Source organism: Corallococcus sp. AB030, assembly GCF_003668965.1.
Lineage (GTDB): Bacteria > Myxococcota > Myxococcia > Myxococcales > Myxococcaceae > Corallococcus > Corallococcus exiguus.
In genome coordinates this window covers 1-46,053 of the sequence record NZ_RAWQ01000058.1, presented here as the reverse complement: position 1 = coordinate 46,053, position 46,053 = coordinate 1, and the positions used below count along the sequence as shown (strand labels likewise).

At 69.9% G+C, this 46,053-nt stretch carries 40 protein-coding genes and 2 pseudogenes; 17 read left to right on the top strand and 25 right to left on the bottom strand.

The genetic code is table 11. The features are described from left to right. A pseudogene (locus D7Y15_RS16280) lies at positions 1–316 on the top strand (kelch-like protein); the annotation flags it as partial. Between the two features lie 46 nt (positions 317–362). On the opposite strand, the gene D7Y15_RS46580 reads toward D7Y15_RS16280, so the two are convergent. After that, entirely contained in the window at positions 363–1,268 is a 906-nt protein-coding gene (locus tag D7Y15_RS46580) for a helix-hairpin-helix domain-containing protein (protein ID WP_121753150.1), read from the bottom strand. A 141-nt stretch (positions 1,269–1,409) separates the two neighbouring features. Between D7Y15_RS46580 and D7Y15_RS16270 the strand changes: the two genes are divergently transcribed. Beyond that, positions 1,410–2,555: a hypothetical protein gene (locus D7Y15_RS16270; protein WP_148712782.1), complete on the top strand. Its 1,146-nt coding sequence runs from the start codon at positions 1,410–1,412 to the stop codon at positions 2,553–2,555. Positions 2,556–2,591: 36 nt separating this feature from the next. Here the strand turns inward: D7Y15_RS16270 and D7Y15_RS16265 are convergent, their stop codons facing one another. Both D7Y15_RS16265 and D7Y15_RS16260 read right to left on the bottom strand, forming a co-directional pair. Further along, positions 2,592–3,245 (bottom strand): glutathione S-transferase family protein, encoded by a 654-nt coding sequence (locus D7Y15_RS16265; protein WP_120577504.1) that lies wholly within the window; start codon positions 3,243–3,245, stop codon positions 2,592–2,594. Between the two features lie 25 nt (positions 3,246–3,270). Then, a complete protein-coding gene (locus tag D7Y15_RS16260; RefSeq protein WP_121753151.1) occupies positions 3,271–3,669 on the bottom strand; it encodes a RidA family protein in 399 nt (132 codons plus the stop codon). A 120-nt stretch (positions 3,670–3,789) separates the two neighbouring features. Here D7Y15_RS16260 and D7Y15_RS16255 point away from each other — a divergent pair, with 120 nt between their 5' ends. Then, positions 3,790–5,418 carry a peptide chain release factor 3 gene (locus tag D7Y15_RS16255; RefSeq protein ID WP_121753149.1) on the top strand — a complete coding sequence of 543 codons (1,629 nt, stop codon included), beginning with the start codon at positions 3,790–3,792 and terminating at the stop codon, positions 5,416–5,418. Between the two features lie 42 nt (positions 5,419–5,460). On the opposite strand, the gene D7Y15_RS16250 is transcribed toward D7Y15_RS16255, so the two are convergent. Further along, on the bottom strand, positions 5,461–6,003 hold the full coding sequence (locus D7Y15_RS16250) for a hypothetical protein (protein ID WP_120577487.1): 543 nt from the start codon (positions 6,001–6,003) through the stop codon (positions 5,461–5,463). Between the two features lie 44 nt (positions 6,004–6,047). Between D7Y15_RS16250 and D7Y15_RS16245 the strand changes: the two genes are divergently transcribed. Then, the gene (locus D7Y15_RS16245) at positions 6,048–7,553 is read left to right on the top strand and encodes a carboxypeptidase M32 (protein ID WP_121753148.1); all 1,506 of its coding nucleotides are present in this window, start codon (positions 6,048–6,050) and stop codon (positions 7,551–7,553) included. Between the two features lie 4 nt (positions 7,554–7,557). On the opposite strand, the gene D7Y15_RS16240 is transcribed toward D7Y15_RS16245, so the two are convergent. Then, positions 7,558–7,914 (bottom strand): hypothetical protein, encoded by a 357-nt coding sequence (locus D7Y15_RS16240; RefSeq protein ID WP_120577485.1) that lies wholly within the window; start codon positions 7,912–7,914, stop codon positions 7,558–7,560. A 191-nt stretch (positions 7,915–8,105) separates the two neighbouring features. Further along, positions 8,106–9,275: a ribonuclease D gene (locus D7Y15_RS16235; protein ID WP_121753147.1), complete on the bottom strand. Its 1,170-nt coding sequence runs from the start codon at positions 9,273–9,275 to the stop codon at positions 8,106–8,108. Between the two features lie 65 nt (positions 9,276–9,340). On the opposite strand from D7Y15_RS16235, the gene ttcA reads away from it, so the two are divergent. The 3 genes from ttcA to D7Y15_RS16220 are packed head-to-tail and all read left to right on the top strand — an operon-like array spanning position 9,341 to position 11,838. Further along, on the top strand, positions 9,341–10,198 hold the full coding sequence (ttcA, locus tag D7Y15_RS16230) for a tRNA 2-thiocytidine(32) synthetase TtcA (protein WP_120577483.1): 858 nt from the start codon (positions 9,341–9,343) through the stop codon (positions 10,196–10,198). Beyond that, on the top strand, positions 10,177–11,001 hold the full coding sequence (locus D7Y15_RS16225; RefSeq protein ID WP_120567382.1) for a tellurite resistance TerB family protein: 825 nt from the start codon (positions 10,177–10,179) through the stop codon (positions 10,999–11,001). Before ttcA ends, D7Y15_RS16225 begins: the two co-directional genes overlap by 22 nt. Positions 11,002–11,013: 12 nt before the next feature. Further along, positions 11,014–11,838 (top strand): phosphate/phosphite/phosphonate ABC transporter substrate-binding protein, encoded by an 825-nt coding sequence (locus tag D7Y15_RS16220; RefSeq protein ID WP_121753146.1) that lies wholly within the window; start codon positions 11,014–11,016, stop codon positions 11,836–11,838. 101 nt (positions 11,839–11,939) lie between these two features. Here the strand turns inward: D7Y15_RS16220 and D7Y15_RS46575 are convergent, their stop codons facing one another. The 9 genes from D7Y15_RS46575 to D7Y15_RS16175 form a co-directional block, all read right to left on the bottom strand. Then, complete coding sequence (locus D7Y15_RS46575) at positions 11,940–13,721, bottom strand: serine/threonine protein kinase (protein WP_304988681.1); 1,782 nt, start codon at positions 13,719–13,721, stop codon at positions 11,940–11,942. Positions 13,722–13,845: 124 nt separating this feature from the next. Next, on the bottom strand, positions 13,846–16,845 hold the full coding sequence (locus tag D7Y15_RS16210; protein ID WP_121753145.1) for a choice-of-anchor D domain-containing protein: 3,000 nt from the start codon (positions 16,843–16,845) through the stop codon (positions 13,846–13,848). Between the two features lie 237 nt (positions 16,846–17,082). After that, positions 17,083–17,982, bottom strand: a complete 900-nt coding sequence (locus D7Y15_RS16205) for an alpha/beta fold hydrolase (RefSeq protein WP_120579347.1) — start codon at positions 17,980–17,982, stop codon at positions 17,083–17,085. A 54-nt stretch (positions 17,983–18,036) separates the two neighbouring features. Then, positions 18,037–18,228 carry a hypothetical protein gene (locus D7Y15_RS16200; protein ID WP_120579346.1) on the bottom strand — a complete coding sequence of 64 codons (192 nt, stop codon included), beginning with the start codon at positions 18,226–18,228 and terminating at the stop codon, positions 18,037–18,039. Between the two features lie 201 nt (positions 18,229–18,429). Then, entirely contained in the window at positions 18,430–20,349 is a 1,920-nt protein-coding gene (locus tag D7Y15_RS16195; protein WP_121753144.1) for an AAA domain-containing protein, read from the bottom strand. Positions 20,350–20,409: 60 nt separating this feature from the next. Continuing rightward, positions 20,410–21,699, bottom strand: coding sequence for a chitosanase (locus tag D7Y15_RS16190; RefSeq protein ID WP_120579344.1), 1,290 nt, complete (start codon positions 21,697–21,699; stop codon positions 20,410–20,412). Positions 21,700–21,795: 96 nt separating this feature from the next. Continuing rightward, positions 21,796–22,668, bottom strand: a complete 873-nt coding sequence (locus tag D7Y15_RS16185) for a hypothetical protein (RefSeq protein ID WP_120579343.1) — start codon at positions 22,666–22,668, stop codon at positions 21,796–21,798. Positions 22,669–22,675: 7 nt separating this feature from the next. Continuing rightward, on the bottom strand, positions 22,676–23,266 hold the full coding sequence (locus D7Y15_RS16180; protein WP_233597272.1) for a DUF350 domain-containing protein: 591 nt from the start codon (positions 23,264–23,266) through the stop codon (positions 22,676–22,678). A 3-nt stretch (positions 23,267–23,269) separates the two neighbouring features. Beyond that, positions 23,270–25,795 carry an HYR domain-containing protein gene (locus D7Y15_RS16175; protein WP_121753143.1) on the bottom strand — a complete coding sequence of 842 codons (2,526 nt, stop codon included), beginning with the start codon at positions 25,793–25,795 and terminating at the stop codon, positions 23,270–23,272. 238 nt (positions 25,796–26,033) lie between these two features. On the opposite strand from D7Y15_RS16175, the gene D7Y15_RS16170 reads away from it, so the two are divergent. The 4 genes from D7Y15_RS16170 to D7Y15_RS16155 all read left to right on the top strand — a co-directional run bounded on the left by D7Y15_RS16170 (position 26,034) and on the right by D7Y15_RS16155 (position 29,043). Further along, the gene (locus D7Y15_RS16170) at positions 26,034–27,059 is read left to right on the top strand and encodes a transglutaminase family protein (RefSeq protein WP_233604975.1); all 1,026 of its coding nucleotides are present in this window, start codon (positions 26,034–26,036) and stop codon (positions 27,057–27,059) included. A gap of 112 nt (positions 27,060–27,171) precedes the next feature. Next, entirely contained in the window at positions 27,172–27,819 is a 648-nt protein-coding gene (locus D7Y15_RS16165; RefSeq protein WP_147452177.1) for a hypothetical protein, read from the top strand. 218 nt (positions 27,820–28,037) lie between these two features. After that, positions 28,038–28,547 carry a hypothetical protein gene (locus tag D7Y15_RS16160; protein WP_233597270.1) on the top strand — a complete coding sequence of 170 codons (510 nt, stop codon included), beginning with the start codon at positions 28,038–28,040 and terminating at the stop codon, positions 28,545–28,547. Positions 28,548–28,557: 10 nt separating this feature from the next. Further along, positions 28,558–29,043: an SMI1/KNR4 family protein gene (locus D7Y15_RS16155; protein WP_121753142.1), complete on the top strand. Its 486-nt coding sequence runs from the start codon at positions 28,558–28,560 to the stop codon at positions 29,041–29,043. Here D7Y15_RS16155 and D7Y15_RS16150 read toward each other — a convergent pair whose 3' ends face one another. Further along, positions 29,044–30,381 carry a glycosyltransferase family 39 protein gene (locus D7Y15_RS16150; protein WP_121753141.1) on the bottom strand — a complete coding sequence of 446 codons (1,338 nt, stop codon included), beginning with the start codon at positions 30,379–30,381 and terminating at the stop codon, positions 29,044–29,046. A gap of 161 nt (positions 30,382–30,542) precedes the next feature. On the opposite strand from D7Y15_RS16150, the gene D7Y15_RS16145 reads away from it, so the two are divergent. Then, the gene (locus D7Y15_RS16145; protein WP_121753140.1) at positions 30,543–32,633 is read left to right on the top strand and encodes a thioredoxin domain-containing protein; all 2,091 of its coding nucleotides are present in this window, start codon (positions 30,543–30,545) and stop codon (positions 32,631–32,633) included. A 26-nt stretch (positions 32,634–32,659) separates the two neighbouring features. Here the strand turns inward: D7Y15_RS16145 and D7Y15_RS16140 are convergent, their stop codons facing one another. From D7Y15_RS16140 to D7Y15_RS16130, 3 genes are read right to left on the bottom strand one after another with little or no spacing between them, the layout of a single operon-like run. After that, positions 32,660–34,189, bottom strand: a complete 1,530-nt coding sequence (locus tag D7Y15_RS16140) for a transglutaminase family protein (RefSeq protein WP_233604974.1) — start codon at positions 34,187–34,189, stop codon at positions 32,660–32,662. A 41-nt stretch (positions 34,190–34,230) separates the two neighbouring features. Beyond that, positions 34,231–34,659 carry a GNAT family N-acetyltransferase gene (locus D7Y15_RS16135; protein ID WP_233597048.1) on the bottom strand — a complete coding sequence of 143 codons (429 nt, stop codon included), beginning with the start codon at positions 34,657–34,659 and terminating at the stop codon, positions 34,231–34,233. Then, positions 34,598–35,698 carry an ATP-grasp domain-containing protein gene (locus D7Y15_RS16130; protein ID WP_120577251.1) on the bottom strand — a complete coding sequence of 367 codons (1,101 nt, stop codon included), beginning with the start codon at positions 35,696–35,698 and terminating at the stop codon, positions 34,598–34,600. Before D7Y15_RS16130 ends, D7Y15_RS16135 begins: the two co-directional genes overlap by 62 nt. Before the next feature lie 168 nt (positions 35,699–35,866). Between D7Y15_RS16130 and D7Y15_RS16125 the strand changes: the two genes are divergently transcribed. Both D7Y15_RS16125 and D7Y15_RS16120 read left to right on the top strand, forming a co-directional pair. Further along, positions 35,867–37,165, top strand: coding sequence for an HD domain-containing protein (locus tag D7Y15_RS16125; protein ID WP_120577252.1), 1,299 nt, complete (start codon positions 35,867–35,869; stop codon positions 37,163–37,165). A gap of 17 nt (positions 37,166–37,182) precedes the next feature. Next, positions 37,183–38,709 carry an MBL fold metallo-hydrolase gene (locus D7Y15_RS16120; protein WP_121753138.1) on the top strand — a complete coding sequence of 509 codons (1,527 nt, stop codon included), beginning with the start codon at positions 37,183–37,185 and terminating at the stop codon, positions 38,707–38,709. Here D7Y15_RS16120 and D7Y15_RS16115 read toward each other — a convergent pair whose 3' ends face one another. The 5 genes from D7Y15_RS16115 to D7Y15_RS16095 all read right to left on the bottom strand — a co-directional run bounded on the left by D7Y15_RS16115 (position 38,710) and on the right by D7Y15_RS16095 (position 43,043). Then, entirely contained in the window at positions 38,710–39,453 is a 744-nt protein-coding gene (locus D7Y15_RS16115) for a GlsB/YeaQ/YmgE family stress response membrane protein (protein ID WP_121753137.1), read from the bottom strand. A 12-nt stretch (positions 39,454–39,465) separates the two neighbouring features. Next, positions 39,466–41,346, bottom strand: coding sequence for an FTR1 family protein (locus D7Y15_RS16110; protein ID WP_120577255.1), 1,881 nt, complete (start codon positions 41,344–41,346; stop codon positions 39,466–39,468). Between the two features lie 129 nt (positions 41,347–41,475). Then, positions 41,476–41,703: a hypothetical protein gene (locus D7Y15_RS16105; protein WP_121753136.1), complete on the bottom strand. Its 228-nt coding sequence runs from the start codon at positions 41,701–41,703 to the stop codon at positions 41,476–41,478. Between the two features lie 63 nt (positions 41,704–41,766). Then, positions 41,767–42,252, bottom strand: coding sequence for a dihydrofolate reductase (locus D7Y15_RS16100; protein WP_121753135.1), 486 nt, complete (start codon positions 42,250–42,252; stop codon positions 41,767–41,769). After that, on the bottom strand, positions 42,249–43,043 hold the full coding sequence (locus tag D7Y15_RS16095; RefSeq protein ID WP_121753134.1) for a thymidylate synthase: 795 nt from the start codon (positions 43,041–43,043) through the stop codon (positions 42,249–42,251). The genes D7Y15_RS16100 and D7Y15_RS16095 overlap by 4 nt, the downstream gene beginning before the upstream one ends. A gap of 171 nt (positions 43,044–43,214) precedes the next feature. Between D7Y15_RS16095 and D7Y15_RS16090 the strand changes: the two genes are divergently transcribed. The 3 genes from D7Y15_RS16090 to D7Y15_RS16080 are packed head-to-tail and all read left to right on the top strand — an operon-like array spanning position 43,215 to position 45,727. Beyond that, the gene (locus D7Y15_RS16090; RefSeq protein ID WP_121753133.1) at positions 43,215–43,775 is read left to right on the top strand and encodes a cob(I)yrinic acid a,c-diamide adenosyltransferase; all 561 of its coding nucleotides are present in this window, start codon (positions 43,215–43,217) and stop codon (positions 43,773–43,775) included. Positions 43,776–43,778: 3 nt separating this feature from the next. Further along, positions 43,779–44,804: a tRNA epoxyqueuosine(34) reductase QueG gene (queG, locus tag D7Y15_RS16085; protein WP_121753132.1), complete on the top strand. Its 1,026-nt coding sequence runs from the start codon at positions 43,779–43,781 to the stop codon at positions 44,802–44,804. Beyond that, positions 44,777–45,727, top strand: a complete 951-nt coding sequence (locus D7Y15_RS16080) for a DMT family transporter (protein ID WP_121753131.1) — start codon at positions 44,777–44,779, stop codon at positions 45,725–45,727. The genes queG and D7Y15_RS16080 overlap by 28 nt, the downstream gene beginning before the upstream one ends. A gap of 70 nt (positions 45,728–45,797) precedes the next feature. Here D7Y15_RS16080 and D7Y15_RS44700 read toward each other — a convergent pair. Beyond that, a pseudogene (locus D7Y15_RS44700) lies at positions 45,798–46,053 on the bottom strand (hypothetical protein); the annotation flags it as partial.

Sequence of the window (46,053 nt, the reverse complement as noted above, 5' to 3'; positions counted from 1 at the left end):
GCTGTACGACGTCGCGCAAGGCACCTGGAAGACCGTGGCGTCCATGAACATGCCGCGCTACCTGCCGCACGCCACGGCGCTGGCCACGGGCCGAGTGCTGGTGGTGACAGGGGAGGGCGGCTCGGGGTTGGGCGTGCTCGACTCCTCGGAGGTGTATGACGTCGCGATGAACGCGTGGACGCCCGCGGGCATCCAGTCCACGCGCAACACGCACCACGGTCTGGCCCTGCTGCCCTCCGGGCGCGTGCTGGTCGCGGGCGGCAGTGGAAGCGGCGGCGCGCGCTCCGCTGTCGACGTGTACACACCGGCGCCTTGAGCCGAGGCACACGGGGCGGGCTCATGCGCTGCCGCCTGCCCCGTGTTCAGGCCCCCGCGTGCGGTGCTTCGTGCGCCGCGCCCCCGCGGGCGTAGTACGCGAGGCATTCGTCCTCGCGCCCGCGCACCACGCGTCTGCCATTGAGCGGGCCGGCGTGGGAGGTCACCACCGTGCACTGACCTTCCACGTCGCCCTGGTCGTAGTAGAGGACCACCCAGTCATCCGTGGCGTTCTGCTGGTGCGCCAGCGCGGTGTTGGAGAACAGCGCGCGGAAGTTCCAGTCGTCCACGTGCTCGCGCAGCACCGGCAGCCAGGCCTCGCCGGATGGATTGAAGCGCTTGGGCGCGATGCGACGCAGCTCCCCGTCCTCCGCTCTCCGCCGGTAGTCCGCGTCCACCCGCAGCAGCAGCGCCACGGTGGGCCGCGGCCCGTCCTCTCGCCCGTGCTCCCGTCCCCGCTCGCGCTCGCGCCGGTTGCGCCCCAGCCGCGCCGCCAGCACCTCGCGCACCTGCTCCGTGCGCCGGGGCCCGAATCCCTCCACCCGTTCCAGACGCCCGTCGTGCGCGGCCAGCTCCAGCGCCTCCAGCGTGGTGATGTCCAACGCTTCATGGATGCGCTTCGCCAGCTCCGGTCCGATGCCGGGCACGCTGGCGAGCAGGCCCTCGGGGGACGCTTCACCCTCCAGCCGATCGAGCAGCCCCACGTGCCCCGTGCGCACCAGCTCCGCGACCGTCGCCGCGATGCTCTTTCCCACGCCGGGCAACGCCCGCAGGCCCGCCTCTCCCTCCGCCGCCAGCACCTGCGCGACAGAGTCCGGCCAGTTCGCGATGGTCGCCGCCGCCTTGCGGTAGGCCCCTATCCGGAAGGGCATCGCGTCCTGCGTTTCCAGCAGGTCCGCCACCCGCTCCAGCGCGTCCGCGATGTCGATGTTGCTCTTCCATTCGACGCCCATGGTCCCTGAAAGGTAGGGGCTCCCCGGGAGGGCGGCCACCCCGTGAGCCGACACACGCGCACATGGCGGCCGCCCACAGGGAAAATTCCCCGCCCCGCAACCGCGCCGGGTCCACCGGGTTGGAAGGAACAGCAGGCAGTCATGCGAACCTATTCGACCTGGAGGATGACGATGCGCTGGAACAAGACGTTGGCGGTGGGTGCGGCACTGGTGCTTTCGACGGCGTGCGGCGGGGTGGATGATCAGGAGGCGGTGGCGTCCCTGCCGGACTTCGCGGGCACGTCGCTGGAGATCAACACGAGCGCGCTCGCGCAGGACGGCGCCGCGCTCGTGGCCCAGGACCTGATGCAGGTGGAGGCCTCGCTCGACGGGCAGGGCGCCGCGATGCTGGAGGGCGCCCGCCTGGAGGTGAAGGCGCTCAACGACACGCTCCGGCAGGTGCTGGTGCCCATCGCGGACCTGGCGAAGCAGTCCGCCAACGAGCAGCCCGGTGAGGTGCTGGTGTACGGCCCCACCGACCGCGCCAACGCCACCTTCACGCTCTCCATCCGCGAGGGCACGGGCGGGCGCTACCAGTGGAAGCTGGAGGCCCGTCCGCTGAACAGCAAGGACGACGTCGCCTACAAGCTCATCGCCGCGGGCGCGCTCAAGCGCAGTGGTGACGCGCACCGCGGCCGGGGCACGCTGGCCATCTCCCTGGACAACCTCAAGGCGGTGGCCCCGGCCTACGCGGGCCAGGGCAAGCTGATGATGTCGTTCGCCCACTTCGGCAAGGGCAGCAAGTCGCTGGCGTACCGGCTGGCCAGCTTCACCCCGAACCCCGCCACGCACGAGGCCGTCACCGGCGCCTTCGTGGGACACAAGATTGAAGCCACCGGCGTCACCCGCGTGCGCGTGCTCGGCCCGTACAACCTGCCCGGCACCGCGACCTCCGCGAAGGAGAAGGTGCTCTCCTCCGTGCGCCACATCCCCGGCTCCGGTGGCCGCGTGGACGTGCGCGCCTGGGGCGGCGACATCGCTGCGAACACCTACTACGTGGGCAGCGCCTGCTGGGACTCGCAGGAGAAGGAGGTCTACCGTGTCCTCCTGCAGTGCTCGGACTCGGGCAGCCCGGCGAACTGCACGGAGGTGGCCGGCAGCCGCGTGGGCAGCTTCCAGGCCTGCCCCGCGGTGGAGCTTCGCGGCGACGTGACGCCCCCGGAGGGCACCGGCGACGCCGTGACGCCCGAGCCCGGCAACCCCGGCGCGCCGGACGACGTGCCCACCGACGTCACCCCCGACTTCTGAGCCCAGGGCGGCCCGCTCGGCGAAACCAGGCGGCCGTCACCCGGTCGGAGTGGCGGCGTTGAACACCGCCAGTTGCGCGGCGAACGCGCGCTGGTAGGCCGGGCGCGCTTCGGCGCGGGCGATATAGGCGGCGAGGTTCGGATACGCGTCGACAATGCCCGACCCCTGCGCCCTGCGCAGGACCGTCACCATGAGGAGGTCGGCCGCGCTGAAGGCGCCGTCGAGCCAGTCGGCGGCGCCGAGGTGCGCGGAGAGGTCGTCCAACCGCTTCCGGATGAGGTCGTCCAGCGCGCGCAGGCGATGCTCGTACCAGGGCTGGTCTCGCTCGAGAATCATCACCAGGCTGCGGTCGAAGATGGGCGGCTCGACCGTGTTGAGCGACGCGAACATCCACCCGACTGCGCGAGCGCGGCCATTCGCATCTTCCGGCAGCAGGCCGGCATGGCGATCCGCGATGTGGAAGACAATCGCGCCGGACTCGAACAGGGCGAGCTCGCCCTCCTCGTAGGTTGGAATCTGACCGAACGGATGCAGCGCCTTGTGCGCGGGCTGCTTCATGGCCTCGAACGACAGCAGGCGGACGTCGTAGGGCTGGCCCACCTCTTCCAGCGCCCAGCGCACCCGCATGTCCCGAGCCAGTCCCCTGCCGCGATCCGGCGAGCGTTCAAAGGCCGTGATGGTGATGGTCATGTCCTGCTCCTGGAGGTCTGGGCCGTCAGGGTAGGGCGGATGCCACCACCGCGTCCGCTTCGATTTCCACCAGCATCCGCGGGTCGATGAGCGCCTTCACCTCCACCATGGAGGTGGCGGGGCGGATGGCCGCGAACACCTCGCCGTGGGCGCGGCCAATGTCCTCCCAGCGGGAGATGTCGGTGACGTACATGCGCGTGCGCACCACGTCCTCCACCCGGGCCCCCACCGCCTCCAGGGCGGCGCGGATGTTGGCGAGCGCCTGGGCCGCCTGCCGGTATGCGTCCCCTTCACCCACGAGCTGGCCGTCCGCGTCCGTGGCGGTGGTGCCGGAGACGGACACGAAGGGGCCCGTGCGCACCGCCCGCGAGTAGCCCACCCGGGGCTCCCAGGGGGTGCCGGTGGCATGGAGGATGCGCTGCATGGCGTGCTCCGATGTGGGCCTGAGGGAGGGCTGCCCCGGAGGGCCGGAGCCCGGCCGGACCTCCAGGCGCTGCTTGCACAGCTGCAAGGAACGACCGCCCGTGATAGTTGGCCTCGGATCATGGCCAATGAGCTCGAGAGGGAGGTCGCCCGGCGACGGACCTTCGCCATCATCTCCCACCCCGACGCGGGAAAGACAACCCTGACGGAGAAGCTGCTGCTGTACGGCGGCGCCATCCATCTGGCCGGCAGCGTGAAGGCCAAGAAGGCGCGGCGGCACGCGACCAGCGACTGGATGGAGCTGGAGAAGGAGCGCGGCATCTCCGTCACCTCGTCCGTGCTCCAGTTCAGCTACCGCGACCACGCGGTGAACCTGCTGGACACCCCGGGCCACCAGGACTTCTCCGAGGACACCTACCGCACGCTGTCCGCCGCCGACGCGGCGGTGATGCTCATCGACGCGGCGAAGGGCGTGGAGCCCCAGACGAAGAAGCTCTTCAAGGTGTGCCGCCTGCGCGGCATCCCCATCTTCACCTTCGTCAACAAGCTGGACCGCTACGGCCGCGAACCGCTGGAGCTGATGAACGAGCTGGAGCAGGTGCTCGGCATCCGCTCGTACCCCATGAACTGGCCCATTGGCATGGGGCCGGAGTTCCGGGGCGTCTACGACCGGCAGGCGCGCGTGGTGCACGTGTTCTCCACGGAGGGCTCGCACGGCGAGTCGGAAGTGGCGGAGCGCTCGGTGTCCATCGACTCGCCTGAAATCAAGACGGTGCTCACGGAGAACGAGCTGGCGAAGCTCCAGGAGGACATCGAGCTCCTGGACATCGGCGGGGACGAGTTCACGCGCGAGAAGTCGGACGTGGGGCAGCTGTCGCCCATGTTCTTCGGCAGCGCGATGACCAACTTCGGCGTGCGGCCCTTCCTGGACGCGTTCCTGGACCTGGCGCCCGCGCCCACGTCGCGCCCCACCACGCAGGGCCCGCGCGAGCCCACGAACCCGAAGTTCGCGGGCTTCGTCTTCAAGATTCAAGCGAACATGGACCCCGCGCACCGCGACCGCATCGCGTTCATGCGCGTGGTGTCCGGCCGCTACGTGAAGGGCATGAACGCCTTCCACTCGCGCCTGGGCAAGGAGGTGCGGCTCGCGAAGCCCAGCCAGTTCCTCGCCGCCGAGCGCACGTCCATTGAAGACGCGTGGCCGGGGGACGTCATCGGCCTGTTCGACCCGGGGCAGTACCGCATCGGTGACTCGCTGGCGGAGGGCGCGCAGGACGTGTTGTTCGAAGGCGTGCCGCGCTTCAGCCCGGAGTTCTTCGCGGTGGTGCGCTCCAAGGATCCGCTGCGCCGCAAGCAGATGGAGAAGGGCCTGGAGCAGCTGTCCGAAGAGGGCACGGTGCAGATCTTCCAGCAGCTGGCCATGGGCATGAAGGACCCCATCGTCGGCGTGGTGGGCGCGCTCCAGTTCGAAGTGCTCCAGTACCGCCTGGAACATGAATACGGCGCGAAGATCGCCCTGGACCGGCTGCCCTTCAGCCACGCCCGGTGGGTGGTGGGCCAGAACTTCGACCCGAAGTCGTTCGACTGGGAAGGCAACCGCCAGACGGTGCAGGACCGCGACGGGCTGCCCCTGGTGCTCTTCCGCGACGACTGGGCGCTCCAGCACGCCGAGGACAAGCACCCGGAGCTGAAGTTCGTCTCCGAGGCCCCGCTCCTGCGCCAGTCCGCGTCGTCCGCGACCGGCAGCTAGGTCGGCTCCAGGGCCGGGGACACCCCCCGGCCCGGCAGCGGCTTACTTGTGCGGCACCACCGTGCCGCCTCGGAAGGCGGAGTCGCGCAGCACCAGGCCCTCCTTGCAGAGGCGCGCGGCGCGGTTGCCCACGAAGAAGTCCTTCGGGTCACCCCGGCGGAAGGTCTTCTTCACGAACTCCTCCACCTCCATGTAGAGGCGGCGGAACTTGTCCGGGGCGGCGTCGCGGCGGCCCGTCTGGGACGTCACCTCCAGCTCCACCCACATCTTCCCGCTGAGCAGCTCGCCCTCTTCGTTGCGGCGCGAGCGCTCGATGAAGATGACGGGCGAGCGCACCTCGTCGATGCGCCAGAAGCCCTTGTCCGGGCCGCGCTTCACCTTGTCCACCATGGCGGGGCCAATCTCGCTGGCCACCAGGTAGAGGTCCTCCTCCGGCAGGCGCGAGATGTTGTCCGGGTTGGCCCGGAAGGGTACCCAGTCCGGCGGCACGCGCCGGGGGTAGACCTCCAGGACGTGTCGCTCCAGGTGACGGAAGAAGGCGACCTCGTCGTCGGGTGCCATGAAGAATTGGAGGATGTTGGCCATCGCGGGCGTCCTCATACCCTGGAAGCGCGCTAGAAACACAGGCCATGGACTCCTGGCTGCGCGCACGGATGCATGAGCTGAACGACCTGAACAGCGTCATCAACCTGGCTTCCTGGGACCGGGAAGTCTACCTGCCCTCCAAGGCGGCCACCGCCCGCGCCCAGCAGATGGCCACCGTCCAGGCCATCCACCACGAGCGGCTGGTGGATCCGCGCCTGGGAGAGGCCCTGGCCCGCGCCGGGGAAGGGGGCCAGGACTTCGAGGCCCTCACGCCCGACGAGCGCGCCATGGTGCGAGTCCTCACCCGGGAGCGCGACCGCGCGGTGCGCCTGCCCGCCCGGCTGGTGACCGCGCTGGCGGAGGCCCAGGGCGAGGGCCTCCAGGCCTGGCGCGAGGCGCGCACCACGAAGCGCTTCGAGCGTTTCCAGCCCGCGCTGGAGGCGCTGCTGGCCTTGCGCCGTGAGCAGGCGGACGCGCAGGGCCACGACGGAGAGCGCTACGACGCACTGCTGGAAGGCTTCGAGCCCGGCATGCGCGTGAAGCGACTGACGCCGGTGCTCACCGCGCTGCGTGAGGCGCTCATCCCCATGGTGGCCGCGCTCGGCGAGCAGAAGCGGGCCTTCCCCGCGTTCCTCTCCGGCCGCACCTACGACACCGGCCAGCAGTGGCAGTTCACGATGCGGCTGCTCAAGGCCGTGGGCTTCGACCTGGAGTCGGGCCGCCAGGACGTGAGCATCCACCCCTTCACCAACAGCGTGCACGCGCAGGACGTGCGCCTCACCACGCGCCTGGATCCGGTGTGGCCGCCGGCCGCCCTCTTCGGCACGCTCCACGAGGCGGGCCACGGCCTGTACGAGCAGGGCTTCTCCCCGGAGCACCACCGCACGCCGCTGGCGTCCGTGCCCTCCATGGGCCTGCACGAGTCCCAGTCCCGCCTGTGGGAGAACCTGGTGGGCCGCGGCCGCTCCTTCTGGGTGAGCCACTTCCCCGCGCTGAAGGAGTCCTTCCCGGAGGCGCTGGCGGACGTGGACCTGGACGGCTTCCACGCGGGCATCAACCACGTGGTGCCGTCGCTCATCCGCGTGGAGGCGGACGAGGTGACGTACAACCTGCACATCGCCCTGCGCTACGAGCTGGAGCTGGCGATGCTGCGCGACGAACTGCCCGTGTCGGAGCTGCCGTCCGCGTGGAACGAGCGCATGCGGCGCTACCTGGGGATGACTCCCCCGGACGACACGCAGGGCGTGCTCCAGGACATCCACTGGGCCTGGGGTGAGCTGGGCTACTTCCCCACGTACTCGCTGGGCAACCTGTACGCGGCCTCGCTGTACACCGCCGCGAACCGGGCGCTGCCGTCGCTGGAGGCGGACCTCGCGCGGGGCGACACGTCGTCACTGCTGGGGTGGCTGCGCACGAACCTGCACTCGCACGGCTTCCGGCTGCCCGCGGAGGAGCAGGTGCGAGCCATCACCGGCGAGGGGCTCACGGACCGGGACTTCCTCCAGTACCTGCGCGCGAAGTACGGCGCGCTGTACGGCATCAAGCTCTAGAGCCTCAGGCCGCGAACACCAGCGGGCGGCACGCGCGCGCCAGGTGCAGCGCGTCCCTCGCGAGCGCGTGCGCGTCCGGGTCCTGCGCCTCCAGCCACGCGGCGCGGGCCACCTGGCTGCCCAGTTCGAAGCACAGGCTGGCGGTGCGGCGCGACAGGCGGCTCTCCTTCTGGAGCGCGCGCACGTTGAGCTCGCACAGCTCCGCGCACTGGCGCAGCAGGCGCACCGCGTCGTCATCCGCCGCGACGCCCTGGGCCCTCAGACGTGCCATGCCCGCCTCGCAGGCCGTCTGGCACTTCAGGCTCGCGGCGATGCACCGGGAGACCTCGATCCGCGCCCCGCCTGTCCTGGCTCCCAACATGACCACGCCCTCCCTCTGTGCGGCGTCAAAGGTACGCACGGACGCCGTTCTCGCAACCAGCACCGGAGCCGCAGATGAGGCCTGAACACCTGCGTTCCGGGGTCATGGACAGCGAGCCGGCAAGGGATGCAGAAGCGCCGCGCACGATTCGGCCGAAGCGTACAGCAGTTGCCTCTTCGTCGTGGTGAACGTCAGCTGCCTGGCACCGGAAAGGGCTTGAGCAACGCGATCAGCTTGTCGCCATACAGCTTGATCCGTTTTTCCCCGAAGTACGGCAGCTGCGAGAGCTCCGCGACGTCCGCGGGAGGCTTCGACGCCAGCGCGTCCATGAGCGGATTGGTGAGCACCACGCTGGGCGTCACCTTGCGCGCCGTGGCCTGCTCGACACGGAACGCCTTGAGCGCGTCCTCGCGCTTGCGCCGGTGGGGGTCGCGCGGACCCTTGGGTTCCTTGTCCAGGTCCAGTTCGCCCCGGGAGGCCTTCTGCTGCTGGTCGCGGATGAGGGCGAGGATGTCGTCGCCGTGCGCGCGCACCACCGCGCCCCGCACGCCGGCCGCGCGCGCCAGGTCCTTGTGCGTGTCCGGCTGCTTCAGGGCCAGGTCGGTGATGGCCATGTTGGACAGCATGCGGCCCATGGGCACGTTGTCCTTCTCCGCCCACTCCAGCCGCAGCTTGTGCAGCTCCTGCGCGATGGCATGCGCGAGCGCGTACTGCGTCGTGCTCAGGCCGCTCTTGGACAGCTTGGGTTTGTACTCGGCGCCCGTCTCCGGCCGGGCCTCGGCCTCCGCGCACATGCGCTCGCAGTCCAGCAGCACCTCCTCCAGGATGTCCGCCTCACGGCACGCGTCGCGCACCTGGCGGCCCAGCTCACAGAGGTAGCGCACGTCGTTGGCGATGTAGTCGCGCATGCCCGGGGGCAGGGGACGCAGGGAGAAGTCGGACTGCTGGTGCTCCTTCGGCAGCTCGACGCCCAGCCGCTCGCGCGCCAGGTCCGCCAGGCCCACCTTGGGCCACCCCAGGAGCGTCACCGCGCGGTGCGTGTCGAAGAGGCCGCGCACGCGCACGCCTGCTTCCGCCAGGAACTGCAGGTCGCCCTGGGCGGCGTGGAAGTACTTGGTGCGCCTGGGGTCCTCCATCATGGGAGAGAGCAGGCGCGGATCCACGCCCGGCTGGAGCGTGTCGAAGAGGAAGATGTCCGTGTCGGTGCCCAGCTGGAGGAAGCACAGGCGGGCGCGGAAGGCGTGCATGGCGTCCGCCTCCAGGTCCACCGCCACTTCCGGCGCGGCCTCCAGCATTCGCGTGGCGGCTTCCTCGCCCGCGCGGTCCACCACATCCAAGGCACCCTGAGGGAAGGTCGGCATCGCGGGGAGCAGGCTAGCGGACCGGCCCGCCCCTTTGACGTGTTTTTTCCCGAACCGCCGCTAGGATGGCCCCGCCGATGAACGACGCCCAACGTCTTGAAAAGAGCCTGCTTGGCCACATGGGCCGGGCCATCGCGGACTTCCGCCTCATCGAGGCCGGGGACCGCATCATGGTGGGCGTGTCGGGAGGCAAGGACTCCTACACGATGCTCCACCTGCTGCGAGAGCTGCAGCGGCGAGCCCCCGTGAAGTTCGACTTGCTGGCAGTGAACCTGGACCAGGGCCACCCGGGCTTCCCCGGGCACATCCTGGAGGGTTACTTCCAGAAGGAGGGCTACGCCTACAAGATGCTGAAGGAGGACACCTACAGCATCGTCCTGGAGAAGACCCCTCCCGGGAAGACGCAGTGCTCGGTGTGCTCACGCCTGCGCCGGGGCATCCTCTACAACGCCGCCGTGCACCTGGGCTGCAACAAGATTGCCCTGGGCCACCACCGCGACGACCTCATCCACACGATGCTCCTGAACATGTTCTTCGCCGGGAGCCTCAAGGCGATGCCGCCGCTCTTGAAGAGCGACGACGGCCGCAACGTGGTCATCCGGCCGCTGTGCTACGCGCCGGAGAAGGAGATCATCCAGTTCGCGGAAGCGAAGCAGTTCCCCATCATCCCCTGTGACCTGTGCGGGTCGCAGGAGAACCTGCAGCGCAAGCGGATGCAGAAGCTGGTGGAGGACCTGGGCAAGGAGATCCCCAACGTCCGACAGAGCCTGCTCAACGCGATGTCGAACGTGCGGCCCACGCACCTCTTGGACAAGACGCTGAACCCGGACCCGCTGAACGCGACGGAAGACGGGCCCGCGGTCACCCCCCCCACCACCGACACGCAAGGGAGCGCCAGTCCATGGCTCGAGAGCAGGCAGTAAAGGCGCGCAAGGAGCGCAACGCGGCGCTGGTGGAAGCCATGTTGCTGGCCGCGATGGCGGACGGCAGCGTGTCCCAGCGCGAGATGCAGACGTTGCTGGCACGAGTGCTGGAGCGCCCGGAGTTCGAGGGCACGCAGTCCGGTGAACTGAACCTGCTGGTGGAGACCAGCGCCGTGCGGCTGGCGGAGGCGCGCAACCTGGAGGACGTCCTCTCCTCGCTGCGCCGGCGGCTGCCGGACCACAAGAACCGGATGCTGGCCTTCGGCCTGGCGGCGGCGGTGGCGCTGGCGGATCAGCGGGCCACCCGCTCGGAGCTGGGGCTGCTGAAGACGTTCCAGGCGGCGCTGGGCATCTCCGAGGACGAGGTCGCGCAGATCATCGACGTCATCGAACAGGGGGGCAGCCTGTCGGAGGCGCTGGGCGAGCCCCTGGAGCGGCTGTTCGCGGAGGTGATGGTCCTGGTGCTGGCGGCGGACGGCCAGCTGAAGGAGGCGGAGGCGCGCGCGATGGTGGAGAGCTTCGCGGCGGATCCGCTCTTCCAGAACGTGAGCCCGGAGCGGGCGCAGGGCTTCGTGAGCGAGTCCGTGGCGGCGCTGGCCACGGACGGGCTGCCGCAGCGGCTTCATGTCCTGGCGCACGGGCTGGCCACGCACTCCCAGCGGGTGAAGGCCTACCAGCTGGCCACGAAGATCGCCCATGCGTCCGGGCGGACGAGCACCGCGGAGCAGCGGATCCTGGATCTGCTCCAGGCAACGTTCGGTCTTGCGGACGATGAAGTGGCGCGGTTGGACCAGCAGGGGTAAGCAGGGAATTGTATGACCCCGCAAGTTCCCTCTGGTTCGCGCCACTCCTTCCGTTTCGGCCTGCCGCCGTCCTTGGGCAGCGAGACGGCGCGCGAGCGTGCGGAACGGCTCGCGTCGTTCCTGCAGCGCGCGTTGGGCAAGCTGGTGGAGGTGAACGTCGCCACCAGCTACGAGACGCTGGCCAAGGACCTCTTGTCCGGGCGAGCGGACGCGGCCTGGGCGCCGCCCTTCGTGTGCGCGCGCATGGAGGCCATGGGCGTGCGGGTGCTGACGCGCGGGGTGCGCCGGGGCATGTCCAGCTACCGCTCCGCGCTGGTGGGGCGGGCGGGCTCCGGGCTGACGCTGGAGAAGCTGAAGGGCGCCTCGGCGGCGTGGGTGGACCGCGATTCGGTGGCGGGCTACCTGCTGCCCAGCGCGTTCCTGAAGACGCAGGGGCTGGAGCCGTCGCGCGCGTTCGTGTCGCAGCAGTTCACGGGCTCGTACCAGGGCGCGCTGGAGGCGGTGCTGGAGGGCAGGGCGCAGGTGACGAGCGTCTTCTGTCCGCCGTCCTCCACGGGGCTCACGTTCACCACGGGCGTGGAGGACGTGCTGGGGCCGGGCATGGGCGCGAAGTTCGAGCTCCTGGCGTACACGGATGAAGCCCCCAACGACGGCGTGCCGGTGGCCATGGGGCTGCCCGCGCCGCTGGTGACCGCGCTGGAGACGGCGCTCCTGGGGTTGCAGTCCACGCCGGACGGGCAGGCGCTGCTGCGCGACATCTTCAACGCGGACCGCTTCGAAGTGGCGCCGCGCATGGGCTACCGCGCGCTGTACCGCGTGGCCCTGGCGAGCCTGTAGCCGAGCGCGGTTCCGGCGCCGCGAGGTCCGCGTCGCTCGCGGGACCCGTGGGCTCGCTTCGAGCGGAGCCCGAGGCAACCAGTCGCAGCGCTCCTTGGGTCCTACTTGTCGGAGTCGGGCCCGTTGCCGCGCACGGGGCGGCGGGCGGAGGACACGGAGCCTTCGGTGCGTCCTGTCTTCGAGGGCACCTTGGCTCCAACGGAGTCCTCCGACGCACGCACGGCCTTCGCGGCGGAGCGGCTCCCCGTCGCATCCCCGGAGGCCTTCACGGGCTTCGCCGCGGAACGGCTTCCCGTGGAACCCTCGGGCGTACGGGTCGGCTTCGAGCCATCCGCGCGCACGGCGCCGAACTGGGCGGTGGAGGACCGGCCGGTCTCCGCGCGCACGGCCTCGGGCTTCACGGTGGAGGCGCGAGCCGAGCCCGTGTCTTCACCACGCACGGCTTCGTGCTTCGCGGTGGAGGCGCGAGCCGGACCCGCGTCCTCGCGCACGGCTTCGTGCTTCGCGGTGGGGGCGCGAGCCGGACTCGCGTCCTCGCGCACGGCATCGAACTTACCGGTGGAGGCGCGAGCCTCGCCGCGCATGGCTTCGTGCTTCGCGGTGGGACGGCGCGCGTCCTCGTCATGCAGGGGCCGCGTGTCCGCGAGGCTCACGCCCGTGTTCTCCCGCGTCTTCACGGGCCGGGCCTCCGGGCGGCTCAGGCCGGAGTTCTCCTTCGTGCGCGACGTCCGCTCCGCGGTGGGCCCCACTCCGGAGTCCTCCGGGGACGCGGCGGCCTTCGTCGACGACTGGCTCACCGACGGCTCTGGCGCGCGCGGCGGCGTCTTCGCGGGGGCCTGCGCCTTGCCCGAGGACGACGTCGTCCCGGAGGCCGGTGGCTTCGCGGGCGCGGCACTGCCCGGCCGGGCCATCAGGCGCGGGTCGAAGTAGATCATCGTTGGCTCGGCCGCGAAGCGCTCCTCCTCCAGTTCGTCCGAGTACACGTCCCGCATGAACGCCGCCAGGTGCGCGCTGGTGCCGTGCAGCTTCTCCTGCTGGAGGAACTCCTCCAGCGCCAGCTGCAGCTCGCCCGCCGTGGTGAACCGGTCGTCGCGCTTGCGCGCCAACGCCTTGAAGACGATGGGGTCCAACGACTTCGGAATCCCAGGCACCGCTTCCGACGGCGGGACGATCTTGTGCCCCACGACGGCCTTGAGCGTGGCCATCTCCGTCTCGCGCTTGAACAGGCGGCCGCCGGTCAGCAGCTCGTAGAACACCGTCCCCAGGCCGAACACGTCCGAGCGCGCATCCAGTGGCTCACCCCGCGCCTGCTCCGGGGACATGTACGCGTGCTTGCCCTTGATGGTGCCCACCACCGTCTGCGACAGCTTGCCCTGCGCCTTCGCCACGCCGAAGTCGATGAGCTTCACGCCGCCGTTGAAGCCCACCAGCACGTTCTGCGGCGACACGTCCCGGTGGATGAGCGACAGCTTCCGGCCGGACGGGCTGCGCGCGTTGTGCGCGGCATCCAGGCCCGCCGCCGCCTCCGCGATGATCCGGCATCGCAGGCCCAGCGGAAACCCGCCCGGGTGCGCCGACGCGCGGGGCACCAGTGAGCCCAGCGGCTCGCCGTGCACGTACTCCATGGCGATGTAGTACTGCCCGTCCACGTCCCCCATCTCGTAGATCTGCGCGATGTTGGGGTGGTTGAGCAGCGCCGCGATGCGCGCCTCGTCCAGGAACATCTGGAGGAACTCGTCGTCCTCCGACAGGTGGGGCAACAGCCGCTTCACCACCAGCAGCTTCTGGAACCCTACGGGCCCCTTCTGCCGGGCCAGATAGACGGCCCCCATGCCGCCGGTGGCCAGCTTGCGCAGCAATTCATAGCGGCCGAACGTTTCCACTCCGGCCGTGACGATAGCCGCGTCAGCGCGGATCTCAAAAGCCCGGGCTTCCGCAAAAAAACGCGAACCGGGCCGGCCCCCCTGTGGGACCGGCCCGGCCGCGCTGCGTCACGAACCCGTCAACCTAGGGCGTGGCGGCGCAGATGCTGCGGTAGCGGATCTCCACGGACTGCCCCGGGGTGGGCACGGAGCCCGCCGCGAAGATGACCGCGTTGCGGACCGGGTCGTAGGTCCACTGATCCGCACCCAGCGTGCGGCCGTTCACGCGCACGCTCATCTCCGCGGTGCCATCCGGCGTCGCGGTGAGGTGGAAGTCCGCCTGCGGCTCACCGGCCTGCTGGATGATGGGGTCCAGGAACCCGCGGTAGTCGCCCTCGCAGATGGAGCCCACGGAGCCGCCCGTGCCCTGGGCCACCGCTGCGAAGCGGTCCGCGCTGGAGCCCGCGGTGGAGCAGGACGTCCCGTTGGGGACGAGCGCGTGCAGGTTGCTGCGCTGGGACATGCCCGTGCCCTTCAGCGTCTGGAGGAACTGGATGTAGCTGTCCGGTCCGAAGCCGGAGTGGTCGTCCTCGTCCGCCAGCACCACCACCGCCATGCGGGCGGCAGCGCGGGTGAAGCCCAGGTTGCCGTCGTTGGGCTGCGGGGTGCGGACGTCGTCGGCCTGCTCGGACAGCGGAGCGGACAGGCCCTGGCGCATCGTCTCCAGGCCCTGCACCAGGTTGTGGCACAGGCCGACCTCCAGGTTGGACTGGATGGTGGCCGCCGCGTTGGCGCTGTTGCCGGACACCACGCGGGCGCGGCTGCCGTCCACCGGGAAGAGCCGGCCGGCCTCACCGCCGTTGGCGCCGCCGCCGCACAGCCCCTGGCGCTGCACCAGGCCCGTGCTGGTGACGCCCACGCGCACGTCCACGTTCAGCTCCTTCGCACGCGCGAGCCACCCGGGGACCGCGTTGCGCAGGCGCTGCTGGTACGTCTCCATGGTGGTGGTGTTGGAGACCACGAAGAGCACGTCCAGCTGGCTGTCGGTGCCCTGCGTGAAGCGGTCCACCTGGATGCCCTCGTGGTTGGTCTCCGCCAGCATCGGGACGAGGAAGCGGTTCGCCTCCGTGTCCGTCTGGAAGTACAGCGGGCTGTAGTGCTGGCCCAGCACGTTGCGGGCGTAGTCCACCTCCATCTCGAAGCCCTCGCCGGGCTGGAGCGTGATGGGCGCCGTCACCGGCGTGAGCAGGGAGAACTGCTTGGACGTGCCGTTGCCGATGATGGCGTCCGACACGGTGAGCGGCTCGCTGCAGCGGTTGGACAGGAACGTCTTGCGCGGCTTCGCCGGGCAGTCGTAGCGGATGGGCCCGAAGTCCACGAAGGACGGCGTGGCCACCAGGCACGACGGGTTGGACACCGCGTGGATGGGCAGCGTCACCGTGGGGTGGGCCGGGTTGTTGACGGTGAGCATCAGCTCGCCGTTGAACTCGCCGCCCGTGGTGGGCGCGCGGAAGGCGATCATGGAGCTGAAGGCCGTGTCGTAGAGCACCACGCCGCCCGTGATGGGACCGCCCGGCATGGTGAACACGCCGCCGCCGTCATTGGACAGGTGCACGTTCTTGATGGCGCACTCGGCCCGGCCCGGGTTGCGGAAGTAGAAGCCCAGCACCGCGCCGCGGCCCGGCACCACGTTGGCGAACTCCAGCGACGGCTGCGGCAGCAGTTCGTACACGCAGGGGCCGGACGTGCGGGCGCGGCCCGTCAGCGTGATGGCGCGCTCCGGCGTGAACAAGTCGTTGGACTGCACGTAGAGCGTGGCGGTGAAGGTGCCCTCGTTCTTGGGCTCGAAGTAGACCTTCAGCTCCAGCGCGTCGTCGCCCGGGTCGATCTGCAGACCGTTGGACTCCAGCGCGGGCCAGGTGCCGGCCTTCCAGGGGTAGTTCTGCGTGCCGCGCGTGGGCGTGGCCACGTCGAACTGCACCGCGTCGCCATCCGCGCGCACGCCGGTGAAGGTGAGGGGGCCGTTGCTGCCGGCGTTGGTGATGCGGATGACCTGCTCCACCTTGCCGCCCACCGGTAGCTCGCCGAAGTCCAGCGCCACCGGGGCCACGGCCAGCGTGGGCCGGCCACCGCGCGCGTCCAGCATCACGCGCGACTCACGCGCCTTGTCGGACGCGTACGCCACGGTGAGGTTGCCCACGTTGGGGCCGGAGAAGCGCGCGGCGAACTCCATGCGCATCTCCACCACCTCGTTCGGCTGCACCGTGGCGCCCTCCGGCTTGGACAGCGGCGAGAAGGCCCGGTCGCTGGTGGCCAGCGCGGAGATGGTCACCGGGCGCCAGGTGATGTTGCGCGCGCGGGTGAAGGACTCGGTGCGCTCGTGCACCGGAATCTCGTCGAAGGGCACGGGCGCCGGGTCGAACACGAAGGCGCTCGCCACGGAGTTGCCCTTCAGGTCCACCACGGACGGGGTGCACGTCTCGCAGGAGACGACCTCCAGCCGCGCGCCCATCTGCCCCAGCGCACGGGGCAGGTACTTCGTCTTCACCACCTGCGTGCTGTTGGGCGGCACGGTGATGGTGTCCGCGGTGAACGGATCCGCGCTCTCGCCCGCGACCTTCAGGGTCAGCGGCAGGTCCACCGGGTTGGTGACGGTGACCTCCAGCGTGCGGTCGCTGTCCACCTCCAGCGTCTCGTAGTCCAGCACCGGCGGGTTGACGCCGATGCGCGTGGGCGTGCCCAGGCCCATGACAGGCAGCTGCTGGAGGGCGCCCACGTTGGCGTCCGTCGTCACGCGCAGCGTCTCCTCCACCGGCCCTTCGGCCATCGGGTGGAAGCGCACCTTGACGACGTGCGACTCGCCCGGCGGCACGCGGCCTCCGCCGTCCGTCAACTCCACCTGGTAGGACGGGTTGTTGCCAATCCCCAACGCCTCCAGCGCGGAGAACGGCACGTAGCCGATGTTGCGGATGCGGACCTCCTTCTCACGCCACTCGCCCACCGGCACCTCGCCGAAGTCGAGCGCGTCCACGTCCAGCACCGCCGTGGCCTTCACCCCGCGCGTCTGGTCCTCCTCGTGACACGCCATCGTCCCCGCCACCAATGACGCCAGCAGGACGACCCGACCCCTCCACCCCATCACCATTGTCCGCTCCCCACCCTTCCCCACCACTCGCACACGGATGCCCGGGACACGTGATCCATCTCGGGCTTCCCCTAATCAAGACCCGTGCCGCGCGTGGAGGTTGCTCAGGAGGCCCGGAAAATCAGGGACTTGGCGGATGCTCCGGCGACCAAGTGAGCGCTGGAGGGAACAGGGGTGCCCTGGAGGGTGAAAGGTTTTTCCTGACCCTTTGCCAAGGAGCACCCCCAACTTTTCAGGTCATGAACCCGACGCTTCGGGCACCGGGACGCCCGCGTTCGCGGCGATGAAGGCCGCGATCGCGGCGGCGATGGCTGCGGGCTGCTCCAGGTGCACGTGGTGGCCGCCTTCGAAGAGGCGAGGCGGACCGGCCAGCGTGCGCAGGGCGGCCAATCGCCCCTCCAGCAGCTCCGGGGCGGGGGACAGGCCTTCCGTGCCGCGCAACAGCTGCACGGGGCAGGTGACGGCGGCCTCCAGCGCCAGCCACTGGGCCTCGTCGTAGCCCTGGCCGAAGCGGCGGCGGTGGCGTGGGTCGAAGGTGAAGGCGAAGTCGCCCTCCGGCGTGCGCCGGGTGCCATGGCGGGCGAAGAGCAGCGCCGCGTCCGGGGAGAGGGTGGGGTTCGCCTGACGCAGGCGCTCCGCGGCGGCCTCCACGGTGGGGTAGCGCTTGCGGTTGGGGGGCCGGCGCGCGTCGTCCAGGAAGCCGCGCAGCCGCTGCACCGCGCCCGTGGGCGGACCACCGGAAGGCCCCAGGCTTTCGATGAGGGTCAGGCTCCTGACGCGCTCCGGGCGCGCGGCGGCGTACGCGAGCGCGACGATGCCGCCCAGCGAGTGCCCCACCAGGTGCACCGGCGGCAGGGCCAGCCCGTCCAGGGTGGCCTCGATGTCCAGCAGGTGGTCGCTGAAGTGGTACGCGGCGCCGGGGCCCGCGTGGCCGCTCTCGCCCATGCCGCGAAAGTCGAGCAGCACCGTGCGCCAGGCTTCGGGCAGGTGCTCGCAGAGCGGATCAAAGCTGTGGGAATGGTCCAGCCACCCGTGAAGCATCAGCACGGCGGGGGCGCCCTGGGGGCCACGCTGCCGCACGTGCAGCGGCAGCCCTTCTGCGTCGACGGTGAGGGATTCGAATGCGGCGGCGGGCACGGGTGTCACCTCGTGCCTCCACGCCTTACTCCGTCCCCCCGGGTGCTGGCGACCCTACGCGACGGTGCTGGACGACGACGCCGCTGGGCGCGGCGGGCCGCCGGTGTCCGGCTTGCCGAGCACCATGGCCAGCTGCCGGGCCTGGCTCTCCGTGGCGCAGCGGTACTCCTGGGTCTTGCCGTTGGGCCGGTCGATCCGAATCACCCAGACGTCATTCTCCTTGGTCACCACAGGCGCTTGAGACATGCATTCCCTCCGTTTGGAGAAGAGAAAGCATCCTTCGTGCCGACCCCATGGATGGAGCCAAATGCCTGATTTCCGGCCGTCTCCCACGCCCGGAGGCCGAGCAGGTGACAAAATTCGTTCAGCGAGGCGACAAATTTCGGGCGCCCGGGTCGCACTCCTTGCGTAGTCCCCCAGGGCAGGCGTCAGTCATTGGGATGACAATCATGGGTCAGCGGGGTCCGGCCACTCCCACGCCGAGCGGTAGCCGCCGTCCGTCTGGGTGCCTTCGATGAAGCGCGCGTAGAAGGGGTGGCTGCTGAGGGTGGCGGAGTCGCCCACGACGAACAGGTGCCGGCGGGCGCGGGTGAGGGCCACGTTCATGCGGCGCAGGTCGTTGAGGAAGCCCAGCTGCCCCTCACTGTTGGAGCGGGTCATGCTCACCAGGATGGCGTCCTTCTCCCTCCCCTGGAACGCGTCCACGGTGTCCACCTCCACCTCCGGGTGCACGGCCTCCAATGCCTCGCGCAGGTGGCGGGCCTGGGCGCTGTACGGGGCGATGACGGCGACCTCGCGCGGAGCCAGGCCCAATGCCAGCAACTGGCGCACGCGGGCGATGACGTAGGTGGCCTCGCCCGGGTTGAGGAGGGAGTGCGTGGTGGGCTCCACCTCTTCGTCGAAGCCCTTGCCCGCGGTGTCCAGGTAGAGCACGGGCGGTGCGTCCACCTCCGCGCCTGCGTTGAGCACCCCGGACAGCGTGCGGTCCGCCACGGACGGGTGGGCGCGCAGCTCGCCGCCGTACATCTCCTGGGAGGGGAAGGCCATGATGGCGGCGTTCATCCGGTACTGCTCGCGCAGCATGCGCTTCACCTCGTCGCCGTGGTCCTTGAGCAGGCGCTCGAAGAGGCTCGTGCCCAGGCCCGCCTTGGAGGCCTCCTGTGACAGCACGGTGGGCGGCAGCTGCTGCGGGTCTCCGGCGAGCACCACCTTGGGCGCGCGCAGGAAGCCCAGCAGGGCCAGCGGCTCGGTGGCCTGGGTGGCTTCATCCAGGAGCGCGCGGTCGAACTCCTCGCCCGCGAGCACTCCGGAGCCCAGGCTCGCGAGCGTCACGCACACCACGTCCGCGCGAGCGAGCACGGCCCTCACGGCCTTCTTCTCCAGCTTGCGCGCCTCGTCCATCAGGTCCTTGGCTTCGGAGGTGGACGAGCGGGCGTTGGAGAAGCGCTCACGGCTGCGGCCCTGGTTGCGCTGGCGCCGCGCGTAGCCGAAGAGGTCGAAGGCCTCATCGAACAGGTCGCGGCTGACGACGCGGTCCGGGTGCTCCTCCACCACGATGTCCAGCGTGTGCTCCTGCAAGCGGGCGGCGACGCGCGCGGGGTGGCCCACGCGGATGGCGCGCAGGCCCTGTTCCAGGCACAGCTCCAACAGGTGGTCCACCGCGGCGTTGCTGGCCGCCGTGCACAACAGTCGCTCGCCGCGCGCGACGGCCTGGGCCGCGACCTCCGCCAGCACGGTGGACTTGCCGGTGCCGGGCGGGCCGTGGATCAGGAAGAAGTCCTCCGCGGCGAGCGCGCGCTTCGCGGCGTCCTGCTGCTCCGGGTTGAGCGGGCGGGTGGGGGTGAAGTCCTTGGTGTTGTCGAAGCGCGGGGGCTCGTTGCCCAGCAGCACCTCGCGCTTGTGGCGCTCCTGGCCCTTGTCCATCGCCTTCACGCGCTGGAGGCCCGCGCGCACGCGCTCGTAGGTGACGTCGTTGGGGACGACGTCCAGGCGCAGGAGTCCTTCGGACAGGTAGGCGGGCGGCTCGCGGTCGAAGGCCAGCTGGATGCGCGTGGAGGTGGCGCGCGACACGAGCGCCTTCGCCGGGTCCTTCACCTCCGCGCGGCGGGGCAGCACCGCCACCAGGTCGCCGTTGGACACGCGCGTGGGCAGCTTCCCCCGGTCCGCGCGGGCGAGCGTGAGGAGGATGCGGCCACCCAGGCCCACCTCCTCCTCGACGGTCTCCAGGTCCAGCACGGACAGGCCCTGCTCTTCACGCTCGCGCAGGGTGAGCCCTTGCGCGAGCGAAGTCATACGGGCCTTTTCGGCCTCGCGCTCCTGGGCGAGCAGCGAGCCGAGCTTGTCGAAGAACGAAACGTCACGGGCCATGCCCCGGTCATGCCATCCCGGGGCGCCCGCCGTCACGGCCCGTGTGCCGGACTGTCCAGCCTACTGGCAGGAGTACGTGTACGAGGACGGCGTGCTCCAGGTGCCATCCGGGTTGATGGCGCGCACGGTATAGCCGCTCGCCGGGTAGGTGGTCCCCCAGCAGTCGCGGGCGCGCACGTCGTTGCGCAGGGCGGTGCCCAGGTCCCAGTTGCCCACGCGGCGCTGCTTCTCGTACGCGGCCACGCGGTCCACCGCCTCCACCCAGGTGGAGTCCGCCGCCAGCACGTCGCGGCGCTTCTCCAGGAACTTCTGGAGCCACGCCGTCTCCGTGATGCCGTTGTAGCCAATCACCGGCGCCACCTGGCCGCTGTTGCCCAGGGCCGTGTTGGCCTTGCGGATGAGGTCCTTCATGCCGTCGAAGCCGTGGTTGATGGACGCGTCGTAGAGCGCGGCCTTGGTGAGCGCCTGGGTGAGGCCCCACTTCGCGGCCTCGGTGAGGGTGGGCGTGTAATAGAGCGCGTCGCTCACCTGGTCCTGGCACTGCTTGAAGTCCGCCTGGGTGGCGGCGGTGTTGAAGCTGGCCGCCCAGTCCGAGGTCCAGTTGCCCACCGCGTCCAGCTCCGACGTGGACGCCTGGGATTGGCCGGTGGACAGGAAGCGGTTGTTGATGACGGTGAGCGCGTTCCAGTACTTCGCCAGGCGGTTGCCATTGGCCTCCGTGCGCAGGGCCCGGTAGCACTGCACCACCTGGATGGCGTCTCCCGTGCCGGTGCAGAAGCCCGCGCGCCCGTTGGTGTAGCCGCGCCCGTCGTTGATGTTCTCCGAATAGGCGTAGTCCATCGTGGGCGTGTCGTTCTCCCAGATGCTCGTCAGCCCTTCGGCCACCTTCTTCTGGTTCGCGGTGAGGCCGGAACCGCCAGGGGACGTGCCGCCGCAGCTGTCGGACTGGACCTTCACGTTGGTCGCGGTGAAGGACGTGTTGGAGGTGGAGGAGTAGTTGAACGTGTAGGACGCGTTCACGGCCACCGTCAGCGACGACGTGCGCGTGAAGGTGCACGTGCGGCCCGACTGCGTGTGCGTCCAGCCGGGTTGATCATCGTCACACGTCACGCCCGTAGGCACGTCGAGCGCGATGACCGGGTTGGCGATGGCCACCGTCCCCGTGTTCTTGAAGACGAGCGTGCCCCAGTAGTCCGGCCCGTTGTACGTGTTCGTCGTCACCGAGTGCGTGCACGCGCCCAGCGCCTGCGCTGCCTCGGCCATCGCGGGAGACTCCGCGTCTGTCGCCGGGCCACAGCCGCTGGCCAGCGCCACCGTGAGGCCCATCATCCACGTCCGTGAAGCCGCCATGTGCCTGCCCCCGCTTGGGTATGGGGATGCCCGCGCTCGGCGAGCATCCCGGATAGAGCAGGAATAGCTGTTTTCGCTGTGATTCGCCAGGGGCGCTCAGCCCTGCACGTCCGGCAGCGGCAGCACCCGCCACAGCTGCGGCTTGTCGTACTGCGGCGGAATCATCCCCAGCGGCCAGCCTTCGGCGGTGAGCTCCGCGTACTGGTACCCGCGCCCTCCGAAGGGGATGCGGGTGCCGGTGCCGGGCAGTCCCACGCCGATGGCCGCGTGCGCGAGCGCGTCCGAATAGAGCATCACCGCGTCCACGCCCACCTGCCTGAGCAGCATCAGCGCCAGCACCGCCTTGGAATCGCAGTCGCCCCGGTCCTGCGCGGGCACCAGTCCCGGCGGGACGATGCCGAAGGGCTCGTCGCCGGGCAGCTCGTAGCGGATGCGGCGCACGAAGCCGAGGATGAGCTCGGTGGCCTGCGCCGCGTCCAGGTCACGCTCGCGGATGGAGGTGGCGAAGCGTTCGCCCAGCACGCGCACCGGCTCCGCGTTGCTGCGCATCAGCTCCGCGTAGATGCAGCGCATGTCCGTGCCGCAGCCCGGCGGCGCCACGTAGGTGAAGCGCTCCGGGCCCATGGCTCGGTAGCGCAGTCGCACGCTGTAGTCGCGGTGGGCCTGCGCCAACCCGCGCTCCACCGTTTCGCCCAGTCCGTAGGCCAGCTGCTGACGGGCGGGCTCCATTCCTTCCACGCGCCAGTCATAGGACTTCGCGCGCTCCAGCGGCGTGTCCTCCGGCACCAGCACGATGCCCAAATCCCGCATCGCCTCCTGCGGATCCGCCGGAGGAACCTCCGTTCGCGGCTGGGGCGGATCCGGAAGCCGGCCCGCCTTCCGGGTCAGCACGAGCTCCCAGCTGGCGAAGGCCATGAGCGCGCCCATCAGCACCAGCGACAGCAGCGTCTTCCACGAGCGCACGGCCATGGCGGCTTCAGGCGGGCGCGCGCAGCACGCCGGTGGGCAGCTGCGGGAAGGGGATGAGTCCGTTGAGCGCGGCCTGGAGGCCCGGCGCGGTGAGCAGCGCGATGACCAGCAGGAAGGCGCACAAGAGGAGCGCGGCGGCGATGTTGCCCTTGCGCACCTCCGCCAGCTCCTCGATGCCCGGCGTCATCTTGTCGAACAGCCGCACGCCCAGGGCGAGCACCGCCACGCCCACCGCCAGCGACAGCGCCACGTGCACCAGCGCCAGGCCCATCAGCTGGAGCACCGAGACGGCGGACACGGGCGGGTTCTGCACCGCCAGGTCCACCGCGTCGCTGGTGGCCTTCAGTGCGTGTTGCACGAGCAGGCCCAGCGACACGAGGCTCGTCGCGTGCACCAGCCCGGAGGCGACGTTGCCCTGGCGCAGCTCCTCCACGGGGTGGCTGTCCAGCAGGCGGCTCAGGCCACGCATGCTCAAGCCGATGCCGAGCGCGGCCACGAGGCCGCCGAGGACGACCTTCACGAGTCCGACGACGAAGAGGGTGAGGTCCATGGGGCGCCGGGGACTGTAGCGGAAGTCCCCCTCGCCGCCATGGCCCATGGCTCACCCGCGTGGCTTGCCGTCCTTCAGACGGCGGCTGAGCGTCCAGGCGAGGGCGACGAGCGCGACCCAGCCCACCGCCGACTCCGGGCCGCTGCCCACCGAGCAGCCCAGGCCCTGCCGCATGCCGCTCGTCGGGTCGTACTCCACGGTCAGCTGGAAGTTGCAGAGCGACGCGTTGCCGGCCGCGTCGATGGCGGTGACCTGCACCGAGTGCAGGCCCGGCGCGAGCGGCGTGCCCACGACGGGGCTGTAGAGGAGCTCCGTTTCGGAGACGCTGTCGCTGGCGGTGGCGGCCGGGTACTCCGCGCGGGTGCCGGACATCACCGCGGTGGTGAGCGTCTGGTCCTCCGGGCAGGTGAGCACGGGCGGGCGCGAGTCGCGCACTCGGACCTGGATTTCGCACGTGCTGCTGTTGCCCGCGTCGTCCGTGCTGATGACCTCCACGCGGGTGAGGCCCAGCGGGAACAGGTCGCCGGACGCGTGCGTGCTGGTGACGGTGACCTGGCTGGAGAGGCTGTCGATGGGCGTGAGGTCCGGCCAGAACGCGTGCGCGCCCTCGGGGCCTTCCGCCTCCACGCGGACCTCGTTCACCTTGCAGGCCCGGCCGGGCGCCTGGTTGTCGCGCACGGTGATGGGGAAGGAGCAGGTGCTCTCGTTGCCGGACGCGTCCCTCGCCGTCACGTTCGCCTGGGTGGTGCCCAGGGGCAGCACGCTGCCGTTCGTCGGGCTGAAGGTCGTGACGACGTCCCGGCTCGTCTCATCCCCGATGCCCAGGTTCGGATAGTAGAAGGTCGTGCCCCGGGGCGACTGCGCGTTCAGGATGAGCGCCGTCGGGCAGTTGTGGATGGCCGGCGCCGTCAGGTCCCGCGAAGTCAGCACCGTGGTGCAGTACGTGAGGCGGCCCTGCGCATCCCCGGCCTGGTAGGTGATGGCGATGGGCAGGTTGAGCGGAAGCAGGTGGCCGTCAATGAAGGTGGTACGGATCCACGCCTGCTCCGGTCCGGTCCGCAGCTCGGGCCGGTAATAGAGCAGGTCCGTGCCCTCCGGACGGTTGGAGGGCATGTCCTGGGCGGCCGTGCACAGGAAGGTCGGCGCCGCTTCATCCCGCTCCATGCGCCACAGCGCATGGGGCGTCCACGGGTCTCCGGCCGTCGTCAGCAGCGCGCCCTGGAACGGCACCAGCCCCGTGGGCAGCGCGAACTCCTTGCCCGACGGCAGCCGCGTCAGCCGGGACGTGCCCGCGTCGGTGCCGTCCGTACGCCACAGCTCGCTCGCCCCCGTTTCCGTCGTCACGATGACGGCGAGCCCTTCCTCCCACGGCGCGACGCCGCGCACGGACTCATGCCCGTACGCGGTAGGGTGCGGCAGGCGCCGGGTGCCCGCGGCTGTTCCGTCCGTCACCCACAGCGAGTCCCCAAGCGTGGCTCCCCGGGACACGAAGTAGAGGCGGTTGCCCGCCGTGACGAAGAACTGGCCAGAATAACCGTGGAGCATCGCGTTGGGCAGCTGCGCCAGCTGCTGCGTCCCCGCGTCAGTGCCGTCCGTGCGCCACAGCTGGGAGGCCTCCTCCGAGCTGCGCACGAGGAAGACGAGCGCGTCGCCCAGGGCGGCGAGCACGGTGGGCATGCGGCCCGTGGCGGCGGTATTGAAGCCCTTGACGAGCACGGTGCCGGCCTCCGTGCCGTCGGACTTCCAGACCGCGCGGCCATGCTGGCCGTCATCCGCGGTGAAGTAGAGCGTGTCGCCCACCGCGGTGAGGTTCTCGGGATACGCGTCGCCGACGCCGGCCTTGATGTCGCGCACGAGCGTGGTGCCCGCTTCGGTGCCATCCGTGCGCCACAGCTCGAAGCCCAGCTCGTTCTCCGCGGCGAAGAAGACCGTGTCCCCCACGCGCGCGAAGCCCCCGGCGTTCGCTCGGGCGGAGCCCGGGTAGATGTCCTTGATGGGAACGGTGCCCTCGGCGGTGCCGTCCGATTTCCAGAGGTCGGCTTGCGTGTCCGCCGGAACGAAGAGCACGGAGTCCCCGAAGACGAAGACGGGCGACTGGGAGGCGACGCCATGGATCGAGCCGGGGGTGAGCTCGCGCGTGACGTGGGTGCCCTCGCGAGTGCCGTCGCTCGTCCACAGCTCGCGTCCGGTCTCCGGTGACGTCGCGATGAAGAACAGGCGGTGCGGCGTGGCGCGCAGCGAGCCCGGGTCGATGCGCGCACCCGCGGGCAGCAGCTCCTCCTGTACGGAGCGGGTGCCTGCGGACGTCCCGTCCGTCACCCACAGCTCCCGGACGTCGGATCCGGAGCCGGCGTTGCCCGGGGTGGCGAGGAAATAGAGGCGCCCGTTCAGCTCGACGGTGGGCCGCGTGTCAGGCCCCCGGGCGTCCAGCTCCAGGCGGGGCTCGGAGAGGACGTCCGCCACCCGGCGCACCGTCATCGGATCCATCTGGACGGAGGAGCTCTGCGCGAACGCCGGGGCCGCGCCCACCGCCAACGCCAACGCCGAAAGCCACGCACGACCGCTGACCATCCCCATGCCCGCCTCCACGCCCGCCTGCCCGCCAACTGTCCTGCTGGGGGCGCACCGTCATCACGCCCCCGCCGGGCTACAACCCACGCCCTGTCCGACTGTCCGACAGCTTGCGCACCGCCGGTGTCACACCTGTTTCATGTGTTCACCACCGGCCGCCGCCCTCGCGAACCCACCTGAGTGCTGCCGGCTTCTGTCGCACGCCTCCGGCCCCCACTACAGTGCGGATGACGCAGGGTGTCGTATGTCTTGTGGGGGGCTGGTGTGCCAGGGGGCCATCCTCGTGGAGGTGCTGCCGCCGGAGGCGGGAGGGCAGGACACGGTGGCGCCCATGATGGCGGCGGAGTTCGAGGCGCGAAGCCGCCTGCGCCGTCCGCCGGAGATGCCGGTGCGGGTGGTGGACGTGTTGCACCGCACGGTCTACCGCTACGCGAAGCCGGTGGAGCGCAGCTCGCACCTGTTGCGGCTGACGCCCATGCATGACCGGCTCCAGTCGCTGCTGTCGCATGACGTGACTCTGTCGGTGGGGGTGACGCGGTCGGAGTACGAAGACGTCTTCGGCATCCGTGTGCGCCGGGCGGTGGTGGACACGCCCTACACGGAGCTGGTGATGGAGGCCCGCTCGCGCGTGGAGCTGCGGGACACGGATCCGCTGGGATACCGGCCGCTGCACATGCGCTCGGTGTTGCCGCTGGTGTGGATGCCGTGGCAGGCGAACATGCTCCAGCCGTACCTGCTGCCACCGGAGCTGCCGGACACGCAGCTGGAGGAGTTGCTGGAGTACGCGATGAGCTTCGCGCGCCGCAACGACTACGACCTCTTGGACACGCTGCTGGACATCAACTACTCCATCTTCAAGGAGTACCAGTACGCGCAGGGCACCACGACGCTGAACACCACGGCGTTCAGCGTGTATTCGGCGCGCAAGGGCGTGTGTCAGGACTTCGCCAACGTGTTCATCTGCCTGGCGCGCCTCTTGGGAGTGCCTGCGCGCTACGTGTGCGGGTACCTCTACACGGGGCCCAAGCACGCGAACGCGGTGATGGCGGAAGCCTCTCACGCGTGGGTGCAGGTCTACCTGCCGGAGGTGGGGTGGAAGGGCTTCGACCCCACGAACGGCATCCTCACGCAGACGCACCACGTGCGGGTGGCGGTGGGGCGCCAGTACTCGGATGCGACGCCCACGACAGGCACCCTCTACCTGGGTGGTGGTGGGGAGAAGTTGGAGGTGCTGGTCCGCTGCGAACCGGTGTCTTCCGAGGGGCAGTGAGCCGGCTGACCTGATTCAAGACCTGCTTCGATGGGTTCACTTGGGGTGTGGCTGGAACGGGGTGAACATGGTCTGTTGCTCCTCTCTCGAACCCGTACGAGGAGTGATGTCCATGAAGCGCATCCTGTCATTGATGATTGCCACGTTGGCCCTGGCCTGCTCTGGCCCGGACATGAGCGACGCAGGTGAGGAGGGGAGCGAATCCATCGCGACCCAGGAGAACGCCGTCACCTATTCCCTCTGCGGTTCCCATACGCTCAATTGCCCGGTCGGCTACACCCGTGTCGGTCAACTCTGTTCGTCGCACTGCTCGGCGCTGGGCTACTCGTGTTCGCCCTTGGGCTACAACGAAACCCTCTGCTTCAAGCCGGATCCCATCGTCGGAACCATCAGCGCGACGCCCACGAATGTGCGCATCAACCTGGATGTGACGCAGACGGGGACGACGAACATCTGCTTCGACGTCAGCGGCATCACCGAGGGAGAGGTCTGGCTGAGCGTGAACAACCAGTCCGAAGTGCTCTTCGCCCGTGGCGACAACTTCTGCCAGGCCGCGCCCTGGATCACGGCGGGCAACACCTTCGCGTTCAAGCTCTACTCAGGCAGGGCGCACACCACGCTACTCGCCACCGCGACCGTGACGGGTGAGGGCTACCGCGGCGGCACCAATCCGCCCCCGCAGTGTGGCCCCTGCCAGTCGGGCTACTCCTGCTTCTGCGGCGACCGCGTGTGCCGCCGCGAAGGCACGCTCTGTCCGTGACGTGAGCCACGAAGCCGGGGGAGGGCACTGTCCCCCGGTTTCATGCCGGAGAGGATTCCCCATTGGGCGCGGTAGGGTGCGCGCTCATGACAGCAAAGGGAAACGCTTCCACTCGGCGTTCAGCGATCCTCCTGCTCGGGACGTTGCTTCTTTCAGCCTGCGCAGAAGGTCCAACGCCCACGACCCCTGTCGCGGTTCGGAAGTGGGTAGGGCCTCTGGTGGCCGTGCCTGGCGGCGGGCAGTTCCGCACCATCGTCTACTATGGCCCGTGGCAGTGCAGCTCGCAGCTCATGGCCTACTGCCGTGAGAAGTGCGGAGGGAGTGGATACGCTCTCCAGGGCTGCATGTGGCTCGCGGACGTGAAGATGGACTTTGAAGGCACGGTCGTTCGAGCTGGGAGCCGGTTCGGTATGACGAACTGCTGCTGCAACTACGGGACGCTCAGCCCCGTCCAGAACAAGGCCGCCCGCGACAAATGGGACGACAGCCGTCCAGAGTTCCGGGAGCAGTGGGCGAAGCGCTTTGGCGCATGGCCCTCGGAGAACGGAAACCCCTACGAGGGGCATCACATCCGGGACCTCTGGCATGGCGGCAATCCCACGGACTGGGACAACATCCTGCCGTTTCCCAAGGACATCCATCAGACGCTCTTCAAGCTCTACAACCAGTGTTACGCGAACTCGCCTCCATGGACGAGCGTCGGCACGGACTATCCCTATGGAGAATAGGCACAAGGCGATGAACGAGCTGCTCGATGAGATATCGCGCCTCCACGTGCCCAACCCGCCTGCAACGCCGGAGCAACTGGATGCGTTCGAGCATCGCGTGGGCTGGCGCCTGGACCCGGACCTGCGCGCTTTCTACCTGCATTGTGACGGGGCCCGGTTGTTCGCGCAGCGGGAGCCCACGTTCGGCTTCGTCGATTCCGCCTTCACGTTCTTGCCGCTGTCACGGATTGCCCGCGCGCGAGTGGTCATGCGCGATGAGGATACGGATCAGGCCGGGCCGCCGTCCTGGTATGCCGTCTGCGAGGTACGGGACAGCAACTACATCCTTCTCGATGTGAGCCACCAGGAAGGGGGGCGCTACCTCATTCGTGATGGCTACAACGAAGCGTTTCCTGACCCGGAGTATTGCGCGCAGGTTGCCAGTTCGTTTCAGGAGTTCCTCGCGGGGGCGCTGCGGTCCCAGGGGCGTTGGTTCTGGCTTCGGACCGAAGAATGACTATGGCTGCACGGCGGAGTTCAACGTCCGCATTCGCCACACCGTGAACGTGTGCAGCCGCCGGCCCCTGAAGACACCCGTGAGCTTCACCGGGCCCTCCACGGAGCCAAAGCGTTGCACCAGTTCCTCCGGTGGCGCCGCGCCGTTCTCCGAACACCACAGCACATCCTGCCCCGGCTTCAATTCCAGCTCGGGCCAGAGGTCATACTGGCTCTTGCGCCGTGACGGCCCCACCGTGTCCGTCTCCACGCCCGCAGTGTACGCGACCTGCGAAGCCAGTTGATACGTGGGCGCGTAGACCGCCGTGGGACCCGGCGCCATACCCGGGAACAACTGCTCCGGCGTCCTCAGCCTCTCCAGCACGCCCCAGCCGTGCGCCCTCGCCAGCACCACGTCGCGCTCGAACGTCAGCACCGGGAACAACAGGTGCGACGTCACCGCCAGCACCACCGCCATCCCGCTCCACGCCGCCGCCCGCTGCCACACCGGCCGCATCCCCGCGACGCCAATGCACGCAGCCACGTACGCCGCCGCCGGCCAATTTGCCTCACCCCGCGTCTTCGCCGCCGCGTAGCCGAAGAACAGCAGCGGAATCACCGCCGCCATGCGCAGCAGGAACTGCTCTCTCGGCCCGCGCACCGCGTACACCAGCGCCAGCGGGAACAGCACCGGCCCGCCCATGGCGAACTGTCCCGCCACGTACTCGCCGAACGTCGCCCACCCTCCGCGCCCGCCCAGGCCGTGGTTCAGCTGGAACTTGAAGCCCACCCAGTCATGGCTCGCGTTCCACAACACCACCGGCAGAAAGCACAGCAACCCAAGCCCCGCCGTCACCCACGCTCCCGCCGGCAGCCGCCGCGCCTTCAGCGCCGCGACCATGAACGCCAGACCCAGCAGCACGGACGGATACTTCGACAGCAGCGCCAGGCCACACGTCAGCCCCGCCAGCACCCACTTCTCGCGGTAGAGCGCCCACAGCCCCAGCGCCCAGAACAGCAGCATGGGCGAATCCGGCGTGGCCCAGACTCCGGAGAGGATGCCCACCGGCACCGCGCTCCACAGCGCCAGCGCCCTCCAGGCCGCGTCCCTGGACCGATACACGTCCAGCGCCAGCCCCCACACCGCCACGCCCGTCCCCAGCCCGCACAGGAGCGCCGTCCCCCGGATGCCCAGCGCGGCGATGAGCCACGCCACCATCGGCGGATGGTCGAAATATCCCCATGCGAGATGCCGGGCCCATTGCCAGTAATAGGTTTCGTCGAAGTAGACGTCCGTTCCCAGCGCCAGCGCGAGCCGCACCCCCACGCCCAGCCCCACCAGGACGAGGCACGTCTTCATTCCCGGGCCGGGGCTGGAGTGGGCGGACGCACGCACGCCCCCGGACAAAGCGCACCGGAGGGCCGTTGGCCAGCGGGGAGTGAGACCATTTCAGCTTGCCCCCGCGAACCCAGGCTCACAATGTGAAGGGCCGCGCAGCCGCAGCACACCGGGAGTACCCCATGGCAGACCATCCCCCCTCCGCTCATACCAACCGTCTGGCCCAGGAGCCGTCGCCGTACCTGCGCCAGCACGCCACGAATCCCGTGGACTGGTACCCCTGGGGGGACGAAGCCCTGGCCCGCGCTCGCGCGGAGAACAAGCCCATCCTGCTCTCCGTGGGCTACTCCGCATGCCACTGGTGCCACGTCATGGCCCACGAGTCCTTCGAGCACCCCGACATCGCGCGCCTGATGAACGAGGGCTTCATCAACATCAAGGTCGACCGCGAGGAGCGCCCCGACCTGGATCAAATCTACCAGGGCGTCGTGCAGCTCATGGGGCAGGGCGGTGGCTGGCCCCTCACCGTGTTCCTCACTCCCGACCTGCGCCCGTTCTACGGCGGCACCTACTTTCCCCCCTCGGACCGCTACGGCCGGCCCGGCTTCCCGCGCCTGCTCACCGCGCTGCGCGACGCCTGGGAGAACAAGGCGGACGAAATCGAGGAGCAAGCCCGGCGCTTCCAGGAGGGCCTGGGCGAACTGTCCACCCACGGACTGGACGCCGCTCCCGCGCACCTGTCCGCGGAGGACATCGTCGCCATGGGCCAGTCCATGCTGAAACGCATGGATCCGGTGAACGGTGGCTTCGGCGGCGCCCCCAAGTTCCCCAACCCCATGAACGTGGCGCTGCTCCTGCGCGCGTGGCGGCGCGGCGGCGGCGAGCCCCTCAAGGCCGCGGTGTTCCGCACGCTGGAGCGTATGGCCCTGGGCGGCATCTACGACCAGTTGGGCGGCGGCTTCCACCGGTACTCCGTGGACGAGCGCTGGCTGGTGCCCCACTTCGAGAAGATGCTCTACGACAACGCCCAGCTCCTGCACCTGTACTCGGAGGCAGAGCAGGTGGAGTCACGACCGCTCTGGCGCAAGGTCGTGGAGGAGACCGTCGAGTACGTCCGCCGCGAGATGACCGACCCGGACGGCGGCTTCTACGCCACGCAGGACGCGGACAGCGAAGGCGAAGAGGGGAAGTTCTTCGTCTGGCATCCCGAGGAGGTCCGCGCGGCCCTGTCCGTGGGCCAGCAGTCGGACACGGTGCTGCGCCACTTCGGCATCAAGCCCGGAGGCAACTTCGAGCACGGCGCCACGGTGCTGGAGGTCGTCGTCCCCGTGGATCAGCTCGCGAAGGAGCAGGGCCGTCCCGTGGAGGCGGTGGAGAAGGAGCTGGCGGAAGCGCGCCGCGTCCTCTTCCTCCTGCGCGAGCAGCGCGTGAAGCCGGGCCGTGACGACAAGATTCTGGCGGGCTGGAACGGGCTGATGATCCGCGGGCTCGCGCTGGCGTCGCGCGTGTTCGACCGGCCGGACTGGGCGAAGCTGGCGGCGGGCGCGGCGGACTTCGTGCTCGCGAAGATGTGGGACGGCAAGCGGCTGTTGCGCTCGTACCAGCACGGCCAGGGCCGCATCGACGGGTTCCTGGAGGACTACGGCGACTTCGCCTCCGGGCTCACCGCGCTCTACCAGGCCACCTTCGATGCGAAGTACCTGGACGCGGCGGACGCGCTCGCGCACCGCGCGGTGGAGCTGTTCTGGGACGAGGAGAAGCAGGCGTACCTGTCCGCGCCCCGGGGACAGAAGGACCTGGTGGTGGCGGCCTACTCCCTCTTCGACAACGCCTTCCCGTCAGGCGCGTCCACGCTGACGGAGGCGCAGGTGACGCTCTCCGCGCTCACCGGTGACGTGTGCCACCTGGACCAGCCGGAGCACTACGTGGCCAAGCTGCATGATCAGCTGGTGCGCAACCCCATGGGCTATGGCCACCTGGGGCTTGCCGCGGACTCGCTGGTGGACGGCGCGTCTGGCGTCACCTTCGCGGGGACTCGCGAGGCCGTGGCGCCGCTGCTGGCCGCCGCGAACCGCACCTACGCGCCGGTGTTCTCCTTCGGCTGGAACGACACGGGCTCCGCTCCGCCCGCGCGCCTCCAGGAGCTCTTCGAGGGACGCGACCCGGTGGAAGGGAAGGGCGCCGCGTACCTCTGCCGCGGCTTCGTCTGCGAGCGGCCCGTCACGGAATCGGGCCTGCTCGCGGAGCGGCTGGTGGCGGCCCCGGGCCACTGACGCGGCCACGGGGACGCGCGCCGCGACTACTTCACGTCCGTGACCTGGAGCGAACCGATGAGGGGCGTGATCTCCGCGTTCCCCTCGTAGCCCACGTAGAAGTGCGTGGCGTCCGCGACGGGCTGGTTGAAGGTCGGATCCAACTGGGTCCACTCGCCCACGAAGGCCTCCACCCACTCGTGCCAGTACAGCGCGGGCACGCCGTCGGAGTTCACCATGTAGATGACGCCGTCCACGCGGCGCGCGGGGATGCCGGACGCGCGCAGCATCGCCACCGTGAGCAGCGAGTGCTCCGTGCAGTCGCCCTTCTTCTGGCGCAGCACGTCCGTGGCCCGGTCCGCGCTGGCGCCGTAGTCCTTCTGCAGGTTGCTGTACACCCACGCGGACAACATCCGCGCCGCCGTGTACGCGTCCTTCTCCTCGCGGATGATGCTCTTGGCCTGCGCCTTGATGGCCGGCGCATCCGCCTCCACCGCGAGCGTGGACTTGAGGTTCTCCCCCTTGTCGGGGTCCGCCACCGGCCGGGCCGCGCGGCCCTTGGGCGAAGGCGGCGCCGCCAGCAGCGTCACCTCCACGCGGCCGTCCGGCAGTCGCTGGTACTTCTGCCGGTACGTGTCCTGCTGGAACTTCTCCGGCAGGTTCTTCATCACCAGCTTCACCTGTCCGGGAATCTCGCGCGCCTTCGCGGGCAGCGGCTTGGGCAGCACCACGCGCGTGAGGCCGAACACCTCCACCAGGTCCATCCGCTTCGCGATGGACTCGGACTCGGCCCGCGCCTGCATCGTCTGGCCGAAGTCCACCCGCACCATCTTGCCGTCCGTCGTCAAGAAGGCCGCCACCGGCACCTTCTCCTTGTCCGACAGCGTGCTCACCCGCGACAGCTTCACCTTCACGCCGCCCAGCATCTGCTCCTCGGGCGCCTCCACCGTGGTGACGGTGCGGTAGGTCTCCAGGTCCGTGCCGTCCAGCGTCGAGCCCTCCACCTTCTGGCCTCGAAGCAGCGCCACGCGCGCCTGGTCCGCGTCCTCCACCGTCTCCTTCGGCAGCGGCATGGGCTTGAGCACTTCATCCGGCTGACCCGGGCGCTTGCGAACCACGCGCAAGGCGTCACCGGTCACCGTGCCCACCAGCTCGTTGTCCCCGCCGTCGCCCTTCTGCGTGACGGTGAAGGACAGGAGCTTGCCGCCCGGCTTCGCTTCGTAGACGCGCACCTCGCGGTGCACGCGCTCCGACACGCGCGTGCCCACCTGCGCCTTGAAGATGAGCTCGTTGATGCTCTGCGCCTTGTTGCCCGGCAGCACCGTCAGGTCGGTGAAGAACCAACCCACCTTCTTGTCCATCAGGTACAGGCCGAAGTACTCGCCGCCCTTGGGGCGCGGGGCCTTCAGCGCGTCGGAGAGCTCCTGGGCCTGCGGGGCCTGGGACGTCTTCGCCTGCGCCTTGGCCGCCGCGGCCTTCACCTGGTTCTTCAGTGCGGGGGCCTGGGCCCAGGCCGCGGAGGGCGCCCCTGTCAGCAGGGCGAGCAGGCTCAACAATCCCAGACGGGTGCGTCGCATCGGTCGGTTCATGGAAGGCATCTGCTCGCTCCTGATGGGGACTACAGGCGCTTGGTCAGGATGATGAGGTCGTCACCCTGCTTGTAGAAGTCGCGCAGGCGCGCCTCTTCGCCGTACTTCATGGACGCGTAGAAGCCGCGCGTGGGGCCGTAGGCCTCCGTGGCGCTCGTCTCCACGCGGATGAGTCGCGCCTTGCGGCGGCGCAGGTCGCCCTCCATGGAGGACACCAGCTGCGCGCCAATGCCCTGGCCGCGAACTTCCGGCGCGGAGGCAATCCAATACAGGTCGAACGCGTGCTCCGTCATCGGCGTGGGGCCGTAGCAGCAGTAGCCCACCAGCCCGCCGCCGTCCTGCCCGCGGTCCGCCACGAGGATGGAGTAGTCCCGGTTGCCCGCGGTGAGCGCGGTGTCAACCAGCTCGATGGCGCAGTCCTGCTCCTCCTGCGAGAAGGTTTCGATTCGCCGGATCAACGCGGCGAGCGGTTCCCGGTCCTTTCTTTCGAGTGTGCGGATTTCCATGGGCTCTTTCGAGAGCGACCTCCACGAGTCGCGAGGCCAGGGTCGCGTAGTCCATGCCGGCGGCCTGCGCCGCCTTCGCGTACCCCGCGCCCGGGTGAAGGTCGCAGTTGGGGTTGATGTCGATGACGTACGGCACACCCTCGGGCGACACCCGAAGGTCCACGCGTCCATAGTCCTGGCAATCCAGCGCTGCAAATGCTTCCAACGCCGTCTGGATGCAACGCGCTTCCTGCACTGCGTCGAGCCGGCAGGGCCCCGTGGGCGAGTCCCGGTACTCCGGTGACTCCGCCTCCCACTTGGCCCGGTACGACACGATGTTCGGCCGGTCGTCGAACGCGCGACCGAAGTGGATCTCCGTGAGCGGCAGCGCCTGACGCGGGCTGTTGCCGAGCAGGGGCACGTAGATTTCCCGCCCCTGGATGAACTGCTCCACCAGCGCGGGCTGGTGGAAGGTGCGCAGCACGGACTCGCACGCCCGCACGAGCGCCGAGCGCTCCGTCACCACGGAGTCGAAGTCCATGCCCACGCTGGCGTCCTCGCGCGCGGGCTTCACGATGAGGGGCCACGGCAGGTCCACCGCCAATGCGTCCTCGCGCTTGCGCACCACGAAGGAGGCGGGGGTGGAGACGCCGTGGGCGCGCAGGATGTCCTTGGCCTTGGGCTTGTGCAGCGCCAGCCCCAGCGACAGGGCGGACGAGCCGGTGTACGGCAGGCCCAGCGCGTCCAGCAGGCAGGGGACGGCCATCTCTCCGCGGCTGTCCGCGGCCAGCGACTCGCAGAGGTTCACCACGAGGTCGGGCTGGAGGAAGCGCAGGGCCTCCACGAAGTCCAGCTTGTCTCCTTCGATGGCGAGCGGCTCGGCGACCACGCCGTCCCGGCTGAGCGCGTGGGCCAGGCTCTCGGCCACCCGGACCACGTCCTCGCGGGCTTCGCGCCCGGGGTCGTCCTCGAGGAGGTCGTGGTCACGATTGTGCAGCAGGATGATGTGCATTCGGAGTGCCCCGAGGGTTAGCACGTCCCCACGGACCTTCCCAGCCTGTGGCGTGGTGGCCGGTCGGTCCCTCACAGGGCTACCGCCTGCCAGGGTATGCGCTACGGTGGGTGGACCCGTCGGAGCGGAAACCGGCCACCCCCGGCTTCAGGTCCCGACAAGGACGACATGCGGATTCGCGACCCCATCCACGGCGTCATCCCGGTGAGCGACCCGGAGAAGGCCGTCATCGACAGTCGCTTCTACCAACGTCTTCGCTACGTCCGGCAGCTGGGCTTCGGGGACATGGCCTTCCCTGGCGCCACCCACACCCGCCATGCCCACTGCCTGGGCGCCATGTTCGTCGCCTCGCGCGTCTTCAACGCCGTGGCCAGCCGCTCCGACCTGCCGGACGATGTGCGTGAACATTTCTGCACCGCCGTGCGCCTGGCGGTCCTCTGCCACGACCTGGGGCACATGCCCCTGTCACACGCGTCCGAGCGCATCGCGCCACGGCGGTCGCTGCTGCGGCTGCCTGGCTGGCTGGACTCCGTGGCGGAAGGGGAGCAGGCGACCCACGAGGACTACACGGCGAAGCTGCTCCTGGACAGCTCGCTGACGGAGATCATCCAGAAGGAGTTCGGCTCGCGCGGCATCACCCCCATGGCGGCGGTGGCGCTGATTACGGGCGCGAAGCCTCCCAAGGATCCGGGCTTCACGTACAAGGGCGTGGACTGGACGCCGCTGTTGCGCGCCATCGTCTCCGGCGAGCTGGACGCGGACCGGATGGACTACCTGCTGCGCGACTCGTTCTACACGGGCGTGAACTACGGCCGGTATGACATGGATTGGATCGTCTCCAACCTGAACCCGGCGGTGAAGGACGGCAGGGCGGTGCTGGCCCTGTCGCGCGCGGCGGCGTTCGCGTTCGAGGACTTCCTGCTCAGCCGCTACCACATGTTCGTATCGGTGTACCTGCACCACACGTCGGTGAACTTCGACCACATGCTGCGCCGGTACTACGAGGAGACGCCCGGCGAGTTCGAGATTCCCCACGACCCGGAGGCCTTCCTCCTCTGCGACGACGCGGCGCTCTGGTACACGCTGCGCCGTTCGAAGAACCGGTGGGCGGAGCGCATCAGCCGCCGCCAGGGCTTCAAGCTGCTGGCGCAGTTCACGGAGCGCGACACCGGCTACGACCTGGAGGTGCTCAACAGCGCGCTCACCAGCGGCGGCTTCGAGCACTACACCGTGCTGTCCAAGGGAGCGCTCAGCAAGTACGTGGGGTCCTCCGGGGCCGGCGGCAACCCGGGGTTGTTCATCCTGGATGTGTCCACGGGGCGGCTGACGGAGGTGGCGCGCTACACGCCGCTCTACCAGCGCTACAGTGGCGCGGTGCGACTGACGCGGCTCTATGTCCGGCCGGACCAGGCGGAGCGGGCGCGCGAGATGATGGGCCGGCTGCTCGGCCAGACGACGCAATCCTGAAGGACGACGGTGCAACCATGAGCGAGCCTCTTCCCGGCATGGGCCTCTTCGCGCCCCACACCCCCGTGGAGCCCCGGCCCTCCTCGGTGGTCATCCTCTACCGGCGCATGCACGCCAGCGTGGAGGTGTTCTGGGTGAAGCGCGAGCGAGCGCTCACCTTCGCGGGCGGCTTCTATGCCTTCCCCGGCGGCAAGCTGGACAAGGACGACCACGACGTCCCCGTGCAGGGCGCCCAGGGCGAAGAGGCCGCGCTGCGCTCCGCCGCCGCGCGTGAGCTGTTCGAGGAAGCGGGCGTGCTGGTGGCGGAAGGGGCGCGAGCGCTGTCTCCGGAGGCGCTGGAGGAAGGGCGCGCGGGGCTGCTCGCGGGCACGGTGAAGTGGAGCGAGTGGCTGAAGCGCCACACGCTGTCCCTGCGTGCGGAGGACCTCAAGCCCGCGGGGCGCTGGGTGACGCCGCCGGCCATCCCGGTGCGCTTCGACACGCGCTTCTACCTGGTGGAGCTGCCAGAGGGCGCGGCGGCGAGCATCATCCCGGGCGAGCTGACGGAGGGCGCGTGGATCCGCCCGGAGGACGCGCTGTCGCGCTGGAGCGACGGCTCGGCGCTGCTGCATCCGCCCGCGCAGCACGCGTTGCAGGTGCTGTCGGAGTTCACGGACGAAGCGGACGCGCGCGCGAAGCTGAGCACGCCGCCGTACTGCCCGGGCTACGTGGCCCAGCGCATCGAGTTCCAGCGCGGCGTGCGCGTGGTGGCGCTGGAGACGCCCACGCTGCCTCCGGCGACGCACACCAACGCGTATGTGCTGGGCACGGGCGACCTGCTCATCGTGGACCCGGGTTCGTCGGACGTGAAGCAGTACGCGAAGCTCTTGTCGCTGGTGGCGGGCCTGAAGGCGGAGGGCGCTCGTCCGGTGGCGGTGGTGCTCACCCACCACCACGGCGACCACGTGGGCGGGGCGCTCGCGGTGAAGGAGCGGCTGGGCATTCCGCTCTGGTGCCATGCGCGCACGGCGGACCGGCTGGACTTCCCGGTGGAGCGGCTGCTGGAGGACGGCGAGGTGCTGAACCTGGACGGCCCCATGGTGCAGCGCTGGCACGTGCTGCACACGCCGGGGCACGCACGCGGTCACCTGTGCCTGGTGGACTCGCGCAGCAAGGCGGCCATCGTGGGGGACATGGTGGCGAGCGTGGGCTCCATCGTCATCGACCCGCCGGAGGGCAACATGGTGGACTACCTCACGCAGCTGAAGCGGCTGCGCGACTGGCCCGTCACCACGCTGTACCCCGCGCACGGGTCACCGGTGCCGGACGGCCCGGGCAAGCTGAACGAGTACCTGCGTCACCGCGCCCAGCGCGAGGCCCTCGTCCTGGAGGCCGTACCCGCGACGGGCGCGACGCTCGCGGAGGTGGTGGCCACGGCCTACGCGGACACGCCGCCCCTGCTGCATCCGGTGGCGGAGCGCAGCGCCCTGGCCTCGCTGGAGAAGCTGGTGGCGGAGGGCCGCGTGCGCGAGGAGTCCTTCACCTGGTTCCGCGTCGGGGCTTAGCTAGAAGCTGCCCATCAGGCCCAGGTGCGGGCCCTTGCTGCTGTAGGTGGCCACGGGCATCAGGCGCACGGTCGGAGCGGGGGCTGCCTGCATCGCGGCCTCCTGGCGCAGGGCGTTGGCGTGGGACAGCTCGAAGCCCGCGCTCGCGCCCACCACCGGCAGGATGAAGAGGGCGGCGTTGAGGGCCGGCGGCGCATCCGTGCCTCCGCTGTTCACCAGCGTGAGCGCCAGGAACGTCGCGCCCCAGCCCACCATGCTCCCGGCCACCGTCGCGCCCACGCGGCCGCGACCACCCATGAAGCGGCCACCCGCGTACGTGCCCACCGGGATGCCGATGATGCCTCCCGCCGCGGCGCCCGCGACGGCCATCACCAGGCACTCGTCACAGCCCACCGTCGCGGACCCCAGCAGGTACCCCACCGAGCCCAGCACCGTCGCGCCCACGACGCCACCCGCCGTGCCGCTCAGCACCTCCACCGCCACGCGCGGCACCGGGTCCTTCGCGGCGGGCGCGGCCTTCACGGAAGGCAGCGCCTGGGAGGGAACGGAGGTGCGTGTCGGGACCTCGTCACCCTGGGTGACGTCCGGTGGCGGAGGCACGTCCTCGTCCGGCGCGCCCACCAGCGGTGGGGGCGTGAGGCTCCCGGCGGGAACCTGTGCCGGCTCGGCCGGGGGCTCCTGGGCGGAGGCCAGGCCCGACACGAGCAGCAGGGCGAGAAGTGTGGACAGACGTGTGCGCTTCACCAGGACTTGAGGCTACCGCAAGGGCTGCGTCGGCGTCGCGCTGTCACCGGAAGTGGGCGTCTCCTCGCGAGGGCGGCGGCGCAGGGCCCGGTAGACGAGCGGCGCCACGGCCAGCAGCGCCTGCGGCACCAGCGACAGCGCATCCGGATACAGGCCCAGCATGTCCACGTAGATGAAGCGCACCGGCACCAGCGGCAGCGCGCCTACCTCCTGCAACGAGTGGATGCCCTTGCCCAGCAGCATCACCGCCGTCACCACCATCACCACCGTGGAGAGGTTGAAGAGCGTCTTCATGGGCAGCCGGTAGCCCATGCGGTTGATGAAGAGCACCAGCACCGCCAGGGCCACGATGCCGCCCACCACGCCCCAGACCACGCCCGCCGCGGAGTCCACCGCCAGGCCCTGGAGGAAGATGGCCGTCTCGAAGCTCTCACGCAGCACGGACGTGAACGCGATGACGAACAGGCCCACCGTGCTGCCCCGGCCCAGCGCGCCCTGCATCTTCTGGCGCAGCTCGCCCATGAAGTGGCTCACGTTGGCGCGCGCGTTGAGCCACAGCGCCGCGTACAGCAGCATGCCCACCGCCACCAGCGCGGTGATTCCCTCCAGCCATTCGCGCTGCGCGCCCGCCAGCAGCTTGCGCCCGACGATGTACGCGAGGGCACCCGCGATGAGCGCGGACACCCAGCCCGCGTGCACCACGCGCACCTGGTCCATGGCCTTCATCTTCTTCAGCGCGGCCAGCAGCGCCGTGACGATGATGGTAGCCTCGAAGCCTTCACGCAGCAGGATGAGCAGCGTGAGCCACGCCACGGACAGCAGGTCCGTGGTGCTCCCGGTCGTCTTTCGCGCCTGGTCCAACAGCGACAGCAGCTCACGCCCCTCGTCCTGCAGGTGCGGGCTCTTGCGCTCCGCGGCGAGCCGCGCCTGCATGAAGGCCTCTTCCAGCTTCTGGGTGAGCTCCGGATCGCGCCCGCGCAGCTTGGGCTCCACCGGCTCCAGGCCGTTGAGGTACGCGTCCAGGAGCGCGTTCTTCGCGCCCACGTAGTCGCCCTCCGCGCCCATGCGCATCGCGTGGCCCACCGCCGCGCGCGCGTTGAGCAGCACCTTCTCCTCGTCCGCGTCCGGCATGTTCTGGCGCAGGCACGCCACCTTGTCCGCGCCGAACGTCTTCGCCAGCTCCGCGTCCGTGGACGTGGCCAGCCGCTCCAGCGACACGTTGGGCGGCTCGCCCTGGCACGGCGGCTGGCGCAGGGTGAAGACGAAGAAGGCCAGCGACCAGCGGTCGTCCTCGGTGAGGGTAGGGAAGGCCGGCATCGCCGTGCCGGGCACGCCGAAGCTGGTGGTGTTGAAGGCCTTGTAAGGCGTGAGCCCGTCCTCCATCAGCTCCGGGTCGTGGAAGTTCGCCGGCCGAGGCTCCATGTTGGCCGCGATGGCCACGTCCGCCTTGCCCTCCACGCCGTGGCACGCCGTGCAGTTGGCCTGGAACAGCTTCTTGCCGTGCTCCAGGTCCGGAGCCACGCGAGGGCTGCGCGCCAGGCCACCCGCCAGCACCAGGCTCTCCACCAGCTCACCGCAGTCGCGGCTCACGCCCTCCGGGTCCTTCGCCTCGTTGACGCGCGCCTGGATGGCCTCCACGCGGGGCACGAACGTGGCCGCCGCCGGGCCCAGGTCCTTCGCCGCTGACAGTGCCTCCGCCGCGAAGCTCTTCTGCTCCGTCAGCTCGAACTCCGACTGCGACGACACCGCCGCCGGATAGTCCGCCTGGAGGTACTGGAGGATGCCCACCAGCCGGTGCCAGGTGCGCCCCTCGTCGGTAGCCGGAGCTTCAGCCCGGGCAGAAGAGGACAGCGCGAGCAGCAGGCACAACGTGAGGGAGGCGGCGTGTTTCACGGCCGTCTTCTACCAACCACGTCACGGGTGTTCAATTCTGCGAATCAAGATCAATTTATGAGACCCCCCTCAGGAACCGAGGGGGGCACTCGGGTCAACACCCGGGGTGTTCCCGGGGACGACTCAGCGCTAATCGAGCTCGCAGTACTGCGGGTACTGCCGGCACGGATAGCAGGGGCCGCCCGGGCCGTAGTAGCAGACCTCTCCGACGGCACAGACGCCGTTATCCGGGCAGATCCGCAGCTCCTGCTCCTGCGCGCCCAACTCCGCGGCCGTGCCTTCGTCGATGGGCCCGCCACAGGCCGCCAGGCCCAGCGCCGCGAACAGCCCCAGTCCACGAACCAGACGACGACGCATGCACGCTCCTTCGGTGAGAGGAACCCGCACGGTAAGTCAGCCAGAGAACGCCAGGAATAAGGGCTAGCCCTGACGCTCGTAGGTGAAGAAACCGAAGGGCAAGTCGCCTTCCGGGTGCCGGTCCTCCTCCACCAACCTCCATCCGGTCAGGTCCACGGACGGGAAGAACGCGTCGCCGGGGAAGTCCCGCTCGATGCGGGTGAGGTAGAGCCGCTGCCACAGCGCTTGCGTCTGCGCGTAGAGGTCCGCGCCGCCCGCGATGAAGACCTCGCTGTCTCCGGCTTGTCGCAGGGCGTCGTCCACGGTGTGGGCCACGTGGACGCCTTGTGGGGCGGCCCAGTCGCGCTGGCGGGTGAGCACCACGGTGGTGCGGCCGGGCAGGGGACGTCCGATGGAGTCGTATGTCTTGCGACCCATGATCAGGGTGTGGCCCATGGTGAGGCGCTTGAAGCGGGCCAGGTCCGGCGGCAGGCGCCAGGGCAGGGTGTTGCCCTGACCGATGACGCGGTTCGCTGCCATGGCGACGATGGCGGAGATGCTCGGGCTCATACGGCGACGGGCGCCTTGATGGCGGGGTGCGGGTCGTAGCCTTCCAGCGTGAAGTCCTCGTAGCGGAAGGCGAACAGGTCCTTCACGTCCGGGTTCAGGCGCATGCGCGGCAGGGGGCGCGGTTCGCGCTTCAGCTGCTCCTGCGCCTGCTCCACGTGGTTCAGGTACAGGTGCGCGTCACCGAGGGTGTGGATGAACTCGTGCGCGGTGAGGCCCGTGGCCTGCGCCACCATCATCGTGAGCAGCGAGTACGACGCGATGTTGAAGGGCAGCCCCAGGAAGATGTCCGCGCTGCGCTGGTAGAGCTGACAGGAGAGCTTCCCGTCGGCCACGTAGAACTGGAACATCACGTGGCAGGGCGGCAGCTTCATGGAGGGCACGTCCGCCACGTTCCACGCGCTCACCAGGTGCCGGCGCGAGTCCGGGTTCTTCTTCAGCCCGTCCACCAGCTGCCGCATCTGATCCACGTGGCCGCCGTCCGGCGTGTTCCAGGAGCGCCACTGGTGGCCGTACACGGGGCCCAGGCTGCCGTCCGCGGTGGCCCACTCGTCCCAGATGGTGACCCCCACCTCCTGGAGCGAGCGCACATTGGAGTCACCCCGGAGCATCCACAGGAGCTCGTGGATGATGGACTTCAGGTGGAGCTTCTTCGTCGTCACCAGGGGGAAACCCTGGGTGAGGTCGAAGCGGAGCTGGTGGCCGAAGAGGCTCAGCGTCCCCGTGCCGGTCCGGTCGCCCTTCTTCGTCCCGTGCTTCAGGACCTGCTCCATCAGACTCAGGTATGGCCGCATGCCCGGCTGTGTAGTTTCGCGGACCCAGCGGGGGCAAGCTCCGACTACGGATTCACTTCCGATCCACTTCGAACCGATTTCCGATTCACTCCGAACCGATTTCCGATTCACTCCCGTTTGTTCGGAATCGGAAGCGGGCAGCGTGCTCGTCGCATCGCGAAAGAGGCGAAGATGAAGATTTACACGAAGACCGGCGACGCCGGAGAGACAGGCCTCTTCGGCGGCGGCCGCGTGGCGAAGGACGACGCGCTGGTGGACGCCTACGGCGAGGTGGACGAGCTCAACGCCACGCTGGGCCTTGCTCGCACGTTCCCGCTGCCGGCGGACCTGGAGCACTTCCTCCAGCGCATCCAGGACCAGCTCTTCACGGTGGGCGCGGTGCTGGCCACACCGCCGCACACCAAGGCGGCGGCCCACATCCCGGAGCTGCGCCCGGAGTGGGTGGAGGAGATGGAGCGCCACATCGACCGCTACGAGGAGGAGCTGCCGAAGATGACGCACTTCATCCTCCCGGGAGGCTCGCAAGCGGCCGCGGCGCTGCACCTGTCCCGCACGGTGTGCCGCCGCGCCGAGCGCCGGGTGGTGACGCTGCTTCGTGAGAACAAGGCCCCGCCCGCCGTGGCCATGTACCTGAATCGCCTGTCGGACCTGCTCTTCGTGGTGGCCCGGCTGGTGAACTTCCGCGCCGGCCTGCCGGACGTGAAGTGGATCCCCGAGAAGCCGACGAAGTAAGCCGTGTACGCGACGCAACTGCCCACTGCCCGGCTCCGGCAGCTCGCCCAGGACGTGGGCTTCGACCTCATCGGCTTCGCGCGCGCGGAGCCCATTCCTCCGTCGTCGCTGATGTCGTGGCTGGAGGCCGGCTACGACGCGGACATGGATTGGATGGGGTCGCGCGCGGAGGAGCGGCTCGACGTGTCGGTGCTCCTTCCGGGAGCGCGCACGGTGCTGTCCTTCGCGAACAACTACTGGCGGGACGATGAGCCCTCGCAGGGCTCGCCCATCGCGCGGTACGCGAGAGGCCGCGACTACCACTCCACGCTGCGCGACCGGATGAAGGCGTTCCGCAAGACCATCAACGCCTGGTACCCGGGGCTGGGCACCTACGGCGGCGTGGACAGCGGGCCCATGATGGAGAAGGTCTGGGCTGCTCGCGGCGGCCTGGGCTACGTGGGCAAGAACGGCTGTCTCATCACGGAGTCGCACGGCTCGTGGGTGCTGCTGGCCACGCTCATCCTGGACGCGGAGGTGGACGCGTATCCGGACGGACCGGTGGCGGACCGTTGCGGCTCCTGCCGACGGTGTCTCATGGCGTGTCCCACGGGCGCGCTGGTGGGCAACCGGCAGGTGGATGCGCGCGCGTGCCTGTCGTACCAGACCATTGAGAACCGCGACCGCGACGTGCCGGAGGCGTTCCGGCTCAAGTTCGACAACCTCATCTTCGGCTGCGACATCTGCCAGCAGGTGTGCCCGCTGAACCGCAAGCCGGTGTTCGCGGAAGACGAGCGCTTCGTGCCCCGCGCGGTGGCGTCGCTGGGCACGCTGGAGCTGGCGGCGCTGACACCCGAGCAATACAAGGAACTCATTCCAGGCACGGCGCTGGCGCGCGCGCGCTACGACGGTTTGAGGCGCAACGCTGTGTATGCACTCGGCGTCGCACGGCAGGTGCACGCCCGGCCGCTGCTCGAAAAACTCGGCGGCGACGACAGCGAGCTGGTACGCAGCGCCGCACGATGGGCGCTTCTGCAACTGGAGCCGTGACGCCGTCCTCCGCGACGCCGCCGCTCGGGCGGGTGTACGCGGCGCTGACGGTGCAGGTGCTGATCAGCGCGGGCACGTACCTGGCCGCCAAGCGGGCGATGACGGAGCTGTCGCCGTTCACGGTGGTGCTGTGGCGATTCCTCGTCTGCGGCGTCGCGTTCGTGACGCTGCTCGCGGTGACGCCGGGGCCCAAGCTGCCGCCGCGCCATGCGTGGCCGCGCATCGTGCTGCTGGGGTTGATGGGCGGGCCGGTGAACCAGACGCTGTTCTTCTCCGGCCTGTCGCGCTCCACGGCGGCGCACGCGGCGCTGTTCTACGCGCTCACGCCGCTGGGCGTGTACGTGGCCAGCCTGGTGCTGGGCCGGGAGCGCGCGTCCACGCGGACGACGGCGGGCATCCTCACGGCGTTGGTGGGCGTGGTGGTGCTGCTGCTGGGCCGGGGACTCGCGAGCGCGAGGGGCACGCTGGTGGGAGACCTGCTCATCCTCGCGGCGGTGGTTGCGTGGGTGGTCTACACGACGGAAGGAAAGCCCCTGGCCACCGAGCATGGGCCGCTGCGCGCGACGGCCTGGACGATGACGGTCGCCACGGTGTTGCAGCTGCCGCTCGCCCCGTTCGTGCTGGAACCCGCGGCGCTGTGGGCCTCCAGCGCCGCGGCGAAGGCCTCCATCGTCTACGTGGGGCTGATGACGTCGGTGGTGGCGTACCTGCTCTGGTCCTACGCGCTGTCGAAGGTGCCCGCGTCGCGCGTGGCCATCTTCTCCAATCTGCAGCCGGCGGTGACGGCGCTCGTCGCGTGGCTCTTCCTGGGTGAAGCGCTGCACTGGGAGCTGGCGCTGGGTGGCGCGCTGGTGCTCGTGGGCGTGCGGCTGACGCAGGGCGCGCCGGTGAAGGCCGCGCCGGTGGTGGTGCGCGCGGGCTGAAGCACGAAGCCCCCCGAAGGCAGGATGCCTCGCGGAGGGCCTCTGGCTGCGTGCGGTGCGGGAGACGGCTTCAGTCGCCGTTGGGGTCCCACTCGGAGATGTCCTTCCGGGCGGGCTCCGCCGGAACGGTGGGACGCGGCGGCGCGATACGGGGCGGCGGCTCCTTCTTCGCCACCGGCGGAGGCGGAGGAGCGGGCGCGTCGTCGTCGTCCGAGCGGCTCGGCTGCACGGGCTCGGCCACCACCGGCTTCGGCTCGGGCTTGCGCGGGGGCGGATCCGCGCGGGGCGGCGGCTCCGCGAAGGCATCGATGTCCGGGGCCTCCGAG

Excerpts from the sequence above, each read along its gene's own strand:
- D7Y15_RS46580 (WP_121753150.1), bottom strand. The coding sequence starts at position 1,268 with ATGGGCGTCGAATGGAAGAGCAACATCGACATCGCGGACGCGCTGGAG.
- D7Y15_RS16270 (WP_148712782.1), top strand. The coding sequence starts at position 1,410 with ATGCGAACCTATTCGACCTGGAGGATGACGATGCGCTGGAACAAGACG.
- D7Y15_RS16265 (WP_120577504.1), bottom strand. The coding sequence starts at position 3,245 with ATGACCATCACCATCACGGCCTTTGAACGCTCGCCGGATCGCGGCAGG.
- D7Y15_RS16260 (WP_121753151.1), bottom strand. The coding sequence starts at position 3,669 with ATGCAGCGCATCCTCCATGCCACCGGCACCCCCTGGGAGCCCCGGGTG.
- D7Y15_RS16255 (WP_121753149.1), top strand. The coding sequence starts at position 3,790 with ATGGCCAATGAGCTCGAGAGGGAGGTCGCCCGGCGACGGACCTTCGCC.
- D7Y15_RS16250 (WP_120577487.1), bottom strand. The coding sequence starts at position 6,003 with ATGGCCAACATCCTCCAATTCTTCATGGCACCCGACGACGAGGTCGCC.
- D7Y15_RS16245 (WP_121753148.1), top strand. The coding sequence starts at position 6,048 with ATGGACTCCTGGCTGCGCGCACGGATGCATGAGCTGAACGACCTGAAC.
- D7Y15_RS16240 (WP_120577485.1), bottom strand. The coding sequence starts at position 7,914 with ATGTTGGGAGCCAGGACAGGCGGGGCGCGGATCGAGGTCTCCCGGTGC.
- D7Y15_RS16235 (WP_121753147.1), bottom strand. The coding sequence starts at position 9,275 with ATGCCGACCTTCCCTCAGGGTGCCTTGGATGTGGTGGACCGCGCGGGC.
- ttcA (WP_120577483.1), top strand. The coding sequence starts at position 9,341 with ATGGCCCCGCCGATGAACGACGCCCAACGTCTTGAAAAGAGCCTGCTT.
- D7Y15_RS16225 (WP_120567382.1), top strand. The coding sequence starts at position 10,177 with ATGGCTCGAGAGCAGGCAGTAAAGGCGCGCAAGGAGCGCAACGCGGCG.
- D7Y15_RS16220 (WP_121753146.1), top strand. The coding sequence starts at position 11,014 with ATGACCCCGCAAGTTCCCTCTGGTTCGCGCCACTCCTTCCGTTTCGGC.
- D7Y15_RS16210 (WP_121753145.1), bottom strand. The coding sequence starts at position 16,845 with ATGGTGATGGGGTGGAGGGGTCGGGTCGTCCTGCTGGCGTCATTGGTG.
- D7Y15_RS16200 (WP_120579346.1), bottom strand. The coding sequence starts at position 18,228 with ATGTCTCAAGCGCCTGTGGTGACCAAGGAGAATGACGTCTGGGTGATT.
- D7Y15_RS16195 (WP_121753144.1), bottom strand. The coding sequence starts at position 20,349 with ATGGCCCGTGACGTTTCGTTCTTCGACAAGCTCGGCTCGCTGCTCGCC.
- D7Y15_RS16190 (WP_120579344.1), bottom strand. The coding sequence starts at position 21,699 with ATGGCGGCTTCACGGACGTGGATGATGGGCCTCACGGTGGCGCTGGCC.
- D7Y15_RS16185 (WP_120579343.1), bottom strand. The coding sequence starts at position 22,668 with ATGGCCGTGCGCTCGTGGAAGACGCTGCTGTCGCTGGTGCTGATGGGC.
- D7Y15_RS16180 (WP_233597272.1), bottom strand. The coding sequence starts at position 23,266 with ATGGGCCATGGCGGCGAGGGGGACTTCCGCTACAGTCCCCGGCGCCCC.
- D7Y15_RS16175 (WP_121753143.1), bottom strand. The coding sequence starts at position 25,795 with ATGGGGATGGTCAGCGGTCGTGCGTGGCTTTCGGCGTTGGCGTTGGCG.
- D7Y15_RS16170 (WP_233604975.1), top strand. The coding sequence starts at position 26,034 with ATGTCTTGTGGGGGGCTGGTGTGCCAGGGGGCCATCCTCGTGGAGGTG.
- D7Y15_RS16165 (WP_147452177.1), top strand. The coding sequence starts at position 27,172 with ATGAAGCGCATCCTGTCATTGATGATTGCCACGTTGGCCCTGGCCTGC.
- D7Y15_RS16155 (WP_121753142.1), top strand. The coding sequence starts at position 28,558 with ATGAACGAGCTGCTCGATGAGATATCGCGCCTCCACGTGCCCAACCCG.
- D7Y15_RS16150 (WP_121753141.1), bottom strand. The coding sequence starts at position 30,381 with ATGAAGACGTGCCTCGTCCTGGTGGGGCTGGGCGTGGGGGTGCGGCTC.
- D7Y15_RS16145 (WP_121753140.1), top strand. The coding sequence starts at position 30,543 with ATGGCAGACCATCCCCCCTCCGCTCATACCAACCGTCTGGCCCAGGAG.
- D7Y15_RS16140 (WP_233604974.1), bottom strand. The coding sequence starts at position 34,189 with ATGCGACGCACCCGTCTGGGATTGTTGAGCCTGCTCGCCCTGCTGACA.
- D7Y15_RS16130 (WP_120577251.1), bottom strand. The coding sequence starts at position 35,698 with ATGCACATCATCCTGCTGCACAATCGTGACCACGACCTCCTCGAGGAC.
- D7Y15_RS16125 (WP_120577252.1), top strand. The coding sequence starts at position 35,867 with ATGCGGATTCGCGACCCCATCCACGGCGTCATCCCGGTGAGCGACCCG.
- D7Y15_RS16120 (WP_121753138.1), top strand. The coding sequence starts at position 37,183 with ATGAGCGAGCCTCTTCCCGGCATGGGCCTCTTCGCGCCCCACACCCCC.
- D7Y15_RS16105 (WP_121753136.1), bottom strand. The coding sequence starts at position 41,703 with ATGCGTCGTCGTCTGGTTCGTGGACTGGGGCTGTTCGCGGCGCTGGGC.
- D7Y15_RS16100 (WP_121753135.1), bottom strand. The coding sequence starts at position 42,252 with ATGAGCCCGAGCATCTCCGCCATCGTCGCCATGGCAGCGAACCGCGTC.
- D7Y15_RS16095 (WP_121753134.1), bottom strand. The coding sequence starts at position 43,043 with ATGCGGCCATACCTGAGTCTGATGGAGCAGGTCCTGAAGCACGGGACG.
- D7Y15_RS16090 (WP_121753133.1), top strand. The coding sequence starts at position 43,215 with ATGAAGATTTACACGAAGACCGGCGACGCCGGAGAGACAGGCCTCTTC.
- D7Y15_RS16080 (WP_121753131.1), top strand. The coding sequence starts at position 44,777 with ATGGGCGCTTCTGCAACTGGAGCCGTGACGCCGTCCTCCGCGACGCCG.